This window comes from [Flexibacter] sp. ATCC 35103, assembly GCF_001975985.1.
Taxonomy (GTDB): domain Bacteria; phylum Bacteroidota; class Bacteroidia; order Flavobacteriales; family Flavobacteriaceae; genus Flavobacterium.
The window spans coordinates 437,754-495,424 of the sequence record NZ_MTQF01000006.1 but is presented as its reverse complement, the minus strand read 5'-3'; the positions used below and the strand labels follow the sequence as shown (position 1 = coordinate 495,424).

The following is a 57,671-nucleotide window of genomic DNA, read 5'->3' as shown; positions in this document are numbered from 1 at the left end:
TTGAAGGTTTAAAGAAACAGTTTGAAAGCAAAGCCGGAAGTACCTATTATTATACAGAAACCGGAATGTATCGCGTTTCAAATCATTGGGGAAGACTCGCAAACAGCAAATGGCGTTTGATCGCTCGTGATCCTGAAACCGAATCGAAAACCAAAATAGGATTTGCTGCCTGGAACGAATTTTATCCTGATAATGCTCAGGAAAAGCTATATTATATCGAAGCTAATTTTGATAAAAATACCGTAACATATCAGCACAAGAAAAACCCTGAATATGATGGAAAACCAGTTTTAAGAACTAGTTTTGAAACCACAAAACGAATCAAACAAATTAGAAATTTGCAGCAATTAACTTCATGGGCAAAGCATTTTGATTATGAAGATATAGATGATTTGCGAAAACAAATTATCACCGAATTGATTTATACTGAGAAAACTTTAGAAGAAATTAAAAGAGAAATATAATGGGACGCAACAACGAAAGGAATATCAAAAAACACAACGACAAATTGCACAAAGCCCAAAACAAAGTAAAACAGGCTGAAATTGCACGTAAAGAAAAGCTAAAAGAAATTATCAAGAAGTTTAACGAAGACAAAAAGGAAGAGAAATAAAAAAGTTTCAGGTTTTCTTTGTTTCAGGTTTCAGGTTTTTACAACGAGTAACTTGGAACTTGAAAGCTGGAACGTGAATTTTACCGCAAAGGACACAAAGATTTACGCAAAGTTCGCAAAGCTTTGCGAACTTTTTTTAGCCTTAGATATTTAAAAAAAACTTTGCGAACTTTGCGGTAAAATTCTCATTTCAACCTGAAACCTGAAACAAAAAAAACAAAAAATATGAAATTCGAAGATTTAAAAGTAAGTGTACAGGAAATTATTGACTTAATTGCTGCAAAAAACGATAGAGAAGCCAATAACAAATTGCTTGAAGTAAACGAAACTTTAGACGAAATGTTAGACCATGCAGAAGAAGATGAAGACTTGAGAGAAATAAGCAGATATCAGGTTTTATTAAATCAATTACACGTAAAAATTAACGGCGAAGAGCAAGTTGATGGAGAATAAAAAATGCTTTTGCGATACCGGTTTATTGTTTAAGGATTGCTGCGGATTATATCTTGAAAGTAATCAAAAAGCGCCAACAGCTTTGGCATTAATGCGTTCAAGATATTCGGCATACGTAATTCATAATGCCGATTATCTTTTGGAAACAACCTATATTTCTGAACGAAAATATTATTCAAAAGCAGAAATCTTAAAATGGGCAACAAGCAACAAATGGCAAAAACTCGAGATCTTAAGTTTTGCGGATACTACAGTTGAGTTTAAAGCCTATTTTCTGGATTCAAACCATCAGCCGCAGGTTCATTATGAATTTTCTACTTTTAAATTCGAAAATAATGCCTGGTATTATGTTGACGGAAAGTTTGAATAATTGCTAAATTCATAAGGAATTTCAACGGGTTTTGTTTCAATATTTTAACTAAAAATTAATAAACGTTTCTTTTTTCATACTTCTAAAATAGCTTAATTTTAGAAGTATGAAAAACGAATTTAAAAAAGGTTTTTATTTTAAGACGTACGAAGCCCCATTTCAGTCTCCGTTTGATAAACTTTTTGGGATTTTCAAAGAGCTAATCACCCATACTTCGGGCGATTTTGATGAAGCTATAGACTGGCTTCGGGAGTTGGATAAAGAATATAAACTTACCGACGAAAACTACACAATCGATGATTTTATCGAAGATTTAAAAAAGAAAGGTTACATAAAAGACGAAGTAAAAGAGGACGGAACCGGCGGTTTTGGAATCACTGCTAAAACAGAACGCGCAATTCGTCAGCAGGCATTAGATCAAATCTTCGGAAATTTAAAACGTTCCGGAACCGGAAATCACAAAACCAAACATGCTGGAAATGGAGATGAGCATACCGGCGAATTCCGTGAATTTAATTTTGGAGATGGTTTAGAGCGTATTTCGCTAACCGAAAGTTTGCGAAATGCCCAAATCAACAACGGAGTGGAAAGTTTTATGCTGACCGAAAATGATTTGGTTGTCGAAGAAACGCAATACAAAGCTCAAATGAGTACCGTTTTGATGATCGACATCAGCCACAGTATGATTTTGTATGGAGAAGACAGGATCACGCCAGCGAAAAAAGTGGCGATGGCACTAGCCGAATTAATCACAACGCGTTATCCAAAAGACACACTTGATATTTTGGTTTTTGGGAACGATGCCTGGACAATCCCAATTAAAGATTTACCGTATTTGCAAGTTGGTCCGTATCATACAAACACCGTTGCAGGACTTCAATTAGCGATGGATATTTTGCGCAGAAAGCGAAATACCAACAAACAAATTTTTATGATTACAGATGGGAAACCAAGTTGCGTGCGCGAACGTGACGGTTCTTATTATATGAACAGTAACGGACTGGACGAATATATTGTAGACAAATGTTATACTCAGGCGCAGCAAGCCAGAAAATTACACATTCCGATTACGACGTTTATGATTGCAAACGATCCGTATTTACAGCGTTTTGTGAATCATTTTACCGAAGCGAACCAGGGAAAAGCATTTTATACCGGACTTAAAGGTTTGGGCGAAATGATTTTTGAGGATTATGAAACAAATAGGAAGAAGAGGGTTAGGTAGTTTTTAGTCTCAGTCGCAGTGTCAGTCTCAGTTTGCAGCTGTCACGCTGAGCGTTCCGAGGCTTCGGAAGAATTGGTTTTTTAGACAACGTATATCCGTAGAGGCGCACAACAGTGCATCTTACACAATGTTTAAAAGAAAGAGACAACGATTTTATACATAACGCATATCGTAGAGGCGCACAGCAGTGCGTCTCCCGCAAAGAAATTCCACAATACATTTCATCTGCATAAAAATAAAAATATAACAAAAACAGATATTTCATAAAAATGGAAATAAATAACATAAACACTCTAGGTCAATTAAAAGCCGCAGGATATAAAAGTATAAGTATCAAAGACGAATTACGAAATAATCTTCGTGAGAAAATAAAATCGGGAAAACCTGTTTTTGAAGGCGTTCATGGTTTCGAAAATACTGTAATTCCAGAATTGGAACGAGCGATTTTATCACGTCATAATATTAATTTATTAGGACTTCGTGGTCAGGCGAAAACACGTTTGGCACGTAAAATGGTCGAATTATTAGATGAATATATTCCTTTTGTTGAAGGATCAGAAATCAATGACGATCCTTTGAATCCAATCTCTCGTTTTGCCAGAGATCTGATTGCAGAAAAAGGAGATGAAACACCAATTTCATGGTTGCACAGAAACGAACGTTTCTTCGAAAAACTGGCAACACCGGATGTTACTGTTGCAGATTTAATAGGAGATGTAGATCCTATAAAAGCAGCCAATTTAAAATTATCATATGCTGATGATCGCGTGATACACTTCGGGATGATCCCTAGAGCCAATCGTTGTATTTTTGTAATCAACGAATTACCTGATTTACAAGCCAGAATTCAGGTCGCACTATTTAATATTTTGCAGGAAGGTGATATTCAGATTAGAGGATTTAAATTAAGAATGCCGCTTGATATGCAATTTATATTTACAGCAAATCCGGAAGATTATACCAATCGAGGAAGCATTGTAACGCCATTAAAAGATAGAATTGGATCTCAAATTCTGACACATTATCCTGAAAGTGTTGCAATTGCCAGAACTATTACAGAACAGGAAGCTAAGTTAGACGAGACACAACATAAACTGGTTCATGTACCAAGTTTAGCCAAAGATATTCTGGAACAAATAAGTTTTGAAGCTCGTGATAGTGAATATATTGACAATAAAAGCGGAGTAAGTGCAAGAATGAGTATTACGGCTTACGAAAATTTAATGAGTACGGCTGAACGTCGCGCTTTAAAAGCCGGTGTAGATAAAACGACGCTGCGCTTGTCTGATTTTATTGGAATAATTCCTGCTATTACCGGAAAAGTAGAATTGGTTTACGAAGGAGAACAGGAGGGAGCCGCTGCAGTTGCACAGAATTTAATTGGATCAGCAATTCGAACATTATTCCCAACACTTTTACCTAAGATTGAAAAACTGGAAAAACCAGATGCTAAAACACCGTATTCTGATTTGATAGAATGGTTTTTTGCCGAAAGTGGTTTTGAGTTATTAGATGATGCATCAGATAAGGAATATCAGGCTATTTTAGACGAAGTAACACCTTTAGATGTTTTACTCAAAAAATATCAGCCACAATTAGATAAAAAAGACCAGTATTTCATGAAAGAATTTATTTTATGGGGATTGGTAGAATATAAAAAATTAAGCAAAGATCGTTTTGCTCAAGGACATCAGTTTAAAGATATGTACGGAAGTTATATTAGTAAATTATAAATTGTGAATTATTAATTAATTTTCACATAATAGACAAACCCGACAGGTTTTTAAAACCTGTCGGGTTTATTATTTCTAAAAAGCACATTTCTATTTTTATTTCGTCTACCTTGCTACGTTGGCTGTATTTGCAGTTTTCCCAAAACAAAAATGGAAAATAGTTTCGAAGATTTGATTGCGAGTTATATTGAAAACAAAGTTGGAATATCGGAGCATTTTTTAAGCCCTGAACTGGCAAATCATTTAAAACAAAACTTACTCGATTTAAATGAGAAAAGTTTATTGCAGGCGGCAGGAATTGGCAATTCAGAGAAACTTTCTTACGACGGAGCTATCAGGAGCGATTCTATATATTGGTTAGACAAAAAGCATAATAATGTATTCGAAAATGAATTTTTTGATAAAATTGATGCCTTTATTCTCTACCTGAATGAAAGCTGTTATACCGGAATTACTGGTTACGAATTTCACTATTCCTTATATGAAACCGGAGATTTCTACCTGAAACATTTAGATCAGTTCAAAAATAATCCAAGCCGAAAATACTCGATGATTAGCTATCTTAACAGCAATTGGCAGGAAAGCGACGGAGGAGAACTGATGATTCATCAGGAAAATAACAATCAGAAAATATCGCCTACTCAGGGCAAAACAGTTTTTTTTAAAAGCAACGAATTAGTGCATGAAGTTCTCGTTACTCAAAATACAAGAATGAGTATTACTGGATGGCTAAAGAGTGATTAGGTTTTAGAAGATAGAATATAGAAAATAGAAGATAGAAAAAAGAGAGTTTAACCGCAAAGAGCGCTAAGATTTTCACCTTTATTACGTTGAGAAAACACAAAGTTCGCAAAGCTAGTTCAATACAAAGCTTTGCGAACTTTGTGTTTTTGTAAAACGGCTTAATTAAAAAAAAACTTTGCGCTCTTTGCGGTAAAATTCTAATTATAATTAACCAGTTTTAAATCTAAATGAGTTTTTTTTAACCATTATTAGGTTTTATATTGATATATCAATTATATTTACATCAAATAAAAAGATATGAAAATTGAAAATCCAACAGGAACAGCTCTTTATTCAATAGAAAAAGCAATCAAGGAATATCGAAAGCTGGCACAGAAAAATATTAGCAAAGTTGTAAAAGATATTACAGTAGATCAATGTCTGGTATTGATTATACTAAATGATAATCAGAATATTTCTCAAAACGAATTAGCGAATCTTGTATTTAAGGACAATGCTTCAATTACAAGAATGATCGAATTAATGGTTAAAAAAGATTATTTAACCCGAACCATTCATATGGAAGATCGAAGAAAATTCAATCTCAAAATTACCGATAAAGGGATAAAAACGCTTGAACTGATACAACCGGTTATTCAAAATAACAGACAAACAGCACTTGATGGTTTATCGTTAGAAGAAATAACTTTACTGGACAAAACACTCCATAAAATAATCATTAATTGCAAAAATAAATAGTATGAAATCAGGATTAACTCTCATTGCATTGTTAGTATTTACTTTTGGATATTCACAAAAAGAACTTAATACAAAACTAGAACAATACATGGATGCACAATTTGCCTTTAACGATTTTAGTGGCACCGTATTAGTTTCTAAAAACGATTCGATAGTATTTAAAAAAGCATATGGCTTTGCTGATTACGAGTGGAAAGTAAAAAATGAAATAGATTCGAAATTTAGTCTGGCTTCAGTTTCAAAGCAATTTACGGCTGTGGCCATTTTACAATTGGCTGAAAATAAAAAACTTTCTTTAGACGATCCTCTTAGTAAGTATTTTGCTGTTTTTCCTAAGGGAGATAAGATAACTTTAAAGATGATGCTGACTCACAATTCAGGATTAGAAATGGATTATGACGAATTGTATTTAACAAAAACGGATCTCGATAAAGATTCGGTTTATACCTATCTGGCAAAAAAGCCTTTATTGTTTGAACCAGGCACTAGTACAGCTTACAGTAATATTGGTTATTATTTATTAGCGCGCATTATCGAGAAAGTATCCGGACAATCTTATTCAGCATATTTAAAGCAAAATTTATTTCATAAAGCAAAAATGTACCATTCAGGAGTTTCAACAAATGATGTAATAGTCGATAAAATGACTCACAGATATTATTTTAACGATAATAAATTAGTGAAAAATCCGTACATCAACTGGAACTTTAATCTGGGACATGACGGTGTTTATTCGAATGTAGAAGATTTAAATTTATGGAATAAAGCGCTTTTTGAGAGTCAGACATTAATATCTGAAGAATCAAAAAAGAAAATGTTTACGTCGTACAATGAGCAAAATTTTGGTTTTGGAGTTATTGTTAATCCTTTTTACAATCAGAATCATCAGTTAATTGCGCATGACGGAGGTTTTTTTGGTGCCATGACTTCATTTAATAAATTTACTGAGGATAAAGTTTTTATTACTGTTTTATCCAATAACCAATCAAAATCATATTATATCGCTTATGGCCTTGCGGGAATATGTTTTGGGAAAGAAGTCGAGCTTCCGTACAAACACATTGAAAAAGTGATTGATACTAAAGTTTACGATCAATATATTGGTGATTATGGAGATATTAAAATCCTGAAGAAAGATAATAAGTTATATTACAATGACTATAATATCGAATTGCTGCCGGAATCTCCAACGAAATTTTTTCGCTCAGATAATAACAATACTACATTGGAATTTTTTAAAAATAAAAAAGGAAAAATTACGCAGCTTGAAATAAAAAAGGCTGGAATAAAAGAAATAAAAAATAAAACTAAAGGAGTTTAAACACTATTTTTGTGCTCAAAATTTGATACTATGTTATTTCTTGTTTTAAGTATTTTGTGCAGTGTAATTGTTGGAGTTATTTTCAAAATAACCCGAAAATATAATGGCAACCCAACACAAATCGTAGCGCTTAATTATGTGACGGCCCTTGCGCTTTGTTACTTTACCTATAGTCCAAATCTGGCAGAAGTGAATGCTAATGCACCCTGGAACATTTATATTGCGATTGGGGTTTTATTGCCTTTTGTTTTTCTTTCGCTTGTAGCTTCGATAAAGCACATGGGAATTGTAAAAACCGATGCCGCGCAGCGATTATCACTGTTTATACCCATACTTGCTGCCTGGCTTATTTTTAAGGAAGAATTTAATACGTATAAAGTTATTGGTATCGTAATTGGTTTTTTGGCATTGTTATTCATTTTAAGAAAACAATCCGGAAACACACAAAACAAATGGTTTTTTCCTGCTGCTGTTTTAATTGGTTTTGGAGTCATTGATATCCTGTTTAAACAAATCGCACTTTATACTACTTTACCTTATCCAACATCCTTATTTGTTGTTTTTTGCATTTCTTGTGCAGTAGCTATTTTAATTTCAATTTATGAAGTGGCTGTTAAAAAAGTAAAATTAGAACCTAAAAATTTGATTTTTGGAGTTTTGGTTGGCGTTTTCAACTTCGGAAATATTCTGTTTTATTTAAAAGCACACAAGGCTTTCGCTGATAATCCTTCGACAGTTTTTGCCGGAATGAATATGGGCGTTATCATTTTAGGAAGTCTGGTTGGTCTGCTTTTTTTCAAGGAAAAATTATCCAAAATCAATTTTATTGGAATCTTTCTGGCCTTAATTTCTATTATTTTAATTGTTATTTCACAATTTAATTAATTTTTTTTATCTTTTAAAGTATTGGTTTTAAAGATGTTTTGTATTATTTTTAATAATATTAGAAATAAACTCGACTAATTCTATAGAATTTATAAATTATATTTATAGATTTGCATTAACAATGAAAAACTATAGTCTAAATATCATCCCGTTTATGTGCAGCTTCACGATGTGTTGCATGGAGAACGATGCGATGAAATGGCGTTAATAGAGAAAGTACTTGTTAGTTATTTTTTTTTTTAGCCTTTCATGCACCATGAAGGGCTTTTTTTTAGAACTATTAAAAAATTAATGAAATGAGATCAAATAGAAATACAAACATTATGATGCAATGCTGTCTTATGAAAATTCCATGTTGCAGTTGCCTAATTATTTATAAGTAATAAAAGTGCTTTTGTAAAAAGTATTTTAACAGATCAATTTCTAAATTCAATAAACCCCAATTTCTAAAAAAATATATCATGAGTACAGAATTAATAAAACAGAATCCTTTTCAATCCATGATTGATCGCTTTAATATCGCCGCAGATATTCTAAATCTTGATGAATCAATCAGGCAGAAACTGCAACGACCTGAAAAACAAATTGTCGTTAATTTTTCTATCACACTGGATAATGGAAACCAGCAAAATTTCGAAGGATATCGTGTGATTCATAATACGGCTTTAGGCCCGTCAAAAGGAGGGATTCGTTACGATAGTGCAGTAAACCTGGACGAGGTAAAAGCTCTTGCGGCCTGGATGACCTGGAAATCTGCCGTTACGGGAATTCCGTTTGGAGGAGCAAAAGGCGGAATCATTTGTGATCCAAGAACACTTTCTAAAACAGAATTAGAAAAAATTACCAGAGCCTATACAAAAGCATTATCAGATATTTTTGGACCTGAAAAAGATGTTCCGGCTCCGGACATGGGAACTGGTCCTGACGAAATGGGCTGGTTAATGGATGAATTCTCGTTAGTACACGGCAAAACGATTCATGCTGTTGTAACCGGGAAGCATTTACACTCAGGAGGATCTTTAGGCAGGGTAGAAGCAACCGGAAGAGGTGTAAGCATAATTACTTTACTGGCACTTCAAAAATTAAAACTAAGACCTGCAAGATCCAGCGTTGCAATTCAGGGTTTTGGAAATGTAGGATTGCATTCGGCCTTGTTTTTATTCGAAAAAGGACTAAAAGTAGTTGCTGTAAGCGATGTTTCTGAAGCTTTTTATAATCCTGAAGGATTGAATATTCCGGAATTAATTCTATACTATAATTTAAATAATAAAAGTATCAAAGGATATCCAAATTCAGTTGCCATCAAACATGAAGAGTTATTATTGTTAGATGTCGATGTTTTGATTCCGGCGGCTAAAGAAGATGTTATTACGCAAAAAAATGCCAATGATATTAGAGCTAAAATTATAGTTGAAGGTGCAAACGGACCAGTTTCTTCTGATGCTGATCAGATATTGCACAATAATAATGTTTTGGTTGTTCCTGACATTTTAGCCAATGCGGGAGGCGTTACGGTTTCTTACTTCGAATGGCTTCAAAATTCGCTTTTAGAATCCTGGAGAATTCACCAGATTAATACCCGTTTAGAGGATATTTTAGAGAAAGGTTTTGAAACTGTTTTTAGAGTTGCAGCAAAACATAACGTAACGCCGCGTATTGCTGCCTATATTATTGCTTTACAAAAAGTAGCCGATACACAGTCTGTTAAAGAAGTTGCGCTCGATACGCCAAAGTTTAAGCAGAATTAAGAATTAGAGAGAAATTTAGAACGAGATTATTTTCATTGATTGGTATTATTCTGAAAGGAAAAAATAATATTAATCAATGAAAATATCTTTTCGTTTAAATCAGAATGAGTTATTTATAATTTTTTACAAATCAAAAAAAGTAATTTTTAAAAATGGAACATATTAATTTTCTTGCCTTCGCAATGCCCGCTTTTTTCCTTTTCTTATTTTTAGAATATAAAATAGCGCAACGTAGTAAGAGACCTGAAATTTTTAATTATGAAAGTTCAGTTTCAAATATTAGCATTGGTATTGCAGAGCGATTGATAAATTTATTTATAGCCGCAAGTTTTTATCAATTGTATTATTTGATCTATAACAACTATAGAATTTTTGATATTCCTAGTAATGTGGTTGTTTGGTTTGCCCTGATTCTTGCGACAGATTTTGTCTGGTATTGGTATCACAGATTGGGTCATGAAGTCAACTTTTTTTGGGCGGCACATATTGTGCATCATCATAGCGAAGAGTTTAATTTTACTGCTGCGGCCAGAATTACAACTTTTCAGGCTATTGTGAGAACAGGATTCTGGTGCGTGCTTCCGTTTGTTGGTTTTCATCCCTCGATGGTCATTACAATGCTTATTGTCCACGGAGCTTATTCCTTTTTTACGCATACCCAGCTTATTGGTAAAATAAAATGGCTGGAATATGTTTTTGTAACACCATCTGTTCATGGTATTCATCATGCTTCTGATGAGAAGTATTTAGATAAAAATTACGGTGATATGTTTACCTTTTGGGACCGCCTTTTTGGGACTTTCCAGGAAGAGGAAGAAAAGCCAAAATACGGATTAACGCATCCGCTAAAAAGCTATAGTTTTTTGTGGCAGCACTTTCATTATTATTTTGAGATTTACGAATTATGGAAACGTTCTAACGGTTTTAACGCCAAATGGAAAGCCGTTTTTGGAAGTCCCGCCCATATGGATCAGGATATCAGGCCAATATTAGAAAAACGTTTCCTGCAGGATAAAGAGAACCCGCATCAAAGGCTTCGTTTTAAAAACTATCTTTATATTCAGTTGGGATTATGTACTTTATGTCTAACCGTTTTTACATACTATTTTGATTATTTAGAGCTGATTGATAAAATCTTTGTTTTATTTATAATTCTAATCACACTTGTCAATTGTGGCGCTTTATTAGAACAGCGAAAATGGATTTATTATCTCGAATACGGCCGTATATTTATTGTAACGACTTATTTTTTATATCAGGAAGATCTTATTTCGTTTTTCTTTGTTCCGCTTGCGATCATGATTTTTGCGGAGCAGTTATTTTCGTTAAGTACACGTTATCAAAATGTAGTTCTTCAATTAGAAACTTCAGAGTAATTTTTTGCCACAGATTAAAAGGATTAGAAAGATTACTAATTTGTTGGGTGTATTTTTGCCAAGAATTACACAAATTTGCACAAATCAATTCTCTTACTATATATGAGTTTTTTTTGCCACGAATTCACGAACTTTTTTAATATTAATTCGTGAATTCGTGGCATTTTTATAAATCGTTTACTGCATAAAAAATCTTTTTAATCCTTTTAATCTGTGGCTAAAAACATATTTTTAAATCGTCTTAATCGCCATAATTTTCTCCTCAAAAGTATCTTTAAAATCTGATTTGCTTTTGATTCTGGTTTTATACGTATAGATTGTAGCTACAGAAAGTTCCAGAAATTCAGCCATCTGGCTACTGTCCTGAATTCCTAATCTATACAAAGCAAAAATGCGGAGTTCTGTGTTTAAAAGCTCTCCTTTTTTAACCACACATTTATGATCATTGGGAAATAAATGATTAAAATCAGTCACGAAAGTAGGGAATAACTTCAGGAAGATTTCATCAAACTGATGAAAGAGATTTTCGCGTTCTTCCTTTACATTATAACGTTTTAAACTCGCTATGACTTCGTCTGTTTTTTTAGTAATGATTTTATGAAGTGTGCTTTTTTGCAAATGATCTATTTTATTAATAAAAGCCGAAGTCGCCTTGATAAAATAAGTGATATATTCTTCTTTTATTGCATTTGCTTCACTGAGGCTAATATTCATTTCCTGAAGCTGGGCATATGACGAAGCCATTATTTTTCGGGCTTTATTTCGTTCTTTTAGTTGTTTGAAAATAATAATCGAGAACAAAATAATAATCAATGTCAAAATCGTTAATAGAATAATAATCTTTTCCAATTTATCGTTTTTGTCCTTTACATTGTTCAGTTGTGCTTTTTCGATAATGGGCAAAATAGACGAAATTTCAATTTTTCGATGTCTTGCATTGTAAAAAGTCGCATCATCCATAGCAATATTAATATACTCGTTTGCTTTGTCTAAATATCCCATTTTAAAAAGTTCGTTGGCTAAATTTCTAAGCGCAACGGTTTCTTTAGTCGCATTTTTAACATCGGCAATAGCCGCAAGAGCGAGATATTGAATCGCTTTTTTTGTATATCCTCTTTCTGAATAAATATAACCAAGGCTCGAGGTTGCTATTCCGTAATAATCCGGAGGCAATTTATAGTTATTAATCCAGTAACTGAACGCAAATTCAGCACCTCGCCAATCTTGCTGTTTAAGGCGTTTTAAACTTTCTGCTGCCCAATATTCATTTGTATTTGTACCAATTAATTCTAAAGCTTTTTGCAGGAAATGATTCCCTTGTTGTACATAATGAATGTTAAAGCGCTGATCTCGGTTATAATCGGCTAAATCATAATAAGCGCGTGCTTTTATAGAATAAAACTCGAATTTGTTTCTCTGGTCCAGTTTTTTGTCGTCAATAACATTCAAGGTATCAATAGCTTCCTTAAAAAGTCCGGAAGACAGCAATACAAATCCCTCCTTGATTCGGCTTTTAGCAAGGTATTTGGGCTCTTTTAAAACAATGGCTTTTATTTTAGCCTGTTCTAAATAATAATAAGCTGAGTCGTATTTAAAAGATTTATATTCTTCAAATAACAGCATATAATTATCATAGAGCTGTTCGCTGTTTTGGCTTAAAGTAAATTTTGATACATTTTTTTTTAAGGCTTCTATTTTACGATATTTCTGTTTTAAATAAATATCCTTTTTCAGGAGTACCTTATCTAATTCTTCCAGAACAGGATTTGTCTCCTTCGCAGTTAGAGAAAAACCTGCAATGAAAAAATATAGAATTACTATTCTTCGCATGTTTTTGGTTTGGTTAAGGGTAAAAAAGTTTAAGTTCTGTTTGAGTTAATTCGTTTTTAATACAAAATTAATTTAAGAGCTGATGATTAGCAACTTTTAAAAATTCGGGCAGTTTCATTTCGTGATCTGTCTGGAAAAGCGGAAATAAAGGGGTGAAAGTGGTTTCGAAATGTTAAAAGTAGTCTAATAACTTGCAATTATACAATAAAAACCAATTAATTATATGTATAGTGAAAAAATAATCTGTTTTAATTTACATATTGTCATTTTTACCATTATTTATATACTTTTTATCTAAACAGTATCTTGATTTTTGCTTCTGTAAAAATATTGTAAAATATTGATTTTGTGTGTTTTGGTGATTAATTTATAGAGATTTTATCTTGATTTTTTACAGATATTTTTTTTTAGATTTATTTAACGTCTAGTTTCGTGCTGTCCTTTTAGAGGGATAAAAAAACTAACAAAAACCAAAATTTTATGAGATGTAAAAGTATTTACTGGTTAGCTGTCATGATGTGTTTGTTTGCAATTTCCTGCGATAACACAGAAGACGGAAGCTACGTTGATCCAATCACTATTTATGAGAAAGTAAATGGAAATTGGGGATTAACAAACTTGAAAATGGTCGATGACTTTGCAAAAGCAAGTAAGATCGAGCCAAGCGAAGAAAACTTGAGTACCTATTTTAACTACGAAGATTTTAAATTAAAATTCAACGTAGATGAAAAGAACAATCCCACGAGTTATGAAGTAACAGGCAATGTTCCTCCTTTATTTGCCCCAAAAGGATATTGGCAGCTAAGCTCAGACTTTCAGCCAACAAATCCCGGTAACGCTATTAAAATTTACTTGTATAGCGATGCACAAAAAACACAGAAAACAGATGAATTGAGATTATCATCAGTTCCCGGAAAAAATGGGGAGATGGAAATCCAGTTATCACGCACTTCAGGAGGTGTTGCATTTGTATCTTATGTATTTAAATTAAGTGCCATTAAATAAAAAGTAATATGAAATTGCCAGGATTGATTCCGTATTGAAAACAACGGAATGAAGAATTGCGAAAACCATATTCCGTTAAAAAACAAATATTATCTACGTATGAAAAAATTTATATATACAATTTTACTGGCCCTAATGATGGCTCCTAATTTTTTGCACGCGCAAGAAACTGCAGGATCGGTGGGTAGTATGTCATCATTTCCTGTGGTATACAAATATGATGAAAAAGTAACCTGGTTTTTTGATTTGTCTGCAACAACATTTGCAGAGAATGAAGATCTTTATATCTGGATCTGGTCACCATCAGAACCGGATGCGGGACATTGGGAAAACTCATCTGATTTTGCCAAACTGACTCACGTAAAAGATAAAATCTGGAGTTTTACTTTAACTCCAACAGAATATTTTTCCAAAACTGCAGCTCAAATTGCTGCAAGTGACGGTTTTTGGTTTCGTTTAAAAAACAAAAACGGATCAAAACAAAGTGAAGTGGCGAATATGCCTTATACAGATTTTACCTCATTTTACACGGCTAATGAGCTGATCAGAGCTTATCCAACCAAACCAACTATTGATAAAGGTGTAAGCATTTTGTTTAATGCGAATTTAGCTCCTGGATTTGCAGGTGCTACAAGTGTACACATACATAGCGGATTAAATGATTGGGATGTTCAGCAAATGTATGAAGCTTCGAAACCGGAAATTGCCGAAAAAACAAAACTAAAAGATTTAGGAAACGGTTTTTATAAAATGGATTTAGTTCCTAAAGACTATTACAATACGCCTGATGGTTACGAAATGAAAAATTTAGTATTTCTGATGGTAAAAGACAATTGGGCAGGAACAACTCCTGATCAGGTTTTATTTGCAGGCGCTTATGTACCGCCACCACCGCCGGTTTTTGGATTTTTTCCTTTACAAATCAGTCAAAAAGATTTTCTTGGAATGTCCAGAAAAAATAATGAATCTGGTGTAAACAAATTAATCTATACCATTACAGCCGGATCTAAAGTAATTTCAGGTGAATTTACAGGAGGAACGAGTGAAATAAAAGGATTTGTAAACTTGGTTTCAGAGCTTAAAGATGTTCCAAATTTAAACGAAATACATGTTTTGGTAAAAGATAATAAAGACAAAACGATTTCGGACACAACGATCCCTCTTAAAACCTTAGACAAATAATTCACGATCAATTAAAACATCAATTCAATGAAATGAGCATAACCCAAAAATTGGTCATAACAGGCTAATAGTGGATATGCGAATTACATATGACCGATAAAAAACAATAAATAACTACATATGAATAGTAAAAATAAAAAAATGGTCCTGCATTATATGTGGACTACTAAAAATATGGTATTCATGATTTTCATGCTTTTTCTTTCGGCAGGAATGTTTGCTCAGGAAAAAAAGCAGGTATCAGGTACCGTTTATGATAATACGGGAAGTGTATTACCGGGCGCAACGGTAATCGAGGTTGGTACAAGAAACGCCACCACAACAGATTTTGACGGTAAATTTTCCTTATCTGTAGCCGTAGGAGGTTCTATAGAGGTTTCTTTTATAGGATCAACCACTCAAAAGGTTCTCATAACGGCAGCAACAAAACCCAACATAGATGTTCGTTTACAAAACGACGGTTATATGCTTGCTGAAGTTCAGGTAGTTTCTGTAGGGTACGGAACACAAAAGAAATCAGATTTAACAGGAGCAATTTCAAGTTTGAAATCGGATGATTTGATAAAAGGAACAATTTCTTCTACAGAGCAGGTTTTACAAGGAAAAGTAGCGGGATTAAATATCATTCGTCCTTCTGGAGATCCGGCTGCAGGTTCTACGATACGTTTGCGTGGAGGAACATCCTTAACAGCAAGCAACAGTCCGCTGATTGTGGTTGATGGTATTGCAGGTGTAGATATCAATATCGTTCAGCCTTCTGATATTAAATCTGTGGATGTTCTTAAAGATGCATCGGCAACAGCCATTTATGGTTCAAGAGGAGCAAACGGGGTTATTATTATTACGACTAAATCCGGTACAAAAGGAGTTTCTGTTACTTACAGCGGCTTATCAAGTGTAGGTTATGTAACGGATAATTTAGATCTTTTGTCAGCAAATCAATGGAGAGCATATGTTCGTTCTACCGGAAATACTGATGCCGTTGATTATGGCGGAAATACAAACTGGCAAAAAGCATTACAGCAAACTGCTATTTCGCAATCGCATACTTTGAGTATTAATTCCGGAAAAACGGATAGTGGTTTTAGAACTTCACTTTCTTACCTGAATAATGAAGGTGTTATAAAATCAACCGGTCTGGAAAGATTAAGCGGAAATATTAATGCGTATCAATATCTTGGAGATAATAAAGAGGTAAAATTTGATATGGGTTTATTTGCCAATGTTGATAAATGGCATCCGTTAGATTACAGAATTTTTGAACGTTCATATAATTTAAATCCAACAATTCCGGTATATGATGCTAACGGAAAATTTTCATCTGTTTCAGGAACTCTTTACGAAAATCCTGTTGAAATTTTGACCAATAGAACGGTTGATAACGAAAGACACAGATTGTTAGGATACTTTAAAACGGAAGTAAAATTTTTAAAAGATTTTCTTGCTGTAGCCAATATATCCTATGAACACAATGCAGTAAAAGGAAGTACTTACAAACCAAGTTACGCAGTTCTGGAAGGAATTACTGAAAATGGTTATGCTCAAAAAACATATACAGAGTTTGCGAATGCACAAGGTGAACTGTATGTAAATTATAATAAAGTAATAGATAAACATACTATTGGCGCACTTGTCGGATACTCTTATTTAGAGAATATTTATGAAGGTTTTGGAGCACAACGCAGTGGTTTTGTGACAGATGCTTTTAGTTATAACAATCTTGGTGCAGGATATAATTATCGTTTGGGCGATGTGTATTCTTATAAAGGAAAATCAAATTTGGTTTCTTTTTATGCGCGTGCCAATTATGCGTATGATGGTAAATATTTGCTAACCGGTACGGTAAGAAGAGATGGTTCGAGCCGTTTTGGTGAAAACAATAAATGGGGAACATTTCCATCTGCTTCTGTTGCCTGGAAAGTGTCAAGCGAAGAATTTATGAGCAATACAAAAGGCTGGCTGGACAATCTTAAATTTAGAGTTGGTTACGGAGTTACAGGAAACCAGGACGGAATTGGCGAATACAAATCGCTTTCGATCTTAGGAGTTGGAAATGACAGTTACTACGATCCAACTACAGGAACGTGGAGTTTAGCGTATTCGCCAAAACAAAACCCGAATCCTGATTTAAAATGGGAGTCAACAAAACAATTAAACATTGGTGTAGATTTTAGTTTATTCAACAGGATTACAGGTTCATTCGAATATTATTCTAAAAACACAGATGATTTATTGTATACTTATGAAGTGCCTCAGCCTCCGTATTTAGTAGGAACAATGCTGGCAAATGTGGGCGAAATGTCGAATAAAGGAGTTGAACTTACATTGAATGCTGATATCATAAAAGGAGATAAATTCTCGTGGAATGCGAATTTAACTTTAGGGCACAACGTTCAGAAAATCGAAAAATTATCAAATCCTACTTATAAAACAGATGTTATTTACAGTGGTTCTCTTCACGGATTAGCGGGAATGTCAGGGCAATATTCTCAAATTATTGCCGAAGGTTATCCTGTTGGAACTTTCTGGGGTTTTGAAAGTGCAGGACTTGGCGCTGACGGAAAAATGTTATACTACAATGCTGCCGGAGACAAAGTGCTGGATACTGCTTTAGTCGATGGTGATAAAAGAGATTTAGGAAACATTCAGCCTGATTTGACTATGGGTGTTGGAATGAATTTTACTTACGGAAATTTTGATCTTGGCGTTTCAGGATATGGAATGTTTGGTCAAAAAGCATTGAATGCCACAAACATGATGCTAAACGATCCTAACAGATTACCCACTTTTAATGTTCCGGATGATTTTCTGGGCAGCGGCATTACATCTGCTCCAAAATATTCAAGTTACTGGATCGAGGATGCTTCTTTCTTCAGGCTTCAAACAGTTTCAGTAGGTTATACTTTGCCTTTAAAATATAAAAATTCAAAGCTTAGAATATATCTTATGGGAGAAAATCTGGCTGTATTTACAAGTTACAAAGGTGTAGATCCGGAGATTGGCTTAAACGCGCAGGACGGAATTAATCAAACCGGAAAATTGGATGAAACCGGATTAGCGGCTCCTGGAATCGACAGATATAATAATTATCCTAGGCCAACAACAATTTCTGTTGGATTAAATTTTACGCTAAATAACTAAGCGATTAACTCAAAAATATAGAAAATGAAAATCAAAATAACAGCGGCAATATTAATGAGCATGCTTTTTACGATATCATGTACCAATTTAAATGAAGATTTATATGATAAAGTAGAAGATGGAAATTTTGGAAACACTCCAAAAGAAGTTGATGCATTAGTTGGCGGAGCTTATTCTTCGTTAAGAGGATTTGCAGATGGGATTTCTAATAATTATCCAACCTCAGAATATGTATTCTTTTTAAATGAAACCGTTTCAGACGAAGCCACAATCCCAACAAGAGGAACAAACTGGTACGATGGCGGTCAATATCAGGATGCGCAAAAACATACCTGGAGAACAGATAATCGCTTGATTCTTTCGGCATGGCGTTACAATTATACCGGAATTGCCAAAATCAATTCGATCCTTTATCAGGTAGATAAATCATCGTTGACAGATGCGGCAAAAGCACCCATTTATGCAGAGCTAAAATCATTGAGAGCTTATTATTACTATAATCTTCTGGATTTATTTGGGAATGTGCCAATCGTAGTAAATTTTGAAGACACCTCTTTGCCATCAAATTCTACCAGAAAACAAGTATATGATTTTGTTGAGAAAGAGTTATTAGATGCTCTTCCGCATTTAAATTCAAATATTGTGTATTCTAAATTCACAAAAAACGTAGCCTATTCTTTATTGGCGAGATTGTATCTCAACTCTGAAGCTTTTGTTGGTACAGCGCGTTGGCAGGATTGCATCAATATGTGCCAGAAAGTTAAGGGATATACTTTAACACCTGACTTTTTTGCCAATTTTGCGACACAAAACGAAAAATCGCCAGAGATAATTTTCGCTATTCCTTACGATCAAAAAGCAGGAACAGTGGGTAATTATATGAACTCAATGTCTTGTCATTATCTGCATAAATTAACAATTTCTGCCGGAGGAAATGATTATCCGTGGAGTGCAAACGGAATGTGTGCACAACCGGGAGTTTATTCAGCTTTTGCTGAAACAGATAAAAGAAGAAAATGTATGGTTGCCGGCGACCAGATTAATGCGGCTACAGGTCAGGTTATTGTAATGGATAACGGAGAACCGCTTACCTATACTGAAGAAGTGACAAGTGTTGCTGACGCGAAAGAAAATCAGGGAGTTCGTTTAGGAAAATACGAAATGAAAGCCGGAGAACAATGGGAACGTGATCACGATTTTGTCCTGATTCGTTATGCCGAAATTTTAATGATGCAAGCCGAATGTTATGTCCGTATGGGAGCTGCAGATTTAGCAAAACCTTTTATACAACAAATTACAGCACGTGCCGGAGAAGAAATGCCAACCATAATCGATCTTAATTTTATAGATAAAGAATTGTTGAAAGAATTTACTTTTGAAGGAAGACGAAGAACAGATAACATCCGTTTTGGAACCTTCTTTCAATCGTGGTGGGAAAAAGGACCAACAGAAAAATACAGAGCTATTTTCCCAATCCCGAGCACAGTTTTAACTACCAATAAAAACCTGGTACAGAATCCTGGGTATTAGGTTATTGAATGTCAGTCTTCTATGTTGGTTAGTCGTAGAAGGCTGACATATTTTATATTTTTTTTCTGTCACAGATTAGAGGATTAAAATGATTTTAAAAAAGTTTCACGCAGATTTTGCAGATTAAAACAGATATAATTTTGATGTATTAATATTAAATCTGTACGATTTGCTTCAATCTATTTAGAAACTGCGGGAAATATTTTAGCCACAGATTAAAGGATTAAAAAGGATTAAATTTTTTTGTAAATCTTTAAAACCAGTGAAAAAAAAATCAGCTAAATCTGCCAAATCTGCGAGAGATAATTTAGTCACAGATTAGAGAATTAAAATGATTTTAAAAAAGTTTCACGCAGATTTTGCAGATTAAAGCAGATCCAATTTAGATTTAGTTACAATTAATCTGCAGAATTTGCTTAAATCTTTTTTAATCTGCGGGAAATATTTTAGCCACAGATTAAAAGGATTAAAAAGGATTAAATTTTTTTTAAATCTTTAAAACCAGTGAAAAAAAAAATCAGCTAAATCTGCCAAATCTGCGAGAGAAAATTTTAGCCACAGATTAGAGAATTAAAAGGATTAAAAAATGTTTCACGCAGATTTTGCAGATTAAAACAGATTCAATTTAGATTTAGTTACAATTAATCTGCAGAATTCGCTTAAATCTTTTTGAATCTGCGTGAAATAATAGAATCACACTGTTAGGAAATAAAATAAGAAATCCTTTTTAATCAGTGGCAAAAAAAAAACAAGAATACCATAAGCCAGTCATAAAAATAAATAATACAATATGAAAAGATCTATCACATTATTGTTTTTTGGGATTCTGAATATTTTAGTCGTCACGAGTTGCAGCAGCGATGACAAAGGTTCAGAGACACCTACAGAACCGGAAACAATTGAACCTGTTGCGATTGAAAAAACAAATAGCACCAAAATTTATGTTCACTATATGCCTTGGTTTGAAACCAATGAAAGTAGTGCCGATAAAAAATGGGGATATCACTGGACAATGGCCAACAAAAATCCTAATAACATTGGCGCAAATAATCGCAGGGAAATCGCTTCATATTATTATCCGCTAATTGGTCCATATCATTCAGGCGATAAAAATGTGATCGAAAATCATTTGTTATTGATGAAGTATTCAGGAATCGATGGTGTTTTGATCGATTGGTATGGCACTTTTGATGTAAACGATTATCGAATGGTAAAAGAAAATACAGAACAGCTTATCGCCATGTTAGACAAAGTTGGACTAGAATATGCCATTGTTTATGAAGATCGATTTTTGCCGAATGTAGTAAATGCAGGAAAAGCAATTTCAGTTACCGGAGCTGCAAAAACCGATTTAGCATATTTGCAAAACAACTATTTCGATGATAAAAATTATATCAAAATAAACGGAAAACCATTGTTGCTTAATTTTGGACCAATTGTATTGCAATCACCTGCCGAATGGACCAACGTTTTTAATACGCTGACCACAAAACCTACCTTTTTAACCCTCTGGAATGAATCTGCAGATGCAGGAGACAATGCCTCGGGAGAATATGCATGGGTATATAAAAACAATACCTACCTCGCTAATTTTTATGCGAATAATAAACCAAAACTGACTGTTGCAATGGGAAGTGCTTATCCCGGTTTTAAAGATTTTTATGCTGATGGTGGAGGCGGAGCAGCAATAGGATGGACCATAGAGCATAATAACGGAGCGACGCTTGATGAAACACTTTCTATGGCCAGGAATGCGAATCTAAATTATCTACAGCTTATTACCTGGAATGACTTTGGAGAAGGAACAATGTTCGAACCAACAGTAGAATTTGGTTATACCTATATCGAAAAAGTAAAAGCATTTGCAGGTGTAAAAAATACCGAAACTGTTTTTCCGGATATCAGTGCCATGTATAAGCTGCGAATAGAAAAGAAAGGCAATGCCGATGCCCAGAAAAAATTAGATCAGGCTTTTAATTATTTTGTTTCGATGCAGCCAGCAAAAGCAAAACAGTTACTAAACGAAATTAAATAAGAGTTGTAATTAATACAATTAAATAATGAAAAACATAAAATACAGATACTGTCTAATCGCTTTAGCTTCAATTTTACTATTTGCCTGCAGTACAAAAAAAACATACAAAATAAGTTCTCCGGGAAAAAATACCGAATTAGTTTTTGAATTAACGCCTTCCGGTCAGCCTCAATATAGTTTTACATCAAACGGAAAATCAGTTATAGAACCTTCTTTATTGGGATTTGAATTTAAGGGAATCCAAAAAATGACCGATGGTTTTGAAGTGGTTTCTACCGAAGAAAAATCAGCAGATGAAACCTGGGAACAACCCTGGGGTGAATTTAAAAAGGTAAGAGATCACCACAACGAACTAATTGTTCATTTGAAAGAATCAAAAAACGAAGAACGTTTGGTCGATATTATCTTCAGGGTTTTTGATGATGGTGTTGGTTTTAGATATGAATTTCCAAAACAGCCTAACTTAGGTAAAGTAGAAATATCAAACGAAATCACACAATTCACTTTTAAATCAGAAAATGATGTCTGGTGGATTCCCGTGCATCGCGAAAACAGCTATTACGAAAGTACCTACCGCAAAACGCCTGTTAGTAAAACTGATACAATCAATACACCGGCAACTTTAGAAACCAAAGAAAAATTATTTGTGGCGATTCATGAAGCCAACTTAACTGATTTTACGTCAATGACGTTATTAAAAACAAATAACAAACAATACAAAAGCGAATTGGTGCCTTGGGCAAATGGTGTAAAAGTATATGCCGAAACTCCGTTTAAAACACCGTGGAGAACTATTGTAGTAGGTAAAACTCCCGGAGATGTGGCAACATCTACAATTATGCTAAATCTAAATGAACCATCAAAAATAGAAGACCTTTCCTGGATTACACCATCGAAATATATAGGAATTTGGTGGGGAATGCATTTAGAAAAATATACTTGGGGACAAGGATCAAAACATGGTGCAACGACTAAAAATACCAAAGAATACATTGATTTTGCTGCACAAAATAATTTAGACGGAGTTCTGGTCGAAGGCTGGAACGAAGGCTGGGATGGAGACTGGACTGCAGACGGATCTTCATTTAGTTTTGTAAAAGCATATCCGGATTTTAATCTCGAAGAAATTACAAAATATGCAGCGATCAAAAATGTCCGTTTAATTGGTCACCACGAAACCGCCGGAGCAACCAAACATTACGAAAGCCAGTTAGAAGATGCTTTTAAATTGTATCAGAAAATGGGCGTAAATACCGTAAAAACCGGTTATGTAAATAAATATTTAGATAAAAAAGAATGGCACGATAGCCAATATGGCGCACGTCATTACAGAAAAGTGATGGAAACGGCAGCCAAATATCATATCATGATCGACAATCACGAACCTATAAAAGGAACAGGATTGCAGCGTACATACCCTAACTTTATGACACAAGAAGGTGGCAGAGGACAAGAATACAACGCGTGGTCTATAGATGGAGGAAATACTCCGGAACATTTAACAACTTTACCTTTTACCAGAATGCTTTCCGGACCTTTTGATTATACACCGGGTAATTTTAATTTTGATTATAAAACACCTTCAGGAGCCAGAGTGCAAACGACTTTGGCAAATCAATTGGCCTTGTATGTTATTATTTTCAGCCCGTTGCAAATGGCTTCAGATTTACCGGAAAATTATGTAGGAAAACCTGAATTTCAGTTTATAAAAGATGTGCCCTGCAATTGGTCAGATACTAAAGTATTAGAGTCAAAAATAGGAGAATACACGACAATTGTTCGTAAAGACTGGGACGAAAAAAACTGGTATTTAGGAACTATTACAAACAGTTCTGCAAGAGATCTTAAAGTAGATTTATCGTTTTTAGATAAAGGAAAAGAATATGAAGCCGAAATTTATGCAGACGGAGCAGGAGCAAATTATAAAACAAATCCGTATCCTGTTACAATTTCAAAACAAAAAGTAAATAGTAAAACAATTCTGGATCTTAAATTGGCAGCTGGAGGAGGAACAGCTATAAAATTTACTCCAATACAAAAATAAGTTAGTTGGTTTATTTTGAGTTAAGTTTAAGTTTGAGCAATGAACCCGATAGCTGTAAAAGTTATCGGGTTTGTTATTTTGAAGTTAGAAGTTTCAGGTTTCAGGTTTCAAGTTTCAGGTTTACTCCAAAAGCTTTTCAACTTAGAAACTTAGCAACTCAGAACCTTAGTAACTTAAAAAAACTAATGTTTATAAAGCTTAACATGATTTCCAAAAGCATAAGTTGCCGTTATGGTTGGACCATTATATCCCCATTTAAAAAATCCATTTAGCCTTTCTTTTTCAACATCAACCCTGATATTTAATCCTGTATAACCCGCCGTAAGACTAAAATTTTCGTAAACATTGTATAATACAGATAGATTATAACTTAAAATGCGTCCGTCGATATCATTGACTTTAAGGGCAAAATAATTTGCATTTACATAAAGTCCCCAATTTTTTGCTAATACAATTTCTGACCAAATCCCCAGATCGGGTAATGGAGCGGTAAAATCAAAATTGTCTCTGTATTCAGCTTGTGCAGTAGCTCCTTCAAGTTTTAAACCCACATCTGCAAACATAACATGCGCACCAATAAGTGCCCCAATTTCATAAGTAGGTTTTGATACAAAGGCATAACCATACGTAATGCGATAAATTTGATTGTCCAGAAATGCAGAAACCGTTGCATTAACCGGATAGGTATGATCGCCAAATTCTATTTCTTTCTGAAGGGTTTTAGTTGCTGTTCTTTTCAAATAAAAATATTCTGCTCCAAGTCTTGATCTTCTTGAAATTCGCCATTCAAATGCACCTGCAAATGAAACCGTATTTTTTTTAAAGCCAAGATCATTTTCAAAGTCAATTAAATTACCAAAATTACCATTATTGCTTCCCACTTCTACTTCGGTATTATTAGTAGGAAAAAATACACCCGCACTAACTTTAAAACGTCGCCCGTGCCATGGCAAATCTCCTGCATCATAATCCTGAACAGGTGTATATGAATTGGTCTGTAAAATAGGTAAAGATTTTTCTACAGGTACTTCAGCAGTAATTTGTGCATGAATTGTAGAGTAGAAAAGGGAAACTATCAAAAAATAAAATAATTTTTTCATGAGACTTATTTTTAGATTTTATTGATAAATTTTTAACATTTAAAGTTAACGAAAAAAATCATTCATTTTTCTTTTTGTGCTTTATTATTTGAATAAAAAGTCTGAATATCAGTAAATTATGAATTTTGTTAAAATTAGTTGACATGTCACTCTTTTTTGTAATTTTGTCCTATGAAAGAAACAGAAGCAGATTTAAATACTTATAAACAGGAGATATCAGAGAGTTTTTTCTTTCAGATTCACCGTATTAAACGTGCTATTTTTCGTCATACAAATGCGTTGATGAATGAAGCTGGCATAAGCTTGCAGTTAGAACAACTTCCTTTGATTATGATTTTACAACGTAAAAATCTATCTCAAAGAGAACTTTCGGATATGACGATGCGCGATAAATCATCTATTTTAAGAAGTATAAATGCCTTAGAAAAAAAGTCTTTGGTTGTGGTTAAAAAAGATAAAACCGACAAACGAAAGAATATCGTAAGCCTTACGGATCAAGGAATTGAATTAGCAAAAAATATAAGAATTTTAATGAATAGGGCAGAAGATGAGGTTTTGTCTGTTTTCTCAGTCAAAGAAAGAGCAGAAGCTTTAGAAACTATCAAAGGTTACGCAGATAAATTAGATACGCTTTAATGGAATAAAAAGGAATAAAAAAGTTGCGACAAATTGCATAAATTATCGCGAATCTTCACTTACTATAAGAATATAGCAGAAAACGAGTTAGTGAAATTTGTGTAATTAGCGGCTAAAGAAAAATTTACAAAATGAACAAAAACGAATTATTAGAAGGTCCTATACTTTCTTCATTATTAAAATTGGCAGTTCCTATTATGATTGCCAATTTACTGCAGGCCGCTTATCAATTGGTAGATGCTTTTTGGGTTGGGCGCTTAGGCGGAGACGCTGTCGCAGCAGTATCTGTAAGTACGCCGGTTATTTTCCTGACGATTGCCCTGGGAACGGGTCTGGCAATTGCCGGATCGATACTTATAGCACAATATTTTGGAGCAGGACAACAAGAAATGGTCAATCATGTGGCGGCACAAACGTTGCTGATGGTAATTTCGGCATCGATTGTTTTATCAATCATTGGATATTTTCTAAGCCCATATTTCCTGCAAATTCTAAAAGTAACTCCTGAAGTTTATAAAGATGCTTTGGGTTTTATGCAAATTGCTTTTATCGGACTGGTTTTTAGCTTTAGTTTTATGATTTTTCAATCTGTAATGCGAGGTGTTGGTCGTGTTACTTTACCGGTTTATATTGTATTGGGAACCGTAATCTTGAATTTTGCCTTAGATCCGTTGTTTATTTTCGGATGGAATTTTATTCCCGCAATGGGTGTAAAAGGAGCTGCTCTGGCAACGTTATCAACTCAGAGTTTGGCTATTATTATAGGGTTTGCGATTTTATTTAGAGGAAAACATGGTATTCATTTACAGCTAAAAGATTTTAAACCGGACTTTAAACATATTAAAAAAGCGTTTAAAATTGGTTTCCCGTCTTCTATCGAGCAATCGATGCGTGCAGTTGGTTTAACGGCGATTACTTTTTTGATTGTACATTTTGGAACCAATACTGTGGCTTCTTATGGAGCAGGTTCTAATTTGATTCAGCTTGTCATGATCCCGGCTTTGGGACTTTCGATGGCAATTGCAACTTTGGTAGGACAAAATATTGGCGCCGGAAACATGCTTCGTGCCGGAAGAATAGCAAAATTAGGCGCGTATCTAGGCTTTGGTTTATTAACCGGAATAGGATTAATAGCTTTTGCTTTTGCGCCGCATTTAATTGCTTTTTTCGTACCAAATGAACCCGCTGTTATCGCAGGAGGAACTACTTTTTTACGAATTACTTGTCTTTCCTGGGGATTTCTGGGGCTTCAAATGTGTTTATTAGGTGTTTTTAGAGCAGTTGGAAACACAACATTACCTATGATTTTAACGCTGGTTTCTCAATGGGTTTTACAGTTTCCGCTGGCTTATATTTTATCTCATAATACAGCGCTTGGACCAATTGGTATTTGGTGGGCTTTCCCTGTTTCAACCATTGTCACGGCTATTGTTACCATGCTAATTTACGCCAAAGGGGATTGGAAAAAAGAACGATTAACCGGTAAAACAAATAAACTTATTGATAAAGTCGAGAAAGAAATCGTCAAGGAAGGTTTTGAATTGAAATAGTTTTTTTTGAAGGAACAAAGGCACAAAGGCGCAAAGATTTTAATGTTTTCAAGTTTATGAGCAGCCACCATCTTGTCATTTTTGTCTATATTTGAGAGTAATTTCTCAAAATAAAACATGGATAAAAAATTAAAACAATACCTGGTAAAGTCTTTTGTAATACTATTATTGATTCATTTAGGCTATTTTTTATATGGCTTTTATAAGTTTGAAGGAATTGGGAATATTGACATATATACTGAGTTTTACAGGTTTAAGTTTTATGATGATGTTTCGATTTCGCAATTTTTTGTTACGGGATTATTTTTACTTTTCTTTCTGATATTTTTACTGAAAAATCATTCAAGACAAAATTATTCGTTTGGTAATTTGCTTAAAATTGGAGTATTGCTATTGCTGGTTTCTTTTTTAAGTTTTTCATTTTTTGTCAGTTATAGTTTTGGATTGAATGCAAAAATGAGATCTGAATTATCCGAGGCAAAATTTAATAAAGACAAAACCTTACTAAACGTTTTAAATCCGTTTTTGTATAATTATACTTCTTACAGTTCAGAGAAATTATTTAATCCCCTTAATATTTTATATCCCAAGCCTTATCCTGTAATTGAGGTTGTAGACAGCACCTTAATTTCTGATCAAAATTATATTACGGAGAGTACCTATTACAGCATTGATACTTTGAAAATCTTAACCAGTGATTTAGATAAAGTTTCTACTGCAACAAGTTCTGTATTAGATAATATTGGGTTTGGTAAAAAAGAACTTTTAGAACGAATCATTAAGAAGAATGTTATAAAAGACAGTACCGAAATTATCTACAAAGGTCAGGAAGTTAACCCACGATATGATGGCGATATTTGTATATTTCTCGAAAACAAATCCCTCTATAAACCTATACATGATATTGCGATTGAAAAACAACAGTATGATGCTGCGGTAAAACGCTATAAGCTCATTTATAAATACAAGCAAGATTCGTTATTATCTAATTTCAGGCAACTCGATACAATGTTAAAAAAGTACAGGATCGAAACCTATATCGTTCCTAAAGATTTGGTTAAAGATGTTGAGTATTTTAAAAATCACAACAACGAACTGTTGAATGAAATCAGGAATAATTTTGACAGGAAAGCTTTAGAGGAAAAAATGACCACTTTAGAACGATTATTTTATGAGCCAAATTATCTTCATTCCTCAATTATAACCATCTTTTTTGGTGTAGTTACAGGAGCCTGGCTGATTGGTTTTTTAATCTATATCTTATTTAATTTTAAACGAAAGACTGCTTAATTTCATAATTTAAACCCTGTTATAATCGGCTCTCCAGTGTACGATTGCTTTTTTGATGGCATCACCTGTAAGATTATTTTTTAGGGCATCTTCGATAAGCGGCAAAAGCTCATCGTCTGGTGCAAAACGCAAAGCAAATATTTGATCGTCGGTTAATTTGTATTCAAACTCTTCAAATCTTTTTCCGGTAAGAGTAAAATAACGGTAGCGAAGTTCCAGTCTTACAATTCGGTTTTGAAGAATTAGCGCATAATGCTGACGAAGCATAAAGGCCAGACAAAACAAGAATATAAACGCAATGCTTATAAACGACCATATTAATGTATCGCTTGTTGTAAACGCAAAGTAAATACTTATGGCTAAGAAAATTGTTAAAATAGGATAGTAAACAAAATGATGCGGATTGTAAAATCGTATATGATTGTAATAGGTTTGAATTTTCATAATTTTTGTTTTTTTTAGGGGGATTAAAAAACAAAAGCTACCCTAAAAAAATAGAATAGCTTTTTTTCCAAAAATAAACTAACATAACCAATGTTCTCTTTATAATTAAACTTATTAAAGTTTTCTTAGTAATATCTATATTTTAAAAAAAGCCTCAATTGCATGATAATTCTTTTTCATGGCTTTATTTTGTGTTTAGTAAAATTAGATATATTGTAAGATTTTATGTTATATTTTAAAATTGAAATGTTATAAAATTTCAATCTTTTAGTAAAGTAGCAACAATCTTCCATTCTTCTAATTTTGACTCATAACTTTTACTTGCGTTCGCCGGACTTGTAGATGGCAAGGTTATAAGACGATATGGATTCTTTAAATGAACATACTTCTTGAAAAAAGCCGCTGCTTTTTGTCCGTTAAATAATATCGTCTTAATATTGGGATGTTGTTTTAAAAACGTCTCAAAATCATTTGCTATTTCGTTTTTTATAGCACTGTCTAAACTGCCAACCCTGTCACAAAATTGAAGAACATCCCATACTGCAATTTTGTTTTTCTGCAATAAAGCCTTTTTGGTTTCATAGTCTTTAGAGAAATCCTCTTTTAATATAGTAAACATAAATTTCCAGAAATTATTCTGGTTATGGCCATAATATTGATTTAGTTCTAATGACTTTGTTCCCGGCATTGTGCCCAAAATCAAAATGTTAGCATCATTATTGGATATAGGTGAGAAAGAAAAACTTTTCATGATGTATTAATTTGTATTACTAGGAAGGTAATAATTTTAAATGTTAAAATCATAATGCAGAAGTAATTATAAAACAATTTTGAAAAATTATATAACATTTTTCCTGCAGCATTGAGCGAACTTTGAACCGTAGATTTTATAAATCCGTTACCACAAAACGGACTTTGTTTTTTTATAAATCTATACTGAAATTAAGTAGAATTTAAATCCTTGCAAAATGAAAATAGTTACTATAAATACAGAAAAAACTCAAAATATTTTTGAAGAGTTAAACAAAAACTTTGGAGGAAAAGTAACTTTTGATTTAGACGAATACACGCTTGAAACAAACAATAGTTTTGCAAAAGGATCAATCGTTGGTGCCTCTTTCAATGATAATATTTCATATGTACAGTTCGACATGACTTTTTCTGTAGATGTTCGAATGGATATTATAAATGTTAAGTCATCACCCATATATTTTGCGTATTGTTCTAAAGGTAATTTATCACATAGTTTTGGTCTTACTGGCGAAGAAAGAGCTTTTAAGACTTTTCAGACTGCGATTGTCACTTCAAAAGAAAACCAGGACAATGTTTTGTTTTTTGAAAAGGATACAAAAACAAAATTCACTTTGATTATTGTTGGAACCCAAAATTCTGTACAAGATCAAATGCATTCGTTGAACCAAAAAGTAAAAGAAACTTTTTTCGAAAATAATACTGCTCAGGATTTCTTTTATGTAGGTTCATACAATTTGAAAATTGCAGAAAAAATAGAACAATTAAATGCTGTTACGCAAACCGGAATCGTTAGAAATCTTCTAAAAGAAGGAATTTTAAGAATTATTCTGGCAATGGAAATTCAACAACATACAGACGATCAATGTTCTTTTTCAAAAGATGCAAACTGTTTGACTTTAAGAGAAATGGAAGAAATAAAAGAACTTTCTGAAGCTATAAAAGCCAATCCTGAAGAAGCTTTTACGATCAAGTCCTTAAGCAAAAAATCAGGTTTGTCGCCAAACAAACTACAAGAAGGTTTCAAGATGATACACAATAGAACCGTAAACGATTATATCACACATATGAGAGTGTTGAAAGCCGAAATTCTCATCAGAACTTCAGACCTGAACATCTCAGAAATTGTATATTGCATTGGTTTTACCAGTAGAAGTTACTTCTCAAAAATATTTAAACAAAAATTTAACTGCAGCCCAAAAGAATATAAATTCAATTTGAATCCTTTAGCTATAACAGCTTGATTAAAGTTACTAAGCTGCTAAGATCCTGAGATATTAAGTATTAGACGACAAAGTTTATCGTAGAGACGCACAGCAGTGCGTCTTTTTTTGTGTTTAAAAACGTGATGATTTTTTATCTTATTTGTTGAATCTTTTAAGGTACTATTTCCTACTCGCGATCCCGAAGCTTCGGGACGGGACACTTGTATCTTTTTATTTTTAAAGAAAAAAATAAAAAGGATTTCCACTTCTATGGCCATGGACATTCGTTTTCATGATATGTTTATTTATCTAAGAAAGACGCACTGCTGTGCGTCTCTACAAAAAACTTTGTTCCTTTGAACCTTTTTATGCTTTGTAACTATTTTTTTAATTATATTTGCATAACTAGTTATGTAATTAATTATATATGGAATTTTACAATAAAGTAGGTAAAGTGGCTTTAGGAAGCCGTTTACGTTTGATGACAGCAATTATTACAGATGATGCTGCAAAAATATACGAATCATACGGTATGAATTTTATGCCAAAATGGTTTCCGGTTTTTTATACGCTGATGGAGGAACAGGAAATTACCATTACAGAAATTGCCACGCAAATTGGCCATTCGCAACCTTCTGTGAGTAAAATTATTCAGGAAATGATCGCTGCAGGATTGATCGAAGAAAGTTTAAAAAGCAACGACAAACGCAGGAACATTGTGGGTTTGACTGCGCAGGGAACAGAGTTTTCGAAAGAATTGAAATTGCAGGTAAAAGATGTCGAAGCTGCAGTTGATGGTTTAATTGCTGAATCAACCCATAATCTTTGGGCAGCACTTGAGGAATGGGAATTTTTACTGGAGCAAAAAAGTTTGTTTAAAAGAGTCAACGAAGAAAAGAAAAAGCGAGAAAGCAAAGATGTGCAAATTGTAGATTTTGAACCTCAATATCTGGACGCCTTCAAATCATTAAATGTAGAATGGATTTCTACTTATTTCGAAATGGAAGAAGCAGATTATAAAGCTTTAGATAATCCTCAGGAATATATCCTCGACAAAGGCGGGAAAATTTTTGTAGCCTTATATCGCAATGAACCTGTTGGAGTTTGCGCTCTTATAAAAATGAAGGACTCAACTTATGACTTTGAAATGGCAAAAATGGCGGTTTCACCAAATGCACAAGGTAAAAATATTGGTTTTTTATTAGGTCAGGCAATAGTAAAAAGTGCCAGGGAAATGGGAGCAGAGAAGATATATCTTGAAAGCAATACCATCTTAAAACCTGCTATAAACCTGTATTATAAACTAGGTTTCCAGAAAGTATATGGTCTGGCAACACCTTATAAACGCTGTAATATCCAGATGGAGTTAATAATTTAAAAAAAGGTTCAAAGGCTTAAAGTTGCAAAGGTTCATAGGGTAAAAACTTTGTCCTTTGAACCTTTGCAACTTTGAACCTAAAAAAGCAAAAGCTTTTTTAACGTCCAAAACGATAATACTCTAAATCCTTATTCTTTTTATTATTGATTGAATCTAAAATAGAATTCATTCCTATGACACTAAAAGTGATTCCGTTTCCTCCAAAACCCAGGACATAATGCTCGTTTTTGTTGGGATCTGCTTTGCCAAAATATGGCAAACCATCTTTAGTTTCTCCAAAAGTTCCGGCCCATGAATAATCGAGTTTAAAATTAATATTTGGAAATTTTTTCTTAAATCTCCGTAATAAATATTGTTCTTTTTTCTCTAACAGTTTATCTCTTTTTTTAGCATCTTTAAAATCTTCATCGCCACCGCCCATTATAATTCGGTTATCATTGGTTATTCTAAAGTAGAGATAAGGCGAGGAAGTATCCCAAAAAATAGCATTTTTAAAAGCTGTTGGTATAACATCCAGACTTTCTGAGGCAATTACAAATGTGCTTTTTAAGTCCACCACTTTTTCAGTTAATGTTTCGGTACTTTCATAACCACTGCAATGAACAATATGTTCTGCTGTAATCGTAAATCTATTTTCAGTATGCGCTATAGATCTTGCTTTTTGATTCTGGATAGAAGTTATATTAGTACGATCAAAAACCTGCATTCCCTTTTTTTTGCAGTAATGAATTAAATCATTAGCCAGTTTATACGGATCCATAACAGCAGCCGTTTGAGATTCTATGGCAGCAACTGCATTTAATCCCATTTTTTCAAGATGCCATCTTTCAAGCCAGTTCACATCAAATCCGTTTTCCTTCCTGCATTTGTATTCATTTCTTAAAAACGGAATATCCTTTTTTAAAGAACAATAGTAAATACTTTTTTTAAACTCGAACTGGCAGTCGCTTTTTATAGTATCTATAATGCTTCTTAAATCAAAAATGGCTTTTTTTCCACTGTTATAGCTGTCAACAGCGCATTCTAATCCGCGTATTTTTATAAGTTCATGCAGTGAAACGTCAATTTCATATTGAAGCAAAGCCGTACTTGCGGCCGTACTTCCGTTGGCAATGTCGCGACGATCTACCATTATTACTTTTTTACCTTCAGAGATTAACTTATAAGCTATTAAAGCTCCTGTTATTCCTCCTCCAATAATTAGAATCTCAGTGTTTAGATCTGCACTTATAGACGGATAGCTGTATCTCATGGCACTTTTTAAGGGCCAAAAAGTTTCAGATGAGCGTAGTTTCATTTTTTGGTGATATTTCGAGTGCGTAATTTAGTTCTGTTCTTATCTTTACGTTCATGTAAATCATGAGCTTCTGCAATAGAGTGAGAGTTTCTAATGCTTTCATCTTTTTTAGCTAGCTCACTAAGTCTGTGATAATATTTTTGTACAATTATCATTTCGTCTTCGGTCATACTTTCGATATCAACCAGACTATTGCTTGAATATTCGTTTGAAGCAACTAATTCGTTTAATTTTAACTGAATGGCAAGAGAATCTTTATTTTGTGCTTTCTGAATCAAAAAAACCATCAGAAAAGTAATAATCGTAGTTCCGGTATTAATCACAAGTTGCCAGGTTTCTGAGTAATCGAAAATTGGACCTGAAATTGCCCAGGCAACAACAATTAAAAAAGCACCAATAAAAGCGGTCGTACTTCCGGCTGCTTTAGAAACATTTGTGGCAAATTTTTCGAAAGCACCGCTGCCTTTTGTTTTTTTTGTTTTCATTTTACTTAGCTTTTTGTTTACTTACTTTTTCTTCCCTAATTACTTTATTGTTTTTTTCGTCGTAAACAGCATCATCGATTTTTTGACCGGTTTTACTAAATATTTTAATTTTGGGAGCATCATGGGTTCCTGTAATAACAATTGGAAAACCAATGATTCCAAAAGGAGGCAATCCTAATCGCATTCTTAAATCTAATAGTCCGTCGAAACTGGTCGTTCCTTTTATCGTAGGTCTGAAACTCGCAACACTAAAAGTAAAATCTTCTATATGGATCAGATTATTATCTATAGTCGAGTTAATTTCGATTCCTTTCAGGTTAGGATCATCTAAACCTTTTTGTCTTGTTTGAGAACTAATTCCGTCAAATAATTTTAATCCTTTGATTTTTACATCTCTCAGATTCAATTTTCCGCCACCTTCAAGAGATTCGTAAATTGGACTCATATTTCCGTCTAAATCCCCTTTGATTTTATAATCGACCGAAATAATTCCCTGTGCTTTTTCTGCAGCCGTAACCATATCATGAAACATCGGAATCTCTTTGTAGGCTCTTTGCACACTGAAATCTTTGGCCGTAAAATGAGCATCAAAATTAGCAGATGTTGGAGATTCGTCTTTATAGACAGCATCAATTCCTAAAATACAGTCGATAATATTAAAATTGGTTTTTTCTAAATAAAAGCCTCCTTTATTAATTCCTATTTTACCATTAAGTTTGTTTAAAACTAATCCGTTATATTCTATTTTATCTGCATTTGCGGTAAGTGCAACATTTAAGTTTTTGGGTACAATGACCACTCCGCTCATTTTTGGATGATCTTCTTTGGCATATTCTACTTCAAGATTTCGATCTGTATTTTCGCCTTTTTTGAGCGCCATAAATTCATCGACATTTATCAATTTCGATTTCATGTTGAAGTTTCCGCTCAAAGTGCCGTGTGATTCCAGAAAGTAATTTATGGTGTTTAGCAGATATCCATTAATATAAAAATCTGATTTTCCGTAAGTAGCATTGAATTTTTCAAACCACATTTTTTCATTCTGAAAACGGAAATTTCCCTGTTTGATAAAAAATGATTTCGGAAAAAGTTCTGATGTAGCTTTGATGTTTTTTAATATAATCGTTCCTCTGTTATCCAATTTATCATATTGCCCGTTTGTAGCGTAACTTTGTTTTCCTTTTAGCGCAAGATCTGCTTTTGCATAACCCGTAACATCAAGTCCCTTTTGAGAAAAAACCTGATAAATGCGTCCCACATTAAGTTCTCCTTTTATTTTGGCATTATAAGCCAAATCACTAAAGTCTGATAATGTAGCGTTTACATACATTGGGTTTCCTTCAAAAACAAATGATGCGGGAGCAACGGCAACAATTAAATCCTGGAATGTTCCGGCTTTATTAAGCACATTGGCAACAAAAGTTATATTTGTAATTGGGTTAGGATAGGAGTCGGTTTTTAGCCAGCCATTGTGTAACGCAATTCCGCCAATTGTTTTAGGGAATAATTTTTTAGACGTACTAAAAATACCTTTTGCCTGAATATTGGTTTTCAAAATTCCTTTTAAGTCAATACTCGTCAAACCTAAGGCCGCATCAACTGTTGCTAAATCTAATGCACCTTTTACGCTTGCATCTACAGTCATTTCATTAAAACCTTTGCTGCGTAAATAGGCAGTGAAATAATCTTTTTCGCCTACTTTAAATTTAAAAGTCTGTAAATTGATTAAAAGTTTTTCGACATCAAGTGAAGGCAAAATAGCATTTAGATTCATCTGAAAATCGGTCAATGGCGCAGGCGCATTTTGATAATTGATGGCTCCTTTGTCAATTTTCAGATTAAAAGCTAAATCCGGTTTTTGTTTTTTGGCAACATTATAATCTCCTTTAAAAGTAAAAAGCAAATCACTGTTTCCTGAAATTTCTGTTTCATCCATCCAGGTTAAATATTCCGGCGGCATAACCGAAAATAAATCTTTTAGTGTGGTGTTTTCAGAGGCTGCTTTGATATTTATTTTATATCCATCTCTTAAAATAGTAAACAGACCTGTAAACTTTAGAGGTAATTTATTGATTTTTAATTCATTTTTTTGAAGAATAAATGAAAGTGCGTGTGTATTAATTCTGGTGATTAAATCAGCGCGGACTTCTTTTTTTCTAAGATAAGCGGTTCGGTCGTAATAAAAATCGACATTATCAATTCGGGCATCAGTATTTAAATCAAATATATCTTCGCTCAAATTTCCTTTTCCCACATAATTGAAACCTTTTGCGTCTACGAGAATTTTAGCTGAGCGATCGTTGTATTTTACATGACAATCTTCAAGGTCAATTCGTTCTAACCTAATCGCAGTTCCTTCTTCAGGCGCATTGGGATCGTTTGGTTTTTTGTCACGATCTTCAGGAGCGACATAAATATTATAATTGGCTTGTCCTTTTTGGTTGACCATTATATTTATTAAGGCTTTAGAAACGTATAATTTATTAATCTTTACTTCATTATCAAAAATCAGTCTTTTTAAGTTAATCCCAAATGCTACTTGCTCTGCTTTTAATAATGTATCATTGCTAAACGGAGCTGAACCGGTAAGTGATAAATCATCAAGAGAAACCGTTAACGAAGGGAAATGGGTAAAAAAAGAAAGTCTTGATTTAGAAAAATCCAGTTTGGTATCTAAACGTTCATTGGCAATTTTTTTTACTTCGGCAGCAACAGTTCCGGGAAATAATAGCGGAATCAAAAATAGTAACAGCAAGATACTTGCTATTACTATTCCGGTTACTTTTAAGATTTTCAGGCTTATATTTTTATATGAAGTTTTCATAATTATGGAGATTATGTGAAGTCGAATTTTAACACATAGAAAAGTAGATTTTGAAAAAATGAAAAAGGTGTTTCACTTTTTTAAAATTCACATAAGAGCTATGTGAAAAAATAAGTTTCTGTTTTGTACTCTTAATTATTAAGCATATAGTCTGTATTTCTATGTGTTTATAATAATTTGTTACGTATTTTCCTTTTATTATTTTCCTTTTTCAGCTTTTTTAGCATCTTCTGCTTTTTGCTTTTCCAGTTTTTCTTTTTCTTCTTTGGCTTTGTCTGCTTTTTCTTTATCAGCTTTAGCCTTTTCTTCTTTAGCTTTTTCCGCTTTTTCCTGCTGTTCTTCTTTTTGCTCTTTTAATTCTTCTTTTTTCTTTTCTTTTTCTTTCTCTTTTTTCTTGAAGTATCCTTTAAGTAAAAAATTACTTTTTGCAGCTTCCATATTTTCACTGAAACCTTTTGTACCGGATTCTAAGTTAGAAAGTGTGTTAGAAACGCTGTTTGCCATTTTATCATCACGTACTAATCGTGCCAATGCACCATTTCCGTTATTCATACTATGGCTAAAAATCGCAAGTTCATCGGTTATTACGGCAGCATTATCGACACTTTTCTTCACGCTTTTCATTAAATCCTGCATTTCTATTCCGTTTACAGACGCAATTGCACCACCGTTTTCGATTACTTTTGTAGATTTTACACCCGGAGAAATAGTTAATACTTTGTCGCCCATTAAACCATCAGAACCAATACTTGCACGCGCATCTGTTTTAATAAATTCACGAACTTCATCTTTTATGACCATTCTTACTACGACAGAAGAATCATTTATTAATTGAATTTCTTCAACTGTACCGATATTAATTCCTGAAAAACGAACATTATTTCCCACCTCCAGACCGCTCACGGTTTTAAACTGCGATGTGATGTTGAATGTTGAACCAAAAAGATTTTTTTGTTTCCCAATAAAATAGATTGCCATAATAAAAAGCAATAAGCCTATTGTTACAAACATCCCTAATTTCCAAGTATATCCAGATTGCTTATCCATGATTTCTAATTATTTATTTTTAGTATTATTGAAAAAAAGAACGAACCCATTCGTCTTCGTCTTTTTCTAGTTCTTCATATGTTCCTTCTGCGTGTATTACTCCGTCTTTTAAAACCATAATTCTGTCAGCTGTAAGTTTTGCACAAGCCATATCATGTGTAATAATGATCGAAGTCGTTTTGCGTTTATGTTTGATATCGAGAATTAATTCGCTTATTTCTCTTGATGTTATCGTGTCTAATCCCGTAGTAGGCTCGTCGTATAAAATAATTTCCGGTTTTAGGATTAAAGTTCTGGCTAAGCCAATTCGTTTTTGCATCCCTCCGGATAATTCAGATGGCATTTTATCAATTGCATCACTCAACCCTACATTATCCAGGGCTTCCATCACTTCACTTTCTACTTCTTCAGGTGTCAGGTCTCTTTTATGTTTTTTTAATGTAAAAGCCAGATTTTCCCTAACTGACATAGAATCGTATAAAGCACCACTTTGAAACAAGAACCCAATTCGTACCCTGATTACATTCAGTTCTGTTTTACTTAAGTTTAAAACATTTTCATCAAAGACTTTTATTTCGCCTTTATCCGGTTCTATTAAACCTACAATACATTTTATGGTAACAGACTTTCCTGATCCTGAACGTCCCAGGATTACTAAATCTTCTCCTTTGTTTACGGTAAGGCTAACACCTTGCAGGACTTTGTTATCCTTGCCAAAAGTTTTATGCAAGTCTTTGATCACAATTATAGGATCTTGCTTTTTAGACTTTTTTACGGATTCTGTATTTTCTTTTTCCTTAATCATCTTAAAAAAATAAATCGGTTATTTGAACAGCGACCATATCAATAATAAAAATGGTTAGAGAAGCAGTAACAACAGCTGAATTCGCTGCTTTACCAACACTTTCGGTTCCATTAGAAGCATTAAAACCTTTATAACATCCAATCATTCCGATAAAAAATCCAAAGAAAAATGTTTTGACAGTTGCCGGAATAATATCTAAAAATTCAAGTGATTGCAGGATTTGAGTCAGATAACGGTAAAAGTTTACGTCACCATGAATATTAATACCAACATATCCGCCAATAATACCAACTGCATCTGCAAAAAATACTAATATAGGTACCATTAAAGTACAGGCTAAAATTCTGGTTACTACAAGATAGTTATAAGGATTAATGGCTGAAACTTCCATGGCATCAATTTGTTCCGTTACTTTCATAGAACCCAATTCAGCACCAATTCCTGAAGAAATTTTTCCTGCACAGATTAGCGCGGTAATTACCGGTGCAATTTCTCTAATTAGTGAGAGTGCTACCATTCCGGGTAACCAGGATTCCGCACCAAATTTTACTAAAGTTGGTCTTGACTGAAGTGTAAGTACCAGACCCATAATAAAACCGGTTATTGCAACAAGCGGCAGTGATTTATAGCCAATAACATAACATTGTTTCAAAAACTCTTTCGTTTCGTAAGGAGGTACAAAAACTTCCTTAAAAAACTGCTTTGCAAACACGGTTGCATTTCCTATTTCTGTAAATGTATTTTTTAGAGTAAGTATCAAAATACTATAGTTTTAAGTTAAATCTAATGCATCAAAACCAACTGTTTAGAAGGTTGTATACCCCTTGATTATTATAGATTAAAATTACTTTATAAGTACAGAAAAAATCTTACACAACTTTTTTTCATCTTTATATAATTAACATAATTAAACACAATAATTATAATAAAGCCACGTTATGCCCGAATTGTTAAAAAACAAAAAATCCCTTTAGAAAAGGGATTTTTAGGGTTCAATAGCATATTTAGTCAGTGTAATTACTCTTTATAAGTTGATTGCAATTCCGGATTTAGGTTTAATTAACGGAATCACTTTTATTTCGGATATTTTAAGGTTTTCCATCAATAATCTGGCAGTTAAGAAACATACAGTCGATTCAGCACCCTGGTTTAGATTTACGTTGTCTTTTTCAAGTCCGTCGTAACCACCGCCGCTAATTGGGTTATACATAATCTGACCTAAATGATTTTTACCTAAAAACCAGTTAAAGGCTATCTTCATTTTTTGTTTGTACTCAGGTGTACCAAAGGCACTATAAAAAGAGTTTAATGTATGAATCGTATAGGCAACATCTATGGGTTGTTCTCCGTATTCATGAACTTGCTCTTCTGAATCTCTGTGAAGCCATCCGTTATTAGAAATTACTTTAAAGTTTTTATCTTTAAACATTTTAGACATTAAAAAGTCAAGAGAGTCTAAAGCTACTTTTTTATAAATAGGTTTGTTTGTCGTTAAATAAGCAAAAAGCATAGATTCCGGTAAAATTCCGTTTCCGTAAGTCATGTAATTTTCGAACCATTTCCAATCCTTAGAAGCGTGAATTTCATAATTAGAAAGCAATTTAGCGTTGAGTTTATTGATAATTGCCGCTACGTATAAGTTAGGAACTGCAGTGTGGTATAAATACAAACCTTTTGTTGCGAAACCAATAGAACGTGGCGATTGAATACTTTCTGCCCATTTTAGAGAGTTCAATAAACATTTAGAAGCTTTTTTAGTAATCGCTTCCGGCAAAATATTTGCGTTTGCAACCACAGTTCCCAAAGCCCAGATTGCTCTTGCATTAGAATCTTCCAGATTTACTTCGGCATTTTGTTCTACATGCTCGCGGTTTTCCTGATCGACATAATTGATAAAATCTCCTTTAGGCTGCTGGCAACGTAAAATAAAATCTAAATAAATTAAAATGTAGGCTAAATCATCTTTGTCCTGAGTTAATTTATAATGCATACAAACCGCAATCAAAGCGCGTGCATTATCATCTAATGTATAACCTGATTCTAAATCAGGAACTGAGATTTTACTAAACTGAATAATACCTAAGTCAGTTGTCATTCTCTTAATATGTGACAATTGAATAGAAGGATAACTGAATTTTATTTCAGATGGATTGTCAATCAATTGTTTATAGGTATTCATGTGCGTAATAGCTGCATTTTCCCAAGAGGAAGAGCGCATTTTTCTAAAGGCATTAATTCCCATTTCTTCTCTTAGGTTATCATCTGAAAGTAATTTAATGGCAGCTTCAGAGAATTGATCTACATTTCCAATATCAACTAATATTCCTGAATCCGGTGTTAAAACCTCTAAAGTATGTGGGATTTTTGAAGCAACAATAGGGCAGGCACAACTCATTGCATAAGAAAAAGTGCCGCTCACTGCCTGATTTGGATCTTTTGATGTGAATAAATAAACATCTGTTGCTTTCAAATAATCTAAAAGTTCATTCGTATCCAGATATTCATTTATAAAACGTACATGATTTTGCAGGTTTAAATCATTTACCATTCCTTCCAGTTTATCACGATAAGCATCAACGCCGTCAATGATTAAATTTGGATGTGTTTTGCCAATGATTAAATAAAGTGCGTTTGGCGTATTTTCGATGATTTTTGGTAAAGCCTGTAAACCGGTTTCTATGTTTTTTCCTTCTCCTAAAAGACCAAAAGTTGATAATACTTTTCTATCCTGGATATTGAATTTTTCTTTTGCTTGTTGTGGTGCTTCATAAATTACAATGTGAGTTCCGTGAGCTACACAAGTAATTATTTCGTCTTTGATATCATAATCTCTCATCAAAATTTCTTTTGACTGATTGGTCATTACAAAAACCGAATTGCTATAAGAAAGCAATAATTTTACGAATGTTTTTAACTCGTTGTTCGGATTTGGAATCACGCTATGAAAAGTGTAGGTAACGGGTTTTTTAATTACATTTAAAAAATCTAATAAATAGTCTCCATAGTTACCTCCAAATAAACCAAATTCATGTTGAATATGTACTAGTTTTACTGATTCATCGTTATTTATTTCCTCGGCAACAAGCGTATATTGTTCTTTTTCTTTTGTGTTCAAGGTATAAGCCTGTGTTGGATTTGCCTTAGGTTTGTCTACCAATTCGCAAATCTGACAAGTTATGGATTTACCAAAAACATCTGTAATTCCTTTTATGGTATCCTGCGTATATGTTGCTATCCCGCATTGTGTTGGAGGAAATGTAGATAGAAAAACTATTTTTGATTTATTTGAGATCGTTTTCATTTGGATTCTGTTTTAATTCGGTTAATAAGGCGTTAAGGTTCAATGAGGCTACCGCAATTTTGTCATCGGCAGCGCCGTAATAAATATATAATCGGTCTTTAAATATGGCAGTTCCCGTGGGGAAAACTACGTAGTTTACATAACCGTGTCGTTCGTAATATTCTGATGGTGTAATAATTGGTTTTGGCAATCGGGCTAAAACCTTTTGTGGATTTTCGAGATCCAGTAAAACTGCCGAAGCGTGATAAACAAGTCCTTTCTCTCTTTTTTCTGCTGAATGGTAAATTAGTAACCAGCCATCAGGTGTTTCTATAGGAGGCGCGCCCGGACCAATGTGACTTGTTTCATGATCATATTTAGGTTCCATCACAATATAATCAGGCAAATTTTTCAGGTATTCTTTCCAAAAATCTTCTGTTAATTCCGATTTTTTTTCGAAAGTAACAATCTGTATCGATGGAAATAAACGATGTAAGGCTACAAATTTTCCATTTATTTTTTTTGGAAAAAGCACTACATTTTTATCCCACACAAATAAGTTGTCTTTTAACGTTTCGCTCAACGGATAATTTCTTTCTACATTAAAAGCGAGAATTTTTGCAATACCCGGATTTTGCAGATGTTTTCTAATCAGGTTCGTAAATTCATGTAATATGAATTTAGGAGTAATGATTCCTTTCTTTTTAAATTTTTTAAGATCTTTTGATGTTGCTAATGCACCACAAGCATTCATGCCATCATAAGTTACATAAGTCATATAAAACAAATCGTCTATTTTTGTAATCCTTGGATCTTCGACACCATGAATTTCATAAATATATTCAGGGATAAATACAGGACTGGTACTTCTTTCAACTAAAGTATCAGGACCTTCGAAACGGCAATAACCAATAGTTGAAAAATTTCCTTTCTTAGCTGCTCTGTAAAACATATGTACATTGTTTCCATCTTGATAAACGGCAGGATTTAATACTCCTAATTCCTCAAAACTTCTTTCTGTTTTCTCTAAAATTACACCATGTTTAGTAGCTAATTCAAGATTTGTAGCTATCTCCATATTCTATCTCTAAAATTTTTTCTAAAATTACTTTATGGATATAGCCATAATTAATCCAATCGATCAAAAAATTAACTCAAAAGGATTTGTGTGGGAATTCTGTAACAGAAATGAGGGAATTATAAAAGTAAGTCAAAAAATTGATTTATAGTTGATTGCGATAAAAAAAAGATGTTTAGAGTTAAAATTTTTCTTATTAAATAATGAACTTTGAGTAACAAACAAATCAGACTTGTAAAAAGTCATTTATATAAATTAAAAATTCAAGATCATGTTAAGATGGACAGTCACATTTATAATTCTTGCTATAGTAGCCGGAATTTTTGGTTTTGGCGGAATTGCTGCCGGAGCAGCAGGTATTGCAAAAGTTTTATTCTTTATATTTTTGGTATTATTCGTAATTTCATTAATTACCGGAAGAACAAAAGTGTAGTAAGTAACTATACTATAAGTAGTACACAGTCTCAGTTTTCAGTTTACAGTAAAATCCGTAAACTGAAAACTGAGATTTTTTTTGTAAAGAGATTTCGACCGCTACTGCGACTGAAAACTGGGATTGCGACTAGATACTAACGAAAAGAATAATATTTTCTGGTTATCGACGCAATTGGAAGTCCAATACAGAACATCAAAATTAATATCGATAATAATAAGGGAAAATCGAAATGTTTTTCAGGTAAAAGCGGAAATACAATTGGCAGTACAATAAGGTTCATTACAATCCAGACAAATATTCCGTAGAGAAATCCTGAGATTATGGCGTTCTTTTTAAGAAATGGGAGATACGGATAAATAATAAAGTAAAACCAAGCAAAAGTAAAAGCAATGATATAATGAAGCCCAAGTCCGTACCACGCCATTTGTGATCCTCCTGTATAGGCATCTTTTTTGAAAATACCGCTTGCAATAGATTTAAGAATTTTAATTGCTGTTGTTTTTTCAAGTAGTACAGCATAAACTATTACGGCTGCAAGAATATCAAGTGTTCCTGCTATTAAACCTGATAAAAATATAGTTCCGGATTTTGATTTCATGTATATAAATTTTAATGTTTGTAATTTATAAAGTCGTTATGTAATGGTTAATTTTATGCAGTTGATTCGTGTGCCTTTGAGTATGTACAAGTGCAAAATTAATCCATTCACAAACAGTGAAATTTTCAAAACCCGGCACATTAAAATCCAGACAGGTTAAGGTTAAGTCGAAATTTTCTGATGCATTCAAGAGATCAGATTCTATTTTAAGGAGAGATAAAGTCAGTGAATTTTTAGTATAATTCTTAATTTCGGGTTTCAGGAAATCAGGTGCATCCATTTTAGTATTGAAATTGAGAAAAATAGCTTCAAGTTCTTTTATATGTTCGTCATATTTTCGAATTGTTTTTTTAGTATTTCCACTGAACAATTCAGGATAACCGGAGTTTCCCAATATAATATGTTGTACAACCTGACCGGGAGTCCAGCTTCCTTTAAACGGAACTGTATTTAATTCTTCTTCAGAAAAAGAAGAGATGATTTCATTTAGTTCTTTAAACGTTTCAACAATATTTTTTTGAAGTTCAGCTTTCATTTTGTTGATTTTTTGAAATTGAAATTAGGAACTGACAGAGGTTATCCACCAAACATTACCATATGGATCCGTTACACCACAGGTTCTGCCGTAATCCTGATCGCTTAATCCCATGAGATTTGTTGCACCATTATCTAATGCTTTTTTATAAGTTTCGTCTGCATTGGGAACATAAACAAATAGATTGGCAGTTTGTCTTGTCCAGTCTTTTGTTTCGTCAGTTACCATAATAGTGCTTCCGTTCAGGATAATTTCGGCATGCATAATAGTTCCGTCTGCACGCAAAACTTGCTGGTTAGAATCTTTAGAATCGAATACTTTTTTTGTAAATTCTATAAATTGCCCTGCATCTTTTAAAATTAAATAAGGCATTATAGTCTGATGTCCTTCTGGTAAATTCATTTTCTGTTGGTTTAATAATTAGCACGATAAATTTACAATTTTAAATTTAATAATTTAAAAATCAGGTAATTGTGTTTTTTTTTATAAAAGTACTTCGCAATGAAAGCCATGAGCATTAAGAAGCTCAATAATTATTTTGTTTGATATTGACATACTATGAATTCGCAAAATTTTATCACAGTCTTCCAAATCAAAATTAATGGAACTGTTTGGAAAATGCTCAAGAAGTTTTTCTATAATCATTTTTGATTGTTGTACTTCCTGAACATTTGTTTTAAAAACTTCGATCATCGTTTCTAAAAATTTATAAAGCGATATTTTTATATCGTTCTATTTTGTGATAATAATGATATGAAATGGCCAGGATTACCAAAAAGATCAGCGGAAAAAAGGATTGAAAATTAGCTCCGTCAACTGCAAGATGACTTATACAGGCAAATATAAAATCAAAACCAAACCCCGCATAAGCCCATTCTTTTACATTTTTAGGAATCTGTGGAATTACCAATATCAATACGCCCAAAATTTTAAAAACGACTAAAGCGTTACCAAAATATTCAGGATATCCCAAATGCTTGATTCCTTCTTTTGCCATCTCACTCTGTGAAGTTAAGGCCGGCATAACACCTTCGAATAAAAAAATAATAATTGTAGTAATCCAAAAAATAATTTTTGCTTTTTTCATAGGTTTGTTTTTTAAATGGTTATTAGTTAATGTATTACAAACTTACAAATGTTATTTTTTGTATGGAATAGTTATTTGCGACTATTTTAAGGTCATTTAGGACAAAGTGAGAATAGAGAAAAGAGAATAGAGAAAAGAGAATAGAGTAAAGATGAAAGAAGAAAGATGAAAGAGAATAGAGTAAAGAGTAAAGAGTAAAGAGTAAAGAGTAAAGAGTAAAGAGTAAAGAGAAGACAATATAGTTTTTTTAATGGAGTTTGTCGTACAGTTTGTCATCCTGAGGAACGAATGATCACACTAGAAGCTTCATAATCTGAATCTAATCTTTGTAGAATCCCGCGTGAGATCCTTCGTTCCTCAGGATGACAAAATTGCGATTAGTTATTATAAGTAAGATAAAAAATCCGTTTTTATCCGCGCTTTCGCAAAGCGAATCCGTATCATCCGCGTGCCATTTTACTCCGTTTTCAGAATATAATTTTTAATAACAAACAAATCCTCAAAACCTAATCGGGTGTAGATGTCTTTTCCCATTGCTGAGGCTTGCAATAATGCATATTCAGCTTTTAAATCTATAGAAAGATTAAGGGCGAATTTCATGATTTCTTCGGCAAAACCTTTTCTGCGCATTTCGGGGATAACACCAACGCCGTGAATTCCGATATTGTTTTTGGTTTGAAAAAGCATAAAAGTTCCTATTGGCTGATCTTCCTGAAAAACCAGATAAAAATGAACATTATTATGATTGTGAATCAGGATTTCTTTACTGATTACGTAACCAAAAGCATTTGGATATAAATCAGACCATCTTTTTGCATCTTGTTCCGTATCAATTTTCTTAAAGCTAAGATTATTTTGAAGCGTAAATTTTTGATCTAATTTTAGAGCCATTGCGACTTGTTCGGTTTTTATTTCAAAACCATAAGCCTCAAGTATTTCATAAGATTTTGTTTCAAAAATATCCCAATACGGTAAAACCAAACCTAAATTTAATTTCATGGTTTTTATAATATCCGGAAGCTGTTTCTTGGTAATATCTTTGTGTAACCACAGTTTATTAGGCCAGCCGGAATTCTCGATTTTACAATATTCGAAATGGTCGTTTTTATGATAGGAGAGAAAAGGGGTTCCCACAGTTTGCCACAATCCGGTAAGGTTATTAATATTGTCTTCGATTAGGTTTAGATTTTTCATTTTGATGCAATTGAGAGACAAAGATAACTTTAGGTTTTATGAGAAACCTCTACATATGTTGATTTACAAATCTTTTTCGAGCGTTTTTCTGATTCGGCTTAATTGCGTTGGAGTGATTCCTAAATGTGAGGCGATATGAAGTAATGCAATTCTCTCAGAAATATCAGGATGTTTTGATAAGAGCTCAAGATATCTTTCGGTTGCATTTTCCATAACGATTGAGATTTCTCTTTGCTCTTTTTCTATTACCCATTTTTTTTCCAAATATGCAATGTAGAAATTTTTTAAATCATCATTATGAAAAATCAGTTCTCTGTATTTTTTGTAATTAATATTGATTAGTATAGAATCTTCGAGTGCTTCAACGGCAAAATCAGAAGGACTTTTTTGTATTAAAGAAGCGGTTGAACCAGCAAGATCTCCTTCAAGAAATATATTTTTGTTATAAGTATTACCTACATTATCCGTTATAAATGCTCTTAAAGCCCCTTTGCCAATAAAGTAAATTTGTTTTGCAATTTGTCCGTTTCTTAAAAGTAATTCACCTTTTTTTACTACTTGAAATTCTGTTATATTTTCTATTAATTCCCAGGTTCGTTGAGAAAGAGGAGCATAGCTGTTTAGTTTTGTTTTTAAATCCTGGAGATATTTACTTTGTTCAGCTACCATTTTTTTGAATAATTATATAGCATCAAAAGTATTTAATTATGATGGAATTGCTGTAAAAAAACCGCTAAAAACTTAAAAGTTAATAGCGGTTGAATTTAATGCAGACTATATTTTATTATAATTTTCTATTTCATTTTAGGATTTAATCAGCAGAATGATAAATACTTTTCTTGATTGTATTTTTTATTATTTCGAGCGTCACTTTCGTTACACCGCCTTCATAATTCATAGTAAGAGCAACTTTATCTTTAGTAATTTCATAATCAATTGAGATTAGTCCATTTTTATTTACTTCAACAGATTTATTTTCGCTTGGAATCGTACTTAAATAAAACTCAGTTTCTTCTACTTCTTTATTTTTTATAATATTTTCATAAGCTTTCTCAAGATCTGTACTTTGTATTATACATTCTCTTCCTGCTCCCATTTCTACTTCGATATCCTTACAATCTTCTTTATCTTTTTTCTCTTCTGTTGTTTCTTTTTTTACAACAGAAACTGTAGGTACTGGTTTTTTTATTGATTTTACTTCCTCATCAGGATTATTTTTTTTACAGCTTGTAAACAATAAAGCTAAAAGAGCGATGCATGCGATTTTTTTCATGGGTTTGATTTTAATTATGGAAATGGTATTTTTCGTTCGTAAAAGTAATTTGATCAAAAATAAAAAAATAAACTGAAATATTGGGATTGCGTAATAAATGTATGCAGATGACACGGATTCGCTATCGCAAAAACGCGGATTTTGGCGGATTTTTTATTCTCAATCTTGTGAAGGATCACACAAGAAATGCCGCAAACTAAATCGCCAATCTTTGTAGAGTTCCGTGTGTGATGATTCGTTCCTCAGGATGACAAAAAAGGAGAGTAAAAAAAGAAAAAATCCGCTTAAATCCGTGTCATCTGCGTGCCATTCTCAACTGCATAAAAAAACGCCATGAAACTAAAGTCTCACAGCGTTTTCATCTCAAAAAAAATAATTAACGGGTACGGGTATTATTTCCAACCACCGCCCAATGCACGATACAAATCGGTATTGGCAGATAATTGTTCTCTTTTTATGTTAGCCAGTTCCAGCTCACTTTGCAATAAATTTGCTTGTGCAGATAAAACTTCAAGATATTCAGCCATACCATTTTTGAATAACAAATTGGCATTTTTAATGGCTTGCTGCAATGTTTTTACTCTTTCTTTAAGAAAAGATTCTTGCTGTTGCAGTTTTTCTACTTTTACTAAAGCGTCAGATACTTCGCTAACGGCTACAAGAACTGATTGTCTGAAGCTTATAACTGCTTTTTCTCTTTCGGCAACTGCAATGTTATATTGAGTTCGTACTTTTTTGTTGTTTAGTAAAGGCTGTGTTAAACCTCCGGCAACGGTACCAAATAGAGAAGCAGGAATGTTGAACCAACTACTTGTTTCGAACGAGTTTACTCCGCCTTGTGCGGTAATTTTAAGCGACGGATACAAATCTGCTTTTGTGATTCCAACATTTGCGTTGGCTACTTTAAGGGCTAATTCAGCACTTTTTACGTCAGGTCTGCGGCTTACTAATGAAGACGGAATTCCGATTGCATTATTATTTTTAACTTCAAGAGCACTTAAACGTGTGGTTCTTGTTTTAGAATTCGGGAATGATCCTGTTAGTACGCTTAAAGCATTTTCCTGAATTGCAATGTTTTGTTCTAATTGCGGAATTAATTGTGCCGAAACTAATTTTTGTGCTTCAGATTGTTGAATCGCTAATGTAGTAACCTGACCTGCATCGTACTTTAATTTAATGATGTTGGTTGTACTATCATTTAATTTAAAGTTTTGTTTGGCGATTTCTAATTGCGCATCTAACATTAAAAGGTTGTAATATCCTTTAGAAACATTGGCTACAATAGTAGTTTGCAATGCTTTTTTTACTTCTTCAGACTGAAGGTAACCTGCATAAGCTCCTTTTTTCTGATTTCTGATTTTCCCCCAGATGTCGGCTTCCCAAGAAAGTGTTGCTCCGGCAGAATAATCATCGATATGATTTTGGCCTAAAGCCTGACCTAAATTTTTTCCGGTAAAGCTATTATCAGACGGGTTGCTTGTGCTTGCGTTTACAAATAAATTTGCCTGAGGAACATTTCCCCATTTAGATTGTGTAAACCTGTATTGCGCAATTTCGATATTTTTAGTAGCAATCTGTAAGTCATTATTTCTGGCTACAGCGCTATCGATGAGCTCAATAATATCTTTTTCTGTAAAGAAATTTTTCCACTCCACATCAGCAATACTCGTGGTATCTTTTGAAACCGATGCACTTCTGAAATTTTCAGGAAATGCATCTTTTGGAGTTTCAATATCCTTCGAAACTTTACAGGATATTATAGTCGTGATCAAAATGGCGATCATCACGATTTTGGTTATATAATTTTTCATTTTATAGATTGTCATTAAATTTCTGTACAAGTATCTTTTCTGGTTTCCAGATCTCTTGAGATTTTATAGGATATGTATCCAATGCCAATGATGATGGCTACGAGGAATGTCGTTATATAATTTTCCATTTTTATTTTTCTTCGTTATGAATTACGGCTACTGGTTTTCCAGAAACCTTTTCTTGTAAATGTTGGAAGATGATGAATAAAACCGGGATAATAAATAATCCTAGTATTACTCCTGATATCATACCTCCGGCGGCACCAATACTAATAGAGTGGTTACCTTGTGCTGATGGTCCTTTTGCGCTCATCATTGGTATCAATCCCACAACAAATGCTAATGATGTCATGATAATTGGTCGCAGACGTAGTTTTGCAGCATCGATTGACGCTTTTACTAATGCCTGACCTGATTTTCGTTTTTGTACGGCAAACTCCACAATCAATATGGCATTTTTAGCGAGCAGACCTATAAGCATTACCAGTGCAACTTGTACATAAATGTTGTTTTCGATTCCAGTTAATCCAATGGCAACAAATACTCCAAATATACCTGCAGGGATTGATAAGATTACAGCCAATGGCAATATGTAACTCTCGTACTGTGCAGCAAGTAAGAAATAGATGAATATCAAACACAGTAAGAAAATCGTTGCTGACTGACCTCCAGAAGATATCTCTTCACGAGTTTGTCCTGAAAATTCAAAACCATAACCCGCAGGTAATTGTTGTGCTGCCACTTCCTGAATTGCTTTAATGGCATCTCCGGAACTAAATCCTGGTTTTGGGATTGCATTGATCGAAATCGAATTAAATAAATTGTATCTCGAAGCCGTTTCTGAGCCATAAATACGGGTTAGTTTTACTAAAGTATTTATTGGCACCATTTCGCCAGTTTTATTTTTCACGAAAACTCGGTCAATTGATGATGGATCAGCTCTGTCAGCGATATCTGCCTGAACTACAACTCGGTAATATTTACCAAATCTGTTAAAGTCAGAAGCTTGCGCACTACCAAAATAGGTTTGCATGGTTTGTAAAATGTCTTTTACTTTTACGCCTAACTGATCTGCTTTTTCATCATTAATATCCAATTGCAATTGAGGATAATCGGCTTTGAAAGAGGTAAAGGCTACGGCAATTTCAGGACGTTTCATCAATTCTCCGATGAAGTTTTGAGAAATTCCGCTAAACTTATCCAATTTTCCTCCGGTTTTATCCTGAAGTACTAAATCTAAAGCCTCAACGTTACTAAACCCGGGAACGGTTGGAAAACTAAATACGAAGAAACTTCCGCCTGAAATCGCTCCAAGTTTACCACGAACCTGATTCATGATTTCGTCAATATTTTTAACATCTCCACGATCTTCATTTGGTTTAAGCAATACGAAAACAACTGCTGAAGATGGACTTGTAGAATTCGTCAATAAGTTGAAACCTGAAATCGCTGTTACAAATCGGGAAGCATCTAAACCTCTTAATGTGTTTTCAGCTTCGGTCATTACTTTTTGAGTTCCGTCAAGTGATGTCCCAGAAGGTGTATTTACTGCAATGGCAATAAATCCTTGATCTTCTGTAGGGATAAATCCTGCAGGAGTAGTTTTTACCATTACGATAGTAGCTACAGTAATTAAAGCTAAACCTCCTAAACTTAACCATTTTCTACGGATTAAAAATTTTAAACCTCCAACATAACGGTTGGTAAGGGAATCAAAACTTTTGTTGAATCCGTTAAAGAATTTTTCTTTAAATCCTTTTTTCTGATACGTTGCATCACCATGTGCTCCGTGATTGTCTTTTAAGAATAATGCAGCAAGTGCAGGACTTAAAGTTAAAGCGTTTACAGCCGAAATTACAATTGCAATTGCCATCGTAAAGGCAAACTGACGATAGAAAACTCCTGTTGAGCCTTCCATAAAACCAACCGGCAGGAATACAGCAGCCATTACCAGCGTAATCGAGATAATAGCACCCGTTATTTCGTGCATTGCTTCATGAGTGGCTACTTTTGGAGACAAATGTTTGTGCTCCATTTTAGCATGCACGGCTTCGACGACCACAATGGCATCATCGACCACAATACCAATCGCCAGAATTAATGCGAAAAGCGTAAGAAGGTTGATCGAAAATCCGAATAACTGCATGAAGAAGAACGTTCCTAAAATTGCTACAGGTACAGCAATAGCCGGGATTAATGTTGATCTAAAATCCTGAAGGAATATAAATACTACAATGAATACTAATATAAATGCTTCAAGTAAAGTATGCTGAACTTGCTCAATAGACTGATCTAAGGCAACTTTTGTACTATAGAAAATGTTATGTTTTATTCCTGTTGGGAAATCTTTTGAGGCTTTTACCATCAATTTGTTGATCGCAACCTGAATATCATTCGAGTTAGAACCTGCTAACTGGATAATACCAATTACAACTCCTTTTTTACCATTTAAACGTGTTAAACTGTTATAAGAGTAAGCACCAAGTTCGACTCTGGCTACATCTTTGAGGCGAAGTACTGAACCGTCAGTATTAGAACGTATAGCAATATTTTCATATTCTTCTGGTTTGGTTAATTTTCCTTTGTATTTAATTACATATTCAAAAACTTCTTTACTTCTTTCTCCAAATTTCCCCGGAGCAGCTTCCAAACTTTTATCCTGAATTGCGCTCATGATTTCGTTTGGAGTCACTTTGTAAGTTGACATTTGTGTTGGATTTAACCAAACACGCATGGAGTAATCTTTTACACCTCCAAATATACTGGCAGAACCAACTCCGGGAATACGTTTAATCTCCGGAATAATATTGATTTGAGCATAATTGGCAACAAAAGTCTGATCGTATTTTGACTCATCATCGGTATACATACCAATTGCCATGATAAAACTGTTTTGTTGTTTTGCAGTGGTTACACCTTGTTGTACAACTTCAGCAGGCAATTGACTTGTTGCCTGAGCAACTCTGTTTTGTACGTTTACCGCAGCCTGATCTGCATTTGTTCCTAATTTAAAGAAAACTGTAATAGCAAGAGATCCGTCATTACTGGCTGTAGAACTCATGTAAGTCATGTTCTCAACACCATTTATAGATTCTTCTAATGATGGCGCAACAGAACGTAAAACCGTTTCGGCGTTCGCTCCCGGATAAACTGCCGTTACCAAAACCGATGGCGGCGCAATATCAGGAAACTGTTGTAAGGGCAACTTCGTAAGACCAAGTATACCTAATATTACCAATAAAATGGAAATAACGGTTGCGAGTACAGGTCTTTGTATAAATATTTTGAACATTTTCGTAAAAATTATTTTTTATTAATTATTTGGGCAACTTTTGAAGGAGTTGATTTTTCAGGTTGAATTACTTGTCCGTCCTGAAGTTTATCGATACCGCTTAATACAATTTGGTCGCCAGATTTTACACCGTCTTTGATTAAGTAGTTTGTACCGCTTTTACCAATAACTGTAATAGGCATTTTAGCTACTTTATTTTCTTTATTTACGGTGAAAACAAATACTTTATCCTGCATTTCTACAGTAGCCGATTGAGGAACCAAAAGTGCATCATCATGTTGAAGGCCTAAACGAATTTTTCCTGTATTTCCTGAACGTAAAGTCCCGCCAGTATTGGGGAAAGTCGCTCTTAAAGTAATTGCACCGGTAGTTTTATCAAACTGACCATCTACCATATCAATTTTTCCGGTCTGAGGATAAGCGTTGTTATCTGCTAAGATCAAAGTAACCGGAGGTAATTTTTTTAGTTTATCACCTAAACTGTTTCCGGCATATTGTGCTTTAAAGTTGATGAAATCTGTTTCGCCTAAAGAGAAATAAGCAAACACTTCATGCACATCAGATAAGTTTGTCAATGGCTCAATATCGCTTGCAGAAACTAAACTTCCTTGTTTTTTAGGTAATCTTCCTATGTAACCACTCACTGGAGCTGTAACATTAGTATATCCTAAATTAATTTTGGCAGATCCCACCATTGCTTTTGCTTGTTCGATATTTGCAGCAGCAATTTTTTGTGAAGCTTTAGCTGTTTTTAACTGATAATCAGAAACCACCTTGTTTTGTACTAGGGGCGTTAATTTGTCAATTTCTAACTGAGCGTTTATCAAAGCAGCTTCGGCAGCATGAAGATTTGCCAATGCATTGTTTAATTGCTCACGAAAAGGGCGTTCGTTTATTTTAAATAAAGTCTGACCTTTACTTACATAAGCACCTTCGTCTACAAAAACTCTCTCCAGGTTTCCGCTTACTTGCGGGCGAATCTCAACATCTACAGTTCCTTGTATAGAAGCTGGATATTCAGCATCTGTAGTCGTGTTTTCGCTTGTGATCGCTAAAACTGGTAATAAGGGTGGAGCCGGAGCTGCAGGAGCCTGTGACTTATCTGCACAACTGCTTAGCACTAGTGCCAGAATAAAACTGGTTATAATTACATTTTTCATTTTAGTATTGGTTTTAATTTGTTGGACATTCTTGTTGTTTAGAAATTGTGGTATTCTGGCATTCTCAAAATTCATATTTAATTATATTAAATTATCTAACGTTGTTAAGTAAATTGGTACAGAAATCCATATAATGATGCCTTCCAATTCTATTTCATAATTGGTATTAAATTATTTATCACTGTTAAGTAAAGTAGAAAAAAAAGCTTCTGTATTACTGTATTAAATTTTCTAACAGTGTTAAGTAAAGTAGTAAAAAAATAGTTGCTAAATTACTTCATTAAATCATTTACCACTGTTAAGTTAAAATGAAATTTTTTTTATTGTATTGATTTTATAATTCCTCCAATCGCATCTTTTAAGATTTGATTGTTAATAGTTTCCATTATTTCACTTTTGTTAATGATATTTATGGCGATCAAACCATGAATAACAGAGAAAAATGTAAAATATTTTTGCTTGATTACTTCATCAGTAGGATTGCTTTTTTGCATGATCTCAGCAATTACTGAAGTAAATAATTTATAAGGTCTTTCCTGAGCTGAACATTGTTGTGAGCAGCAATTCATTTGTACACCAAACATTACCTGATACATTTCAGTATCTGTAAATGCAAAATCCCAATACGCCATCCACATGGCTTCTAATTGTTCTTCCGGTTTTTCAAATTTATCACGGGCTTCCTGTAGTTCTTTTGCTAACTTAATAAAGCCTTTTCCAGTTAATTCATTTAAAATTGCTTCTTTATTCGAAAAGTATTCATAAATAATTGGAGCAGTATATTCAATCTTGTCAGCAATTTTTCTCATACTCAGACCTTGCCATCCCTCTTCTTTGACGATAGCATAAGCAGCTTCAAGAATATTAGTTCTTGTCTCTTCTTTTTGTCTTAAAATTCGATCTTTACTTGCCATTTTTAATGAGTATTAAATTGTTTAACACCGTTAGGCAAATGTATGGCGGTTTTTCTGATTATGAAATAAATTTGTCATAATATTTTCTTATTGTTGTATAGACAAGTATTAAAAATCGTTTGAAACCTTTAATTATAAGGACTTTTTTAATTTTAAACTTTTTTAGAAGCAGATATTTTTTGTGTTTTTAAGACCATTTGTCCCGCTCTGCACTATATCTTTTATGTTGTCCCGAGGCTTCGGGACCACCATAAAAGGATGCCGTTTCGATCGTGGCTAGTCGGGAAGTTGTCTTTTTTATGAGATTTTGGTTTTGAACCTAATTTATCTTTTTTATTTTGTGGGATACTTTTCAGGATTTTGAGAAGTATGAAAAATTGCATTTAGAAAAACAGTTTTCGATAATTCATCAACAATAAAAAAAGCTACATATGGAAATTTTTTAAAAGGTAAAAAACGATAATTATTATCGTGAAATTGATAGAATGGATTTACTTGTAAAGCTTTGAAAATACTTTTATAGTCATTAAGAAAGTCCAAAGCTACTTTTTTAGTTGCTTTTAAGATATAATATTCAACAGCTTCTTCAATGTTTTTTAATGCAATTGGAGAAACGATAATCTTATAATTCATATTTCTTTTTTAAATCGGTATATATTGATTCAGCATCTGTATATAAACTTTTGTCTGAATTAATTTGACTATCTAAAATTTCCTGTTGTTCAGTAGATAATTCATATGGTTTTACATTCGCTATTTCAAACTTTATCTTTAGCGCTTTCATAAAAGCTTTTACAGCTTCTATTTGAGAAGCATCTTCGGTATATGCTGTGATGTTAATTGCTTGCATGATGTTAGTTTACTAAAGTTGATGAACAAAGTTAAGATAAAAGTCTTATTTTCATGTTAAGAAACCCCATAAAGAGTATTTATTTTTTCATTCACACCATTATAATATGGGGTTTCAATTCCATATTGATTAGCATTTTCAATCACATAATCCACCAAAAATTGTTTTTCGGTTTGATTATGATTTTCAAAATCCAATTGTAAAGATGATTTAGATTCAAACGGAAATTTAGTCAACAAGTCTTTAGCTGTTTCAATATCCTCATTTGTCAAAATGATATTGTTTTTGCTGGCAAGTGATTGAATTTCTAGCATCATATTTTCAAGAATGTGCATTAGGTTTTGATCTTCGAGAAGTTGACCAAAAGTAACTTTATAAGCAGAAGTTATGGCAGCAACTGGCGCAACAAACAAGTATTTCTTCCATAATATTTCGTTGATATGGGCAACATAAGTTATGTCTAAACCTCCGGCAGTTAATAAATCAATTAAGGTTTTGTTTTCTGTTCCGCCAACGAAAATTTTTCCAGGTCCGCCAATGTGTTGGATATATCCGGGTTTCTTTACATTCGAAGCTACATAAATGCAGCCTTCCATAATCTGACCCACTTCTGGTAACGTTTGTCGTATTATTTCTTTGGCATTTACCACATTTTGCAAAGTGATTATGATTGTTTGATCGTTTATACAATCTTTATAAGTAGATAAAATACTGTTTATAGAATAGGATTTACAGGTAAGGATTAATACATCCAGAATTCCAATTTCTGTTGGGTTATCTGATACCAGATCCGGAAATATAGTTTCTGCGGTGCCTTTAGATTCAAATAATAAACCTTCGCTTTGAATCGCTTTTTTGGTTTCACCTCTGCAAATGAATATAATTTTAGTATCACTATTTTTATATTTTTTAGCCAATGGAGCACCAACAAATCCGCCGATTCCACCAAGTCCAAGAATTCCTATTTTTATTGTCTCTGAGTTCATATTGTAGTATTTTGAGTTCTAATTTCTCCTGCAAAGTAAATAGGTTCCCGATCATTAATTGATGTAAAAATATAGGTTATATTTGTAAAAATTAAGGATTATGAAAGACACCTTTTTTATATACAAAGATTTTGAAATTTATTCTGTCGAAGAACTTACCTGGAAGAAAGAAGTTCACAGGCATAATTTTTTCGAGTTGTTATATATTGAATACGGAACCGGAAATCATATCTTAAATTCGATTCCTCACCATTATAAGCAAAATGATATTTATTTGCTTACGCCAAAAGATTATCATTCTTTTAAGACACTTGAACCAACGAAGTTTCATTGCCTGCGTTTTCTGCCTAATTTTTTTTCGAACAAAAAAGAGATCGAAGAAATCGAGAAGTT

At 33.4% G+C, this 57,671-nt stretch carries 51 protein-coding genes (2 of these 51 cut by a window edge); 25 read left to right on the top strand and 26 right to left on the bottom strand.

Going from position 1 to position 57,671, the window contains the following annotated elements; all coding sequences use genetic code 11:
- The 12 genes from BXU01_RS15035 to BXU01_RS14985 all read left to right on the top strand — a co-directional run.
- Positions 1–464: the 3' portion of a hypothetical protein gene (locus BXU01_RS15035; protein WP_083693960.1), read on the top strand. Its footprint begins 79 nt before the window's first position; only the last 464 of its 543 coding nucleotides appear in the window; its start codon lies off the left edge, out of view; its stop codon occupies positions 462–464.
- Positions 464–613: a hypothetical protein gene (locus BXU01_RS23665; protein ID WP_099708336.1), complete on the top strand. Its 150-nt coding sequence runs from the start codon at positions 464–466 to the stop codon at positions 611–613. Before BXU01_RS15035 ends, BXU01_RS23665 begins: the two co-directional genes overlap by 1 nt.
- Before the next feature lie 225 nt (positions 614–838).
- Positions 839–1,066: a hypothetical protein gene (locus BXU01_RS15030; protein WP_055091558.1), complete on the top strand. Its 228-nt coding sequence runs from the start codon at positions 839–841 to the stop codon at positions 1,064–1,066.
- Positions 1,056–1,436, top strand: coding sequence for a YchJ family protein (locus BXU01_RS15025; protein WP_083693959.1), 381 nt, complete (start codon positions 1,056–1,058; stop codon positions 1,434–1,436). Before BXU01_RS15030 ends, BXU01_RS15025 begins: the two co-directional genes overlap by 11 nt.
- Before the next feature lie 106 nt (positions 1,437–1,542).
- Complete coding sequence (locus BXU01_RS15020) at positions 1,543–2,661, top strand: VWA domain-containing protein (protein WP_055091554.1); 1,119 nt, start codon at positions 1,543–1,545, stop codon at positions 2,659–2,661.
- A 269-nt stretch (positions 2,662–2,930) separates the two neighbouring features.
- Positions 2,931–4,394 (top strand): AAA family ATPase, encoded by a 1,464-nt coding sequence (locus tag BXU01_RS15015; RefSeq protein WP_083693958.1) that lies wholly within the window; start codon positions 2,931–2,933, stop codon positions 4,392–4,394.
- Between the two features lie 150 nt (positions 4,395–4,544).
- A complete protein-coding gene (locus BXU01_RS15010; RefSeq protein WP_056253976.1) occupies positions 4,545–5,138 on the top strand; it encodes a 2OG-Fe(II) oxygenase family protein in 594 nt (197 codons plus the stop codon).
- Between the two features lie 297 nt (positions 5,139–5,435).
- Positions 5,436–5,876 carry a MarR family winged helix-turn-helix transcriptional regulator gene (locus tag BXU01_RS15005; RefSeq protein WP_083693957.1) on the top strand — a complete coding sequence of 147 codons (441 nt, stop codon included), beginning with the start codon at positions 5,436–5,438 and terminating at the stop codon, positions 5,874–5,876.
- A gap of 1 nt (position 5,877) precedes the next feature.
- Entirely contained in the window at positions 5,878–7,197 is a 1,320-nt protein-coding gene (locus tag BXU01_RS15000) for a serine hydrolase (RefSeq protein WP_083693956.1), read from the top strand.
- Positions 7,198–7,227: 30 nt separating this feature from the next.
- Positions 7,228–8,082 (top strand): EamA family transporter, encoded by an 855-nt coding sequence (locus BXU01_RS14995; RefSeq protein WP_083693955.1) that lies wholly within the window; start codon positions 7,228–7,230, stop codon positions 8,080–8,082.
- A 461-nt stretch (positions 8,083–8,543) separates the two neighbouring features.
- On the top strand, positions 8,544–9,830 hold the full coding sequence (locus BXU01_RS14990) for a Glu/Leu/Phe/Val dehydrogenase (RefSeq protein WP_255373779.1): 1,287 nt from the start codon (positions 8,544–8,546) through the stop codon (positions 9,828–9,830).
- A 152-nt stretch (positions 9,831–9,982) separates the two neighbouring features.
- On the top strand, positions 9,983–11,206 hold the full coding sequence (locus tag BXU01_RS14985) for a sterol desaturase family protein (RefSeq protein WP_083693954.1): 1,224 nt from the start codon (positions 9,983–9,985) through the stop codon (positions 11,204–11,206).
- Between the two features lie 231 nt (positions 11,207–11,437).
- Here BXU01_RS14985 and BXU01_RS14980 read toward each other — a convergent pair whose 3' ends face one another.
- Positions 11,438–13,036: a DUF6377 domain-containing protein gene (locus tag BXU01_RS14980; RefSeq protein ID WP_083693953.1), complete on the bottom strand. Its 1,599-nt coding sequence runs from the start codon at positions 13,034–13,036 to the stop codon at positions 11,438–11,440.
- Between the two features lie 480 nt (positions 13,037–13,516).
- On the opposite strand from BXU01_RS14980, the gene BXU01_RS14975 reads away from it, so the two are divergent.
- From BXU01_RS14975 to BXU01_RS14950, 6 genes are all read left to right on the top strand, one after another.
- On the top strand, positions 13,517–14,041 hold the full coding sequence (locus tag BXU01_RS14975) for a DUF5004 domain-containing protein (protein ID WP_083693952.1): 525 nt from the start codon (positions 13,517–13,519) through the stop codon (positions 14,039–14,041).
- Positions 14,042–14,140: 99 nt separating this feature from the next.
- A complete protein-coding gene (locus BXU01_RS14970; protein ID WP_083693985.1) occupies positions 14,141–15,223 on the top strand; it encodes a hypothetical protein in 1,083 nt (360 codons plus the stop codon).
- A gap of 120 nt (positions 15,224–15,343) precedes the next feature.
- A complete protein-coding gene (locus tag BXU01_RS14965) occupies positions 15,344–18,364 on the top strand; it encodes a TonB-dependent receptor (RefSeq protein WP_083693951.1) in 3,021 nt (1,006 codons plus the stop codon).
- 24 nt (positions 18,365–18,388) lie between these two features.
- Positions 18,389–19,894 (top strand): RagB/SusD family nutrient uptake outer membrane protein, encoded by a 1,506-nt coding sequence (locus tag BXU01_RS14960; protein WP_083693950.1) that lies wholly within the window; start codon positions 18,389–18,391, stop codon positions 19,892–19,894.
- Between the two features lie 790 nt (positions 19,895–20,684).
- Positions 20,685–21,929, top strand: coding sequence for a glycoside hydrolase family 71/99-like protein (locus tag BXU01_RS14955; protein WP_083693949.1), 1,245 nt, complete (start codon positions 20,685–20,687; stop codon positions 21,927–21,929).
- 25 nt (positions 21,930–21,954) lie between these two features.
- Complete coding sequence (locus BXU01_RS14950) at positions 21,955–23,973, top strand: glycoside hydrolase family 97 protein (protein WP_083693948.1); 2,019 nt, start codon at positions 21,955–21,957, stop codon at positions 23,971–23,973.
- Between the two features lie 182 nt (positions 23,974–24,155).
- On the opposite strand, the gene BXU01_RS14945 is transcribed toward BXU01_RS14950, so the two are convergent.
- Positions 24,156–25,073, bottom strand: a complete 918-nt coding sequence (locus tag BXU01_RS14945; protein ID WP_083693947.1) for a hypothetical protein — start codon at positions 25,071–25,073, stop codon at positions 24,156–24,158.
- 171 nt (positions 25,074–25,244) lie between these two features.
- On the opposite strand from BXU01_RS14945, the gene BXU01_RS14940 reads away from it, so the two are divergent.
- The 3 genes from BXU01_RS14940 to BXU01_RS14930 all read left to right on the top strand — a co-directional run bounded on the left by BXU01_RS14940 (position 25,245) and on the right by BXU01_RS14930 (position 28,549).
- On the top strand, positions 25,245–25,709 hold the full coding sequence (locus tag BXU01_RS14940) for a MarR family winged helix-turn-helix transcriptional regulator (protein ID WP_083693946.1): 465 nt from the start codon (positions 25,245–25,247) through the stop codon (positions 25,707–25,709).
- 131 nt (positions 25,710–25,840) lie between these two features.
- Positions 25,841–27,259, top strand: a complete 1,419-nt coding sequence (locus BXU01_RS14935; RefSeq protein ID WP_083693945.1) for an MATE family efflux transporter — start codon at positions 25,841–25,843, stop codon at positions 27,257–27,259.
- A gap of 117 nt (positions 27,260–27,376) precedes the next feature.
- Positions 27,377–28,549: a hypothetical protein gene (locus BXU01_RS14930; protein WP_083693944.1), complete on the top strand. Its 1,173-nt coding sequence runs from the start codon at positions 27,377–27,379 to the stop codon at positions 28,547–28,549.
- 9 nt (positions 28,550–28,558) lie between these two features.
- Here BXU01_RS14930 and BXU01_RS14925 read toward each other — a convergent pair whose 3' ends face one another.
- Positions 28,559–28,993 carry a DUF6526 family protein gene (locus BXU01_RS14925; protein WP_083693943.1) on the bottom strand — a complete coding sequence of 145 codons (435 nt, stop codon included), beginning with the start codon at positions 28,991–28,993 and terminating at the stop codon, positions 28,559–28,561.
- Positions 28,994–29,252: 259 nt separating this feature from the next.
- Positions 29,253–29,744 (bottom strand): DNA-deoxyinosine glycosylase, encoded by a 492-nt coding sequence (locus BXU01_RS14920; RefSeq protein ID WP_083693942.1) that lies wholly within the window; start codon positions 29,742–29,744, stop codon positions 29,253–29,255.
- 217 nt (positions 29,745–29,961) lie between these two features.
- On the opposite strand from BXU01_RS14920, the gene BXU01_RS14915 reads away from it, so the two are divergent.
- Positions 29,962–30,987: an AraC family transcriptional regulator gene (locus tag BXU01_RS14915; protein WP_083693941.1), complete on the top strand. Its 1,026-nt coding sequence runs from the start codon at positions 29,962–29,964 to the stop codon at positions 30,985–30,987.
- 388 nt (positions 30,988–31,375) lie between these two features.
- Entirely contained in the window at positions 31,376–32,326 is a 951-nt protein-coding gene (locus BXU01_RS14910; protein WP_083693940.1) for a bifunctional helix-turn-helix transcriptional regulator/GNAT family N-acetyltransferase, read from the top strand.
- A 97-nt stretch (positions 32,327–32,423) separates the two neighbouring features.
- Here the strand turns inward: BXU01_RS14910 and BXU01_RS14905 are convergent, their stop codons facing one another.
- The 8 genes from BXU01_RS14905 to BXU01_RS14870 all read right to left on the bottom strand — a co-directional run bounded on the left by BXU01_RS14905 (position 32,424) and on the right by BXU01_RS14870 (position 43,142).
- Complete coding sequence (locus BXU01_RS14905; protein WP_083693939.1) at positions 32,424–33,623, bottom strand: FAD-binding oxidoreductase; 1,200 nt, start codon at positions 33,621–33,623, stop codon at positions 32,424–32,426.
- Positions 33,620–34,108, bottom strand: coding sequence for a low affinity iron permease family protein (locus BXU01_RS14900; RefSeq protein WP_083693938.1), 489 nt, complete (start codon positions 34,106–34,108; stop codon positions 33,620–33,622). Before BXU01_RS14900 ends, BXU01_RS14905 begins: the two co-directional genes overlap by 4 nt.
- Position 34,109: 1 nt before the next feature.
- Positions 34,110–36,932: an AsmA family protein gene (locus BXU01_RS14895; RefSeq protein WP_083693937.1), complete on the bottom strand. Its 2,823-nt coding sequence runs from the start codon at positions 36,930–36,932 to the stop codon at positions 34,110–34,112.
- Positions 36,933–37,130: 198 nt separating this feature from the next.
- Positions 37,131–37,979, bottom strand: coding sequence for an MlaD family protein (locus BXU01_RS14890; protein ID WP_083693936.1), 849 nt, complete (start codon positions 37,977–37,979; stop codon positions 37,131–37,133).
- A 25-nt stretch (positions 37,980–38,004) separates the two neighbouring features.
- Positions 38,005–38,784 (bottom strand): ABC transporter ATP-binding protein, encoded by a 780-nt coding sequence (locus BXU01_RS14885; RefSeq protein WP_083693935.1) that lies wholly within the window; start codon positions 38,782–38,784, stop codon positions 38,005–38,007.
- 1 nt (position 38,785) lies between these two features.
- Positions 38,786–39,544 (bottom strand): ABC transporter permease, encoded by a 759-nt coding sequence (locus BXU01_RS14880; RefSeq protein WP_083693934.1) that lies wholly within the window; start codon positions 39,542–39,544, stop codon positions 38,786–38,788.
- A gap of 264 nt (positions 39,545–39,808) precedes the next feature.
- A complete protein-coding gene (locus tag BXU01_RS14875) occupies positions 39,809–42,085 on the bottom strand; it encodes a glycosyltransferase (protein WP_083693933.1) in 2,277 nt (758 codons plus the stop codon).
- On the bottom strand, positions 42,066–43,142 hold the full coding sequence (locus tag BXU01_RS14870) for a pesticidal protein Cry7Aa (RefSeq protein WP_083693932.1): 1,077 nt from the start codon (positions 43,140–43,142) through the stop codon (positions 42,066–42,068). Before BXU01_RS14870 ends, BXU01_RS14875 begins: the two co-directional genes overlap by 20 nt.
- Positions 43,143–43,413: 271 nt before the next feature.
- Between BXU01_RS14870 and BXU01_RS14865 the strand changes: the two genes are divergently transcribed.
- Positions 43,414–43,575 (top strand): DUF1328 family protein, encoded by a 162-nt coding sequence (locus tag BXU01_RS14865; protein WP_082421183.1) that lies wholly within the window; start codon positions 43,414–43,416, stop codon positions 43,573–43,575.
- 136 nt (positions 43,576–43,711) lie between these two features.
- Here BXU01_RS14865 and BXU01_RS14860 read toward each other — a convergent pair whose 3' ends face one another.
- From BXU01_RS14860 to BXU01_RS14785, 14 genes are all read right to left on the bottom strand, one after another.
- The gene (locus tag BXU01_RS14860; protein ID WP_083693931.1) at positions 43,712–44,176 is read right to left on the bottom strand and encodes a DUF1440 domain-containing protein; all 465 of its coding nucleotides are present in this window, start codon (positions 44,174–44,176) and stop codon (positions 43,712–43,714) included.
- Positions 44,177–44,201: 25 nt separating this feature from the next.
- Positions 44,202–44,711 (bottom strand): DinB family protein, encoded by a 510-nt coding sequence (locus BXU01_RS14855; RefSeq protein ID WP_083693930.1) that lies wholly within the window; start codon positions 44,709–44,711, stop codon positions 44,202–44,204.
- 24 nt (positions 44,712–44,735) lie between these two features.
- The gene (locus BXU01_RS14850) at positions 44,736–45,113 is read right to left on the bottom strand and encodes a VOC family protein (RefSeq protein ID WP_083693929.1); all 378 of its coding nucleotides are present in this window, start codon (positions 45,111–45,113) and stop codon (positions 44,736–44,738) included.
- A 304-nt stretch (positions 45,114–45,417) separates the two neighbouring features.
- A complete protein-coding gene (locus tag BXU01_RS14840) occupies positions 45,418–45,798 on the bottom strand; it encodes a DoxX family protein (RefSeq protein ID WP_083693927.1) in 381 nt (126 codons plus the stop codon).
- A gap of 456 nt (positions 45,799–46,254) precedes the next feature.
- Positions 46,255–46,992, bottom strand: coding sequence for a GNAT family N-acetyltransferase (locus BXU01_RS14830; RefSeq protein WP_083693926.1), 738 nt, complete (start codon positions 46,990–46,992; stop codon positions 46,255–46,257).
- Between the two features lie 63 nt (positions 46,993–47,055).
- The gene (locus BXU01_RS14825) at positions 47,056–47,661 is read right to left on the bottom strand and encodes a Crp/Fnr family transcriptional regulator (protein WP_083693925.1); all 606 of its coding nucleotides are present in this window, start codon (positions 47,659–47,661) and stop codon (positions 47,056–47,058) included.
- A 142-nt stretch (positions 47,662–47,803) separates the two neighbouring features.
- Positions 47,804–48,265 carry a hypothetical protein gene (locus BXU01_RS14820; protein ID WP_083693983.1) on the bottom strand — a complete coding sequence of 154 codons (462 nt, stop codon included), beginning with the start codon at positions 48,263–48,265 and terminating at the stop codon, positions 47,804–47,806.
- A gap of 392 nt (positions 48,266–48,657) precedes the next feature.
- Positions 48,658–50,076, bottom strand: a complete 1,419-nt coding sequence (locus tag BXU01_RS14815) for a TolC family protein (RefSeq protein ID WP_083693924.1) — start codon at positions 50,074–50,076, stop codon at positions 48,658–48,660.
- A 130-nt stretch (positions 50,077–50,206) separates the two neighbouring features.
- Positions 50,207–53,368, bottom strand: a complete 3,162-nt coding sequence (locus tag BXU01_RS14810) for an efflux RND transporter permease subunit (protein WP_083693923.1) — start codon at positions 53,366–53,368, stop codon at positions 50,207–50,209.
- An 11-nt stretch (positions 53,369–53,379) separates the two neighbouring features.
- Positions 53,380–54,603 carry an efflux RND transporter periplasmic adaptor subunit gene (locus BXU01_RS14805; RefSeq protein ID WP_083693922.1) on the bottom strand — a complete coding sequence of 408 codons (1,224 nt, stop codon included), beginning with the start codon at positions 54,601–54,603 and terminating at the stop codon, positions 53,380–53,382.
- A 245-nt stretch (positions 54,604–54,848) separates the two neighbouring features.
- Positions 54,849–55,442 (bottom strand): TetR/AcrR family transcriptional regulator, encoded by a 594-nt coding sequence (locus tag BXU01_RS14800; RefSeq protein ID WP_056254071.1) that lies wholly within the window; start codon positions 55,440–55,442, stop codon positions 54,849–54,851.
- A 333-nt stretch (positions 55,443–55,775) separates the two neighbouring features.
- Positions 55,776–56,075: a type II toxin-antitoxin system RelE/ParE family toxin gene (locus BXU01_RS14795; protein ID WP_083693921.1), complete on the bottom strand. Its 300-nt coding sequence runs from the start codon at positions 56,073–56,075 to the stop codon at positions 55,776–55,778.
- Positions 56,065–56,292, bottom strand: a complete 228-nt coding sequence (locus BXU01_RS14790; RefSeq protein ID WP_083693920.1) for a DUF2683 family protein — start codon at positions 56,290–56,292, stop codon at positions 56,065–56,067. Before BXU01_RS14790 ends, BXU01_RS14795 begins: the two co-directional genes overlap by 11 nt.
- A 56-nt stretch (positions 56,293–56,348) precedes the next feature.
- Positions 56,349–57,278, bottom strand: coding sequence for a ketopantoate reductase family protein (locus tag BXU01_RS14785; protein ID WP_083693919.1), 930 nt, complete (start codon positions 57,276–57,278; stop codon positions 56,349–56,351).
- Between the two features lie 100 nt (positions 57,279–57,378).
- Here BXU01_RS14785 and BXU01_RS14780 point away from each other — a divergent pair, with 100 nt between their 5' ends.
- Positions 57,379–57,671: the 5' end (the start) of an AraC family transcriptional regulator gene (locus BXU01_RS14780; protein WP_083693918.1), read on the top strand. It continues 544 nt past the right edge of the window; 293 of the gene's 837 nt are visible here — the first part of the coding sequence; it begins with the start codon at positions 57,379–57,381; its stop codon lies beyond the right edge, outside the window.

Coding starts and splice junctions, on each gene's coding strand:
- BXU01_RS14960 (WP_083693950.1), top strand. CDS start 18,389: ATGAAAATCAAAATAACAGCGGCAATATTAATGAGCATGCTTTTTACG.
- BXU01_RS14915 (WP_083693941.1), top strand. CDS start 29,962: ATGAAAATAGTTACTATAAATACAGAAAAAACTCAAAATATTTTTGAA.
- BXU01_RS14885 (WP_083693935.1), bottom strand. CDS start 38,784: ATGATTAAGGAAAAAGAAAATACAGAATCCGTAAAAAAGTCTAAAAAG.
- BXU01_RS15025 (WP_083693959.1), top strand. CDS start 1,056: ATGGAGAATAAAAAATGCTTTTGCGATACCGGTTTATTGTTTAAGGAT.
- BXU01_RS14995 (WP_083693955.1), top strand. CDS start 7,228: ATGTTATTTCTTGTTTTAAGTATTTTGTGCAGTGTAATTGTTGGAGTT.
- BXU01_RS14855 (WP_083693930.1), bottom strand. CDS start 44,711: ATGAAAGCTGAACTTCAAAAAAATATTGTTGAAACGTTTAAAGAACTA.
- BXU01_RS14830 (WP_083693926.1), bottom strand. CDS start 46,992: ATGAAAAATCTAAACCTAATCGAAGACAATATTAATAACCTTACCGGA.
- BXU01_RS14930 (WP_083693944.1), top strand. CDS start 27,377: ATGGATAAAAAATTAAAACAATACCTGGTAAAGTCTTTTGTAATACTA.
- BXU01_RS15030 (WP_055091558.1), top strand. CDS start 839: ATGAAATTCGAAGATTTAAAAGTAAGTGTACAGGAAATTATTGACTTA.
- BXU01_RS14965 (WP_083693951.1), top strand. CDS start 15,344: ATGAATAGTAAAAATAAAAAAATGGTCCTGCATTATATGTGGACTACT.
- BXU01_RS14865 (WP_082421183.1), top strand. CDS start 43,414: ATGTTAAGATGGACAGTCACATTTATAATTCTTGCTATAGTAGCCGGA.
- BXU01_RS14940 (WP_083693946.1), top strand. CDS start 25,245: ATGAAAGAAACAGAAGCAGATTTAAATACTTATAAACAGGAGATATCA.
- BXU01_RS14840 (WP_083693927.1), bottom strand. CDS start 45,798: ATGAAAAAAGCAAAAATTATTTTTTGGATTACTACAATTATTATTTTT.
- BXU01_RS14825 (WP_083693925.1), bottom strand. CDS start 47,661: ATGGTAGCTGAACAAAGTAAATATCTCCAGGATTTAAAAACAAAACTA.
- BXU01_RS14890 (WP_083693936.1), bottom strand. CDS start 37,979: ATGGATAAGCAATCTGGATATACTTGGAAATTAGGGATGTTTGTAACA.
- BXU01_RS14945 (WP_083693947.1), bottom strand. CDS start 25,073: ATGAAAAAATTATTTTATTTTTTGATAGTTTCCCTTTTCTACTCTACA.
- BXU01_RS23665 (WP_099708336.1), top strand. CDS start 464: ATGGGACGCAACAACGAAAGGAATATCAAAAAACACAACGACAAATTG.
- BXU01_RS14895 (WP_083693937.1), bottom strand. CDS start 36,932: ATGAAAACTTCATATAAAAATATAAGCCTGAAAATCTTAAAAGTAACC.
- BXU01_RS14850 (WP_083693929.1), bottom strand. CDS start 45,113: ATGAATTTACCAGAAGGACATCAGACTATAATGCCTTATTTAATTTTA.
- BXU01_RS14980 (WP_083693953.1), bottom strand. CDS start 13,036: ATGCGAAGAATAGTAATTCTATATTTTTTCATTGCAGGTTTTTCTCTA.
- BXU01_RS14975 (WP_083693952.1), top strand. CDS start 13,517: ATGAGATGTAAAAGTATTTACTGGTTAGCTGTCATGATGTGTTTGTTT.
- BXU01_RS14900 (WP_083693938.1), bottom strand. CDS start 34,108: ATGAAAACAAAAAAAACAAAAGGCAGCGGTGCTTTCGAAAAATTTGCC.
- BXU01_RS14795 (WP_083693921.1), bottom strand. CDS start 56,075: ATGAATTATAAGATTATCGTTTCTCCAATTGCATTAAAAAACATTGAA.
- BXU01_RS15005 (WP_083693957.1), top strand. CDS start 5,436: ATGAAAATTGAAAATCCAACAGGAACAGCTCTTTATTCAATAGAAAAA.
- BXU01_RS14790 (WP_083693920.1), bottom strand. CDS start 56,292: ATGCAAGCAATTAACATCACAGCATATACCGAAGATGCTTCTCAAATA.
- BXU01_RS14785 (WP_083693919.1), bottom strand. CDS start 57,278: ATGAACTCAGAGACAATAAAAATAGGAATTCTTGGACTTGGTGGAATC.
- BXU01_RS14810 (WP_083693923.1), bottom strand. CDS start 53,368: ATGTTCAAAATATTTATACAAAGACCTGTACTCGCAACCGTTATTTCC.
- BXU01_RS14910 (WP_083693940.1), top strand. CDS start 31,376: ATGGAATTTTACAATAAAGTAGGTAAAGTGGCTTTAGGAAGCCGTTTA.
- BXU01_RS14905 (WP_083693939.1), bottom strand. CDS start 33,623: ATGAAACTACGCTCATCTGAAACTTTTTGGCCCTTAAAAAGTGCCATG.
- BXU01_RS15020 (WP_055091554.1), top strand. CDS start 1,543: ATGAAAAACGAATTTAAAAAAGGTTTTTATTTTAAGACGTACGAAGCC.
- BXU01_RS14990 (WP_255373779.1), top strand. CDS start 8,544: ATGAGTACAGAATTAATAAAACAGAATCCTTTTCAATCCATGATTGAT.
- BXU01_RS15015 (WP_083693958.1), top strand. CDS start 2,931: ATGGAAATAAATAACATAAACACTCTAGGTCAATTAAAAGCCGCAGGA.
- BXU01_RS14950 (WP_083693948.1), top strand. CDS start 21,955: ATGAAAAACATAAAATACAGATACTGTCTAATCGCTTTAGCTTCAATT.
- BXU01_RS14955 (WP_083693949.1), top strand. CDS start 20,685: ATGAAAAGATCTATCACATTATTGTTTTTTGGGATTCTGAATATTTTA.
- BXU01_RS14820 (WP_083693983.1), bottom strand. CDS start 48,265: ATGAAAAAAATCGCATGCATCGCTCTTTTAGCTTTATTGTTTACAAGC.
- BXU01_RS14935 (WP_083693945.1), top strand. CDS start 25,841: ATGAACAAAAACGAATTATTAGAAGGTCCTATACTTTCTTCATTATTA.
- BXU01_RS15000 (WP_083693956.1), top strand. CDS start 5,878: ATGAAATCAGGATTAACTCTCATTGCATTGTTAGTATTTACTTTTGGA.
- BXU01_RS14970 (WP_083693985.1), top strand. CDS start 14,141: ATGAAAAAATTTATATATACAATTTTACTGGCCCTAATGATGGCTCCT.
- BXU01_RS14815 (WP_083693924.1), bottom strand. CDS start 50,076: ATGAAAAATTATATAACCAAAATCGTGATGATCGCCATTTTGATCACG.
- BXU01_RS14800 (WP_056254071.1), bottom strand. CDS start 55,442: ATGGCAAGTAAAGATCGAATTTTAAGACAAAAAGAAGAGACAAGAACT.
- BXU01_RS14985 (WP_083693954.1), top strand. CDS start 9,983: ATGGAACATATTAATTTTCTTGCCTTCGCAATGCCCGCTTTTTTCCTT.
- BXU01_RS14875 (WP_083693933.1), bottom strand. CDS start 42,085: ATGAAAACGATCTCAAATAAATCAAAAATAGTTTTTCTATCTACATTT.
- BXU01_RS14920 (WP_083693942.1), bottom strand. CDS start 29,744: ATGAAAAGTTTTTCTTTCTCACCTATATCCAATAATGATGCTAACATT.
- BXU01_RS14805 (WP_083693922.1), bottom strand. CDS start 54,603: ATGAATTTTGAGAATGCCAGAATACCACAATTTCTAAACAACAAGAAT.
- BXU01_RS14860 (WP_083693931.1), bottom strand. CDS start 44,176: ATGAAATCAAAATCCGGAACTATATTTTTATCAGGTTTAATAGCAGGA.
- BXU01_RS14925 (WP_083693943.1), bottom strand. CDS start 28,993: ATGAAAATTCAAACCTATTACAATCATATACGATTTTACAATCCGCAT.
- BXU01_RS14870 (WP_083693932.1), bottom strand. CDS start 43,142: ATGGAGATAGCTACAAATCTTGAATTAGCTACTAAACATGGTGTAATT.
- BXU01_RS15010 (WP_056253976.1), top strand. CDS start 4,545: ATGGAAAATAGTTTCGAAGATTTGATTGCGAGTTATATTGAAAACAAA.